General features: G+C 71.9%; 50 protein-coding genes and 1 pseudogene (1 of these 51 only partly in view). 29 read left to right on the top strand and 22 right to left on the bottom strand.

From position 1 onward, the window contains the following. Positions 1–243 precede the first annotated feature (243 nt). From ME121_RS03715 to ME121_RS03685, 7 genes are all read left to right on the top strand, one after another. Entirely contained in the window at positions 244–993 is a 750-nt protein-coding gene (locus ME121_RS03715; protein ID WP_024829303.1) for a pyridoxine 5'-phosphate synthase, read from the top strand. Next, positions 990–1,400 carry a holo-ACP synthase gene (gene acpS, locus ME121_RS03710; protein WP_059408363.1) on the top strand — a complete coding sequence of 137 codons (411 nt, stop codon included), beginning with the start codon at positions 990–992 and terminating at the stop codon, positions 1,398–1,400. Before ME121_RS03715 ends, acpS begins: the two co-directional genes overlap by 4 nt. Before the next feature lie 158 nt (positions 1,401–1,558). Next, positions 1,559–2,374 carry a signal peptidase I gene (lepB, locus tag ME121_RS03705; protein WP_012320396.1) on the top strand — a complete coding sequence of 272 codons (816 nt, stop codon included), beginning with the start codon at positions 1,559–1,561 and terminating at the stop codon, positions 2,372–2,374. Further along, on the top strand, positions 2,371–3,150 hold the full coding sequence (gene rnc, locus ME121_RS03700) for a ribonuclease III (RefSeq protein ID WP_012320395.1): 780 nt from the start codon (positions 2,371–2,373) through the stop codon (positions 3,148–3,150). Before lepB ends, rnc begins: the two co-directional genes overlap by 4 nt. Then, the gene (gene era, locus ME121_RS03695) at positions 3,147–4,145 is read left to right on the top strand and encodes a GTPase Era (protein ID WP_012320394.1); all 999 of its coding nucleotides are present in this window, start codon (positions 3,147–3,149) and stop codon (positions 4,143–4,145) included. The genes rnc and era overlap by 4 nt, the downstream gene beginning before the upstream one ends. 151 nt (positions 4,146–4,296) lie before the next feature. Continuing rightward, entirely contained in the window at positions 4,297–5,202 is a 906-nt protein-coding gene (locus ME121_RS03690; RefSeq protein WP_012320393.1) for a class I SAM-dependent methyltransferase, read from the top strand. A gap of 13 nt (positions 5,203–5,215) precedes the next feature. Further along, positions 5,216–5,956 (top strand): pseudouridine synthase, encoded by a 741-nt coding sequence (locus ME121_RS03685; RefSeq protein ID WP_012320392.1) that lies wholly within the window; start codon positions 5,216–5,218, stop codon positions 5,954–5,956. 17 nt (positions 5,957–5,973) lie between these two features. Here the strand turns inward: ME121_RS03685 and ME121_RS03680 are convergent, their stop codons facing one another. Then, on the bottom strand, positions 5,974–6,231 hold the full coding sequence (locus ME121_RS03680) for a hypothetical protein (protein ID WP_029360749.1): 258 nt from the start codon (positions 6,229–6,231) through the stop codon (positions 5,974–5,976). Positions 6,232–6,469: 238 nt separating this feature from the next. On the opposite strand from ME121_RS03680, the gene ME121_RS03675 reads away from it, so the two are divergent. The 6 genes from ME121_RS03675 (at position 6,470) to dxr (ending at position 12,523) form a co-directional block, all read left to right on the top strand. Further along, on the top strand, positions 6,470–7,537 hold the full coding sequence (locus tag ME121_RS03675; protein WP_012320390.1) for a 30S ribosomal protein S2: 1,068 nt from the start codon (positions 6,470–6,472) through the stop codon (positions 7,535–7,537). 118 nt (positions 7,538–7,655) lie between these two features. After that, entirely contained in the window at positions 7,656–8,582 is a 927-nt protein-coding gene (tsf, locus tag ME121_RS03670; RefSeq protein ID WP_012320389.1) for a translation elongation factor Ts, read from the top strand. 465 nt (positions 8,583–9,047) lie between these two features. Then, positions 9,048–9,770: a UMP kinase gene (gene pyrH, locus ME121_RS03665; protein WP_024829306.1), complete on the top strand. Its 723-nt coding sequence runs from the start codon at positions 9,048–9,050 to the stop codon at positions 9,768–9,770. 114 nt (positions 9,771–9,884) lie between these two features. After that, the gene (frr, locus tag ME121_RS03660) at positions 9,885–10,448 is read left to right on the top strand and encodes a ribosome recycling factor (RefSeq protein WP_012320386.1); all 564 of its coding nucleotides are present in this window, start codon (positions 9,885–9,887) and stop codon (positions 10,446–10,448) included. Between the two features lie 19 nt (positions 10,449–10,467). Further along, complete coding sequence (locus ME121_RS03655; RefSeq protein ID WP_012320385.1) at positions 10,468–11,325, top strand: phosphatidate cytidylyltransferase; 858 nt, start codon at positions 10,468–10,470, stop codon at positions 11,323–11,325. Positions 11,326–11,344: 19 nt separating this feature from the next. Next, on the top strand, positions 11,345–12,523 hold the full coding sequence (dxr, locus tag ME121_RS03650; protein WP_059408362.1) for a 1-deoxy-D-xylulose-5-phosphate reductoisomerase: 1,179 nt from the start codon (positions 11,345–11,347) through the stop codon (positions 12,521–12,523). 115 nt (positions 12,524–12,638) lie between these two features. Here dxr and ME121_RS03645 read toward each other — a convergent pair whose 3' ends face one another. Next, positions 12,639–13,277, bottom strand: a complete 639-nt coding sequence (locus ME121_RS03645; RefSeq protein WP_012320383.1) for a TetR/AcrR family transcriptional regulator — start codon at positions 13,275–13,277, stop codon at positions 12,639–12,641. Positions 13,278–13,414: 137 nt separating this feature from the next. Between ME121_RS03645 and ME121_RS03640 the strand changes: the two genes are divergently transcribed. From ME121_RS03640 to lpxB, 9 genes are all read left to right on the top strand, one after another. Further along, positions 13,415–14,680, top strand: coding sequence for an HlyD family secretion protein (locus ME121_RS03640; protein ID WP_012320382.1), 1,266 nt, complete (start codon positions 13,415–13,417; stop codon positions 14,678–14,680). Positions 14,681–14,688: 8 nt separating this feature from the next. After that, the gene (locus ME121_RS03635) at positions 14,689–16,275 is read left to right on the top strand and encodes a DHA2 family efflux MFS transporter permease subunit (RefSeq protein ID WP_058606456.1); all 1,587 of its coding nucleotides are present in this window, start codon (positions 14,689–14,691) and stop codon (positions 16,273–16,275) included. Between the two features lie 181 nt (positions 16,276–16,456). Then, complete coding sequence (locus ME121_RS03630; RefSeq protein WP_012320380.1) at positions 16,457–17,611, top strand: M50 family metallopeptidase; 1,155 nt, start codon at positions 16,457–16,459, stop codon at positions 17,609–17,611. Positions 17,612–18,044: 433 nt separating this feature from the next. Further along, positions 18,045–20,615, top strand: a complete 2,571-nt coding sequence (gene bamA / locus ME121_RS03625) for an outer membrane protein assembly factor BamA (protein WP_012320379.1) — start codon at positions 18,045–18,047, stop codon at positions 20,613–20,615. 50 nt (positions 20,616–20,665) lie between these two features. Then, positions 20,666–21,724, top strand: a complete 1,059-nt coding sequence (lpxD, locus tag ME121_RS03620) for a UDP-3-O-(3-hydroxymyristoyl)glucosamine N-acyltransferase (RefSeq protein ID WP_024829310.1) — start codon at positions 20,666–20,668, stop codon at positions 21,722–21,724. 109 nt (positions 21,725–21,833) lie between these two features. After that, positions 21,834–22,310, top strand: coding sequence for a 3-hydroxyacyl-ACP dehydratase FabZ (gene fabZ / locus ME121_RS03615; protein ID WP_012320377.1), 477 nt, complete (start codon positions 21,834–21,836; stop codon positions 22,308–22,310). Then, positions 22,307–23,125 carry an acyl-ACP--UDP-N-acetylglucosamine O-acyltransferase gene (gene lpxA, locus ME121_RS03610; protein ID WP_012320376.1) on the top strand — a complete coding sequence of 273 codons (819 nt, stop codon included), beginning with the start codon at positions 22,307–22,309 and terminating at the stop codon, positions 23,123–23,125. The genes fabZ and lpxA overlap by 4 nt, the downstream gene beginning before the upstream one ends. A gap of 11 nt (positions 23,126–23,136) precedes the next feature. Further along, positions 23,137–24,000: an LpxI family protein gene (locus ME121_RS03605; RefSeq protein WP_024829311.1), complete on the top strand. Its 864-nt coding sequence runs from the start codon at positions 23,137–23,139 to the stop codon at positions 23,998–24,000. Beyond that, positions 23,997–25,175: a lipid-A-disaccharide synthase gene (gene lpxB / locus ME121_RS03600; protein ID WP_059408361.1), complete on the top strand. Its 1,179-nt coding sequence runs from the start codon at positions 23,997–23,999 to the stop codon at positions 25,173–25,175. Before ME121_RS03605 ends, lpxB begins: the two co-directional genes overlap by 4 nt. 9 nt (positions 25,176–25,184) lie before the next feature. On the opposite strand, the gene ME121_RS03595 is transcribed toward lpxB, so the two are convergent. Together ME121_RS03595 and ME121_RS03590 are read right to left on the bottom strand one after the other, a co-directional pair. Then, on the bottom strand, positions 25,185–25,865 hold the full coding sequence (locus ME121_RS03595; RefSeq protein ID WP_059408360.1) for a hypothetical protein: 681 nt from the start codon (positions 25,863–25,865) through the stop codon (positions 25,185–25,187). Positions 25,866–25,887: 22 nt separating this feature from the next. Beyond that, entirely contained in the window at positions 25,888–26,520 is a 633-nt protein-coding gene (locus tag ME121_RS03590; RefSeq protein ID WP_012320372.1) for a 2OG-Fe(II) oxygenase, read from the bottom strand. Positions 26,521–26,811: 291 nt separating this feature from the next. Here ME121_RS03590 and ME121_RS03585 point away from each other — a divergent pair, with 291 nt between their 5' ends. Together ME121_RS03585 and ME121_RS03580 are read left to right on the top strand one after the other, a co-directional pair. Further along, complete coding sequence (locus tag ME121_RS03585) at positions 26,812–27,129, top strand: hypothetical protein (protein WP_012320371.1); 318 nt, start codon at positions 26,812–26,814, stop codon at positions 27,127–27,129. 158 nt (positions 27,130–27,287) lie between these two features. Continuing rightward, entirely contained in the window at positions 27,288–29,399 is a 2,112-nt protein-coding gene (locus ME121_RS03580) for an ABC transporter ATP-binding protein/permease (RefSeq protein ID WP_043074149.1), read from the top strand. Between the two features lie 206 nt (positions 29,400–29,605). On the opposite strand, the gene eda is transcribed toward ME121_RS03580, so the two are convergent. The 3 genes from eda to ME121_RS03565 all read right to left on the bottom strand — a co-directional run bounded on the left by eda (position 29,606) and on the right by ME121_RS03565 (position 33,604). Continuing rightward, on the bottom strand, positions 29,606–30,232 hold the full coding sequence (gene eda / locus ME121_RS03575; protein WP_012320369.1) for a bifunctional 4-hydroxy-2-oxoglutarate aldolase/2-dehydro-3-deoxy-phosphogluconate aldolase: 627 nt from the start codon (positions 30,230–30,232) through the stop codon (positions 29,606–29,608). A 22-nt stretch (positions 30,233–30,254) separates the two neighbouring features. Then, on the bottom strand, positions 30,255–32,081 hold the full coding sequence (gene edd, locus ME121_RS03570) for a phosphogluconate dehydratase (RefSeq protein ID WP_012320368.1): 1,827 nt from the start codon (positions 32,079–32,081) through the stop codon (positions 30,255–30,257). 401 nt (positions 32,082–32,482) lie between these two features. Continuing rightward, positions 32,483–33,604: an asparaginase gene (locus ME121_RS03565; protein WP_012320367.1), complete on the bottom strand. Its 1,122-nt coding sequence runs from the start codon at positions 33,602–33,604 to the stop codon at positions 32,483–32,485. Between the two features lie 170 nt (positions 33,605–33,774). On the opposite strand from ME121_RS03565, the gene ME121_RS03560 reads away from it, so the two are divergent. After that, complete coding sequence (locus ME121_RS03560; protein ID WP_024829316.1) at positions 33,775–34,017, top strand: hypothetical protein; 243 nt, start codon at positions 33,775–33,777, stop codon at positions 34,015–34,017. Between the two features lie 28 nt (positions 34,018–34,045). Here the strand turns inward: ME121_RS03560 and ME121_RS03555 are convergent, their stop codons facing one another. The 8 genes from ME121_RS03555 to ME121_RS03520 all read right to left on the bottom strand — a co-directional run bounded on the left by ME121_RS03555 (position 34,046) and on the right by ME121_RS03520 (position 42,399). Further along, entirely contained in the window at positions 34,046–35,365 is a 1,320-nt protein-coding gene (locus ME121_RS03555) for an MFS transporter (protein ID WP_059408359.1), read from the bottom strand. 147 nt (positions 35,366–35,512) lie between these two features. After that, entirely contained in the window at positions 35,513–36,913 is a 1,401-nt protein-coding gene (locus tag ME121_RS03550; RefSeq protein WP_024829318.1) for a sigma-54-dependent transcriptional regulator, read from the bottom strand. Continuing rightward, positions 36,898–38,361: a sensor histidine kinase gene (locus ME121_RS03545; RefSeq protein ID WP_024829319.1), complete on the bottom strand. Its 1,464-nt coding sequence runs from the start codon at positions 38,359–38,361 to the stop codon at positions 36,898–36,900. The genes ME121_RS03550 and ME121_RS03545 overlap by 16 nt, the downstream gene beginning before the upstream one ends. A 242-nt stretch (positions 38,362–38,603) precedes the next feature. Then, entirely contained in the window at positions 38,604–38,807 is a 204-nt protein-coding gene (locus ME121_RS03540) for a hypothetical protein (protein ID WP_020093001.1), read from the bottom strand. Positions 38,808–38,916: 109 nt separating this feature from the next. Continuing rightward, positions 38,917–39,270 carry a hypothetical protein gene (locus ME121_RS03535; protein ID WP_012320361.1) on the bottom strand — a complete coding sequence of 118 codons (354 nt, stop codon included), beginning with the start codon at positions 39,268–39,270 and terminating at the stop codon, positions 38,917–38,919. Positions 39,271–39,342: 72 nt separating this feature from the next. Next, the gene (locus ME121_RS03530) at positions 39,343–40,140 is read right to left on the bottom strand and encodes a YfdX family protein (RefSeq protein ID WP_012320360.1); all 798 of its coding nucleotides are present in this window, start codon (positions 40,138–40,140) and stop codon (positions 39,343–39,345) included. A gap of 277 nt (positions 40,141–40,417) precedes the next feature. Next, positions 40,418–40,615 (bottom strand): hypothetical protein, encoded by a 198-nt coding sequence (locus ME121_RS03525; protein WP_051252289.1) that lies wholly within the window; start codon positions 40,613–40,615, stop codon positions 40,418–40,420. Continuing rightward, positions 40,612–42,399 carry an ABC transporter ATP-binding protein gene (locus tag ME121_RS03520; protein WP_012320359.1) on the bottom strand — a complete coding sequence of 596 codons (1,788 nt, stop codon included), beginning with the start codon at positions 42,397–42,399 and terminating at the stop codon, positions 40,612–40,614. The genes ME121_RS03525 and ME121_RS03520 overlap by 4 nt, the downstream gene beginning before the upstream one ends. Positions 42,400–42,916: 517 nt before the next feature. Here ME121_RS03520 and ME121_RS03515 point away from each other — a divergent pair. Next, positions 42,917–43,258 (top strand): Hpt domain-containing protein, encoded by a 342-nt coding sequence (locus ME121_RS03515; RefSeq protein WP_012320358.1) that lies wholly within the window; start codon positions 42,917–42,919, stop codon positions 43,256–43,258. A 15-nt stretch (positions 43,259–43,273) separates the two neighbouring features. On the opposite strand, the gene ME121_RS03510 is transcribed toward ME121_RS03515, so the two are convergent. The 7 genes and pseudogenes from ME121_RS03510 to ME121_RS03480 all read right to left on the bottom strand — a co-directional run bounded on the left by ME121_RS03510 (position 43,274) and on the right by ME121_RS03480 (position 52,322). Then, positions 43,274–44,515, bottom strand: a complete 1,242-nt coding sequence (locus ME121_RS03510) for a sensor histidine kinase (protein ID WP_029359221.1) — start codon at positions 44,513–44,515, stop codon at positions 43,274–43,276. A 260-nt stretch (positions 44,516–44,775) separates the two neighbouring features. Next, positions 44,776–46,407: pseudogene (locus ME121_RS03505) on the bottom strand (ABC1 kinase family protein). Positions 46,408–46,574: 167 nt separating this feature from the next. After that, positions 46,575–47,276: a molybdate ABC transporter substrate-binding protein gene (locus ME121_RS03500; RefSeq protein ID WP_059408358.1), complete on the bottom strand. Its 702-nt coding sequence runs from the start codon at positions 47,274–47,276 to the stop codon at positions 46,575–46,577. A gap of 144 nt (positions 47,277–47,420) precedes the next feature. After that, entirely contained in the window at positions 47,421–48,251 is an 831-nt protein-coding gene (locus ME121_RS03495; protein ID WP_012320354.1) for an NAD-dependent epimerase/dehydratase family protein, read from the bottom strand. Positions 48,252–48,323: 72 nt separating this feature from the next. Further along, positions 48,324–49,619, bottom strand: coding sequence for an MFS transporter (locus tag ME121_RS03490; protein ID WP_012320353.1), 1,296 nt, complete (start codon positions 49,617–49,619; stop codon positions 48,324–48,326). A 162-nt stretch (positions 49,620–49,781) separates the two neighbouring features. Further along, positions 49,782–50,837, bottom strand: coding sequence for a lactonase family protein (locus ME121_RS03485; RefSeq protein WP_024829325.1), 1,056 nt, complete (start codon positions 50,835–50,837; stop codon positions 49,782–49,784). A gap of 177 nt (positions 50,838–51,014) precedes the next feature. Next, positions 51,015–52,322: an alpha-hydroxy acid oxidase gene (locus ME121_RS03480; protein WP_059408357.1), complete on the bottom strand. Its 1,308-nt coding sequence runs from the start codon at positions 52,320–52,322 to the stop codon at positions 51,015–51,017. Positions 52,323–52,502: 180 nt separating this feature from the next. On the opposite strand from ME121_RS03480, the gene ME121_RS03475 reads away from it, so the two are divergent. The 3 genes from ME121_RS03475 to ME121_RS03465 all read left to right on the top strand — a co-directional run. Then, the gene (locus ME121_RS03475) at positions 52,503–53,552 is read left to right on the top strand and encodes a LacI family DNA-binding transcriptional regulator (protein ID WP_024829327.1); all 1,050 of its coding nucleotides are present in this window, start codon (positions 52,503–52,505) and stop codon (positions 53,550–53,552) included. Positions 53,553–53,636: 84 nt separating this feature from the next. Further along, positions 53,637–54,308: an aspartate/glutamate racemase family protein gene (locus ME121_RS03470; protein WP_059408356.1), complete on the top strand. Its 672-nt coding sequence runs from the start codon at positions 53,637–53,639 to the stop codon at positions 54,306–54,308. A gap of 3 nt (positions 54,309–54,311) precedes the next feature. Continuing rightward, positions 54,312–54,458, top strand: partial view of a hydroxypyruvate isomerase family protein gene (locus tag ME121_RS03465; protein WP_234740681.1) — the start only. Its footprint extends 663 nt past the window's final position; the window shows 147 of its 810 coding nt (coding positions 1–147); its start codon is at positions 54,312–54,314; the stop codon falls past the right edge of the window.

The raw sequence follows: 54,458 nt of genomic DNA, 5'->3' as shown, positions 1-54,458 counted from the left end.
GAGCGGAAGGACAGCCGGTCGCGCCTGCGGCTCGCCTGACCGGGCGGGCCGCACCGGCCCCTCGAGAAGCGGGCGGCCGCCGGAGGCCGCCCGCGTCCCGGTCGCGTGACGCCGCGGGCCCCGGGCGTCTTGCCGGCGCGCGCGATCCTCCGCATACCGCGGCACGGGGTGAGGGCGCGCCGCGCCCTCCGGACCCCGCCGGTATGCCTGTCGCACCGCGCCGACACGGGGACGAACGAGCGGATGACCTCCGAGAAACTGCGCCTGGGCGTCAACATCGATCACGTCGCGACCGTCCGCAACGCCCGCGGCGGCGACTACCCGGACCCGGTGCGCGCGGCCCTGCTCGCCGTCGAGGCGGGCGCCGACGGGATCACCGCGCATCTCCGCGAGGACCGGCGCCACATCCGCGACACCGACATCGCGGCGCTCAAGCGCGGCCTGTCCGTGCCGCTCAACTTCGAGATGGCCGCCACCGACGAGATGGTGGCGATCGCGCTGGACACCCGCCCGCACGCCGCCTGCCTCGTCCCGGAGAAGCGCGAGGAGCGCACCACCGAGGGCGGCCTCGACATCGTCGGCGGCCGGGAGCACCTGGCGCCGCGCATCCGGGCCCTCGCGGAGGCCGGCATCCGCGTCTCGCTGTTCGTCGAGCCCGAGCCCGCGATCATGGACGCCGCCCGCGCCCTCGGGGCGCCGGTGGTCGAGCTGCACACCGGCAGCTACTGCGAGGCGGCTCTGGAGGACGACGACGCCCGGACCGCGCGCGAGCTCGCCCGCATCCGGCGCGCGGCGGAGCACGGCGCCGGCCTCGGCCTCGAGATCCACGCGGGCCACGGGCTCACCCTCGGCAGCGTCGGCCCGGTGGCGGCCCTGCCGCAGATCCGGGAGCTGAACATCGGCCATTCCCTGATCGCCGACGCGATCTTCGTGGGACTCGACCGGGCGGTGCGCGACATGCGGGCCGCCATGGACCGGGCGCGGCACCCATGATCGTCGGGATCGGCTCGGATCTCTGCGACATCCGCCGGATCGCCCGGACCCTGGAGCGGCACGGCGCGCGCTTCACCCACCGGGTCTTCACCGACGGAGAGCGGGCCCGCTGCGACCGGCGGGCCGCCCGCGCCGAGGGCTACGCCCGCCGCTTCGCCGCCAAGGAAGCCTGCGCCAAGGCCCTCGGCACCGGCATCAGCGCCGGCGTCTTCTGGCGCGACATGGAGGTGGTGAACCTGCCCTCCGGCCAGCCGACCCTGCGGCTCGCGGGCGGTGCGGCGGAGCGGCTCGCGGAACTGCTGCCGGCGGGGCACGCGGCGCGCCTGCACGTGAGCCTCACGGACGATCCGCCGATGGCGCAGGCCTTCGTGATCATCGAGGCCTTGCCGGTCTCTGTCGCCGGTTGAGGCCGGCGTCGCGGATTAGCCAGCGGCGGTCGCGCGTTGCGGGGGGCTCGCGCATGGTCTAGACCGCCGGACACGGCGGACACGATTGCGGCGCATTCCTCGGGACAACCGCACATCAGGCCGCGCGCGGCGGGGCCGCGCCCCGCTGAGCGCGGGCGATGCACCTCAACCGAAGACGGAACGCGCGCGTGGATTACGACGGCAAGCCGCTCAGGAAACCTGCCGAGACCGGCACCTGGGCCAGCATCCGCGAGACGCTGAAGGTCGGCATCCAGGCGCTGCTGATCGCCCTGGTGGTGCGGACGCTCCTGTTCCAGCCGTTCAACATCCCTTCGGGCTCGCTGGTGCCGACGCTGCTGATCGGTGACTACCTGTTCGTGTCGAAATATTCCTACGGCTATTCCAAGTACTCGCTGCCTCTCTCGGAATACATTCCGATCCAGGCCGACGGCCGGATCTGGGGAGCCGACCCGAAGCGCGGCGACATCGCGGTGTTCAAGCTGCCCAAGGACAACTCGACCGACTACATCAAGCGCGTGATCGGCCTGCCGGGCGACAAGATCCAGATGATCGACGGCGTGCTCAACATCAACGGCAAGGCGGTCAAGCGCGAGCGGATCGCCGACTACGAGACCACCGACCCCTACGGCCAGCCGACCAAGGTGCCCCAGTACCTGGAGACCCTGCCCAACGGCGTGGTCCACCGGGTGATCGAGCGCGACGGCGACAACGGATTCTGGGACAAGACCGAGCTGTACACGGTCCCGCCCGGTCACTTTTTCATGATGGGCGACAACCGCGACAACTCCACCGATTCGCGCGATCTCGCCAATGTCGGCTACGTGCCCTTCGCCAACCTGGTCGGGCGCGCCGAGATGATCTTCTTCTCGATCGACGAGGGCACGCCGGCGTGGCAGGTCTGGAACTGGCCGGCCCACGTGCGCTGGTCGCGCCTGTTCACGACGATCCATTGACCGGCCCGGACTTGGACGACGCCGCGCAGCCCCGGGCGAACGCCCGATCCCGGCGGGCCCACAAGCCGCGCCCGCCCCTGACCGCCCTCGAGGAGCGGATCGGGCACAGCTTCGGCGATCAGGACCTGCTCACCCGCGCGCTGACCCACACCAGCAAGGCGAGCGGCCGGGGCGGCAGCTACCAGCGCCTGGAATTCCTCGGCGACCGGGTGCTCGGGCTCGCGGTCGCCGACCGGCTCTACGGCGCCTTCCCGGAGGCCGACGAGGGCGACCTCTCCCGGCGCCTCGCCGCCCTCGTCCGGCGCGAGACCTGCGCGGCCGTGGCCGCCTCCTGGGAGGTCGGCCCGCACCTGATTCTCGGCCAGGGCGAGGTCATGGGCGGCGGCCGGCGCAACCAGACGATCCTCGCCGACGTCTGCGAGGCGATCCTGGGCGCGATCTACCTCGACGCCGGGTTCGACGCCGCCCGGGCGGTGGTCGAGACCCATTTCCGCCCCGGCGAGCCGACCGCGGCGGCCCGGGGCCGCGACGCCAAATCCGCCTTGCAGGAATGGGCCATGGGCCGCAGCCTGCCGATCCCCACCTACGCGGTGGTGGAGCGCACCGGTCCCGACCACGCGCCCCGGTTCCGCATCGCCGTGCAGGTCGAGGGCCTCGAGCCCGGCCTCGGTGACGGCACGTCGAAGCGGATCGCCGAGCAGGCCGCCGCCCGGGCGCTGATGGAGCGGGAGGGAATCGGGGCCTCCGCGGATGCGGAGCCGACGGAGACAGCATGAGCGCGCACGAGCAGGACGATCACGACGAGCGGGACGGGCCCGACAGCGCGCCGGCCCGGGAGCCCGCGCGCGACCCGTCCACCCTTCCCGGCACGCCCGCCGACGCGCGGGCCGGCTTCGTGGCGCTGATCGGCGTGCCGAATGCCGGCAAGTCGACCCTGCTCAACAACCTCGTCGGCACCAAGGTCTCGATCGTCTCGCGCAAGGTGCAGACGACCCGGGCCCTGGTGCGGGGCATCCTCATCGAGGGGTCGGCCCAGGTCGTCCTGGTCGACACCCCCGGCATCTTCGCGCCCAAGCGCCGCCTCGACCGCGCGATGGTGCACTCGGCCTGGAGCGGCGCCGCCGACGCCGACGCCGTCTGCCTGCTGGTCGACGCGCGCAAGGGCGTCGACGCGGAGGTGGAGGCGGTGCTCGGCCGGCTCGGCGAGGTGAAGCGCGAGAAGCTGCTGATCCTCAACAAGATCGACCTGATCCCGCGCGAGCGGCTCCTCGATCTCGCCGCGAAGCTCAACGCCGCCGCGCCCTTCGCCGAGACCTTCATGATCTCGGCGCTGAACGGCGACGGCGTCGCCGACCTGCGCCGGGCGCTGGCCGCCCGCATGCCGCCGGGGCCCTGGCTCTATCCGGAGGATCAGGTCTCGGACGCGCCCCTGCGCATGCTCGCCGCCGAGATCACCCGCGAGAAGATCTACGACCGGCTGCACGAGGAGCTGCCCTACCGCTCCACGGTGGAGACCGACCAGTGGCAGATCCGGCCCGACGGCTCCGTGCGGATCGAGCAGACGATCTTCGTCGAGCGGGAGAGCCAGCGCTCGATCGTGCTCGGCAAGGGCGGCCAGACCATCCGGTCGATCGGGCAGGCGGCCCGGATCGAGATCGCCGAGGCGGCCGACGCCAAGGTCCACCTGTTCCTGCACGTGAAGGTGCGGGAGAACTGGGCCGACGATCCGGCCCGCTACCGCGAGATGGGCCTGGAATTCCCGCGAGGCTGACGCGCCGGGTCGCGCGCGGGAGGCTGGGCTTCCCGGCGGGTTCCGGTATAAACGCGGTGTTCCCCCCGGATGAACCGAGTCGGGCGCGGGTTTACCCCGCTCCGCCGCGGATTCGCGTTCCGGATTCGGCACTCCAAATCCCGAATTGTCTATGCGCCATGCCGTCTACGGCCTGCCGCCGGTGGACCTCGCCGAGGTCCCGGGCGACGCCGTCCAGCTCTCCCCGTTGATTCCCGGCGCCGCGCGGCTGGAGGACCTGTCCGAGAACAGCCTCGACGCGGCCACCGTGCTGGCGCCGCCCGGAACGGTCGAGCGGCGCTACGTGCTGGCCCAGGTGCTGCGCGCCCTCGGGCCCGGCGGCCGCATGGTCGCCTTGGCGCCCAAGGATCGCGGCGGAACCCGCCTGGCCAAGGAACTGACGACCTTCGGCTGCGCCGCCGCCGACCAGCCGCGCCGGCATCACCGGATCTGCACGGCGGAGCGCCCGACCGACCTCGCCGGCGTCGCCGAGGCGATCGACGAGGGCGGCCCGCGCCACGTCGACAACCTCGCCCTGTGCACGCAGCCCGGCATCTTCTCGTGGGACCGGCTCGATCCCGGCACGGCGCTGCTCCTGGCGAACCTCCCCGCCCTCAAGGGCCGCGGCGCCGATTTCGGCTGCGGCCTCGGGATCCTGTCGCGGGCCGTCCTGGGGTCCGAGGCCGTGACCGCCCTGACCCTGCTGGAGATCGATCGGCGCGCCGTCGAGATGGCGCGCCGCAACGTCGCCGATCCGCGCGCGACGATCCTCTGGGCCGATATCCGCGCGTCCGGCGCGGTGCCGGAAAACCTCGACTTCGTCGTCACGAACCCGCCGTTCCACGAGGGCGGGAGCGAGGATCAGGCGCTCGGCCGGGCGTTCATCGCGCGGGCGGCCGAGGCCCTGCGCCCCGGGGGGGCGCTGTGGCTCGTGGCCAACGCGCACCTGCCCTACGAGGCGAGCCTGCGCGAGGCGTTCCGGCACGTCGCGGTGGCCGTCCAGGCGAACGGCTACCGGGTCTACGAGGCCCGCCGGTGAGGGCGCCGCTTCCATGAGCGCGGCGAGATCCGTCCGCCTGGACAAGCTCCTCGCCAATCTCGGCTACGGCTCGCGCCGCGAGATCCAGGCCCTCGCCCGCGCCGGCGCGATCCGCCTCGACGGGGCTGAACTCGCGGATGCCGGCGACCGGGTCGCCCTCGCGCCGGACCTGCCGGAGCGCCTCACCGTCGACGGCGAATCCCTCGACCCGCTCCCCGGCCTGTGCCTGATGCTGCACAAGCCGCTGGGCGTGACCTGCTCGCACAAGGAGGCCGGCCCGCTGGTCTACGGGCTCCTCCCCGAGCGCTGGCGCCGCCGCGACCCGCCGCTCTCCACGGTGGGACGCCTCGACAAGGAGACCTCGGGCCTGCTGCTGCTGACCGACGACGGGGCGCTGCTGCACCGGATCATCAGCCCGAAGGCGCAGGTGGCGAAGCGCTACCGCGTGACCCTCGACCGGCCGCTGACCGGCCGCGAGGCGGAGGTGTTCGCCGCGGGCACGCTCGTCCTGGAGGGCGAGGAGCGCCCGCTCCTGCCGGTGCGGCTCGACGTCGAGGACGCGACCCGCTGCGCGGTGACCCTGACGGAGGGCCGGTACCACCAGGTCCGCCGGATGTTCGCGGCCGTCGGCAACCACGTCGCGGCGCTGCACCGGGACCGGGTCGGCGGCCTCGCTCTGCCGGCGGACCTGCCGGCGGGCGCGCACCGGGTGATGACGGCCGAGGACGTGGCGGCGGTGTTCGCGGGCGGGTGATCCGGGCTGCGCGCCTGTCAGTGCAGAGCCCGGGCGAGGGCGACGACCGCGCCGATGACAGCGAGTGTCTGGAAGCCGATCGAGCCCGCCACCCAGCGCACGATTTCGGACCGCGTATCCGCCAGCTCGACGCGCGGATCCGCCTTCGTGACGCGATCGCCCTGCAGCGCTTCCGCCATGGCATCGGCCAAGCCCTCCGCCTGTTCCGGAGACAGCTTGGCTCTCTCCCGGAGAGTCCGGGCGAATGTCAGGGTGTCGAAGGCGACCGCCGCCACGGTCCGAACTGTCGCGAGGCGCGCCCGCGCGGTGCAAGCGCTCTGAACCCAGGCTGTGATCGAGGGATGGCCCGCGCCGCCCCGCCGCTTCTTGCCTTCGGACCCGCCCTCTGCTAAGCGCCCGCCCATCCCACACGCGGAGCCGGCCTCATGCCTGAATGAGGCGTTTCCGGTGGTCGTCCGAGATCTCGGCCGGCCGCATCCCTCCGCGGCGGATATAACCGGAGAGCACAAAGACATGGCCGTCGATTTCTCTATGCGTCAGCTCCTCGAGGCGGGCGCACATTTCGGTCACCAGGCGCACCGCTGGAACCCGAAGATGCAGCCGTACATCTTCGGTACGCGCAACAACATCCACATCATCGACCTCGCCCAGACCGTGCCGGCGATGCACCAGGCGCTGCAGGCGGTGAGCGACACCGTCGCCAAGGGCGGCCGCGTGCTGTTCGTCGGCACCAAGCGCCAGGCGGCCGACACGATCGCCGAGGCGGCCAAGCGGTCGGCCCAGTACTACGTCAACTCCCGCTGGCTGGGCGGCATGCTCACCAACTGGAAGACCATCTCGGGCTCGATCTCGCGCCTGCGCAAGGTCACCGAGACGCTGGAGACCGGCGGCCCGGGCCTGACCAAGAAGGAGCGCCTGATGCTCTCCCGCGAGAAGGAGAAGCTCGAGAAGGCGCTCGGTGGCATCAAGGACATGGGCGGCGTGCCGGACCTGCTGTTCGTGATCGACACCAACAAGGAGCAGCTGGCGATCAAGGAGGCGAACCGCCTCGGCATCCCGGTCGCCGCCATCGTCGACACCAACTGCAACCCGGACGGCATCAGCTACATCGTCCCGGCCAACGACGACGCCGGCCGCGCGATCGCGCTGTACTGCGACCTGATCGCCAAGGCCGCCATCGACGGCATCTCGCGCGCCCAGGGCTCGTCGGGCATGGATCTCGGCGCCTCCGAGGAGCCGATGGCCGAGGAGCTGCCGGCGAACGACGACGCGGCCGTCACGGTCGAGTCCGACGCCCTCGACCCGGCCGACGTGGCGATGCTCGCCGAGTCGACCGAGCACTTCGAGCTGCTCGCCGCCCCGCGCGGCGCGCCGGACGACCTGACCAAGCTGAACGGCGCCGGCCCGCAGATCGTGCAGAAGCTCAACGACGCCGGCATCTACCACTACTGGCAGCTCGCCGCGATGACCCCCGAGGACGTCGCCAAGGTCGATGCCGACCTGAAGCTCAACGGCCGCATCGACCGCGATTCGTGGGTCTCCCAGGCCCGCGGCTTCGTCGAGGCCGCCGCCGCGGCCTGATCCAACGGGGCTTCGCGGCGGCACCGTCATCGGGCCGTCGCGAATCCAGGCATACCGGGCCCGGCCGCTCACCCGCGCGCCGGGCCTCTCGCATCCAGACCACACGAAAGGGACCGCCATGGCCAACATCACCGCCGCGATGGTGAAGGAGCTCCGGGAGAAGACCGGCGCCGGCATGATGGACTGCAAGGGCGCGCTCAACGAGACGCAGGGCGACATCGAGGCCGCCGTCGACTGGCTGCGCAAGAAGGGTCTCGCCAAGGCCGCCAAGAAGGCCGGCCGCGTCGCCGCCGAGGGCCTCGTCGCCGTCGAGTCCGCCGGCCACCACGCCGCCGTGGTCGAGGTGAACTCCGAGACCGACTTCGTCGCCCGCAACGACGCCTTCCAGGCCTTCGCCCGCGAAGCCGCCAAGATCGCCCTGAACACCGACGGCACGCTGGAGGGGCTCCAGACCGCCCACTTCCCGGGCGCCACCGAGACCGTCTCGGAGAAGCTGCAGGCCCTGATCGCCACCATCGGCGAGAACATGAACCTGCGCCGGGTCACCAAGCTCGAGGTCAAGAAGGGCGTCATCGCCTCCTACGTGCACAACCAGATCTCCGAGGGCCTCGGCAAGATCGGCGTGCTCGTGGCGCTCGAGTCCGAGGGCGACGTCGACGCGCTCTCGGCGCTGGGCCGCCAGATCGCCATGCACATCGCGGCGACCAACCCGGTGGCGCTGGACGCCTCGGGCGTCGACGCCGCCACGGTGGAGCGCGAGTCGAACATCCTGCGCGAGAAGAACGCCGGCAAGCCGGACCACGTCCTCGCCAAGATCATCGAGAGCGGCCTGAAGAGCTACTACAAGGAGGTCACCCTCCTGGAGCAGCCCTTCGTGCACGACGGCTCCAAGACGGTGAGCCAGGTCCTCAAGGAGGCCGGCTCCAAGGTCGGCGGCCCCGTGACCCTGACGGGCTTCGTCCGCTACGCGCTGGGCGACGGCATCGAGAAGGAAGAGGGTCCGGACTTCGCCACCGAGGTCGCCCAGCAGGCCGGCCGCGCCTGAGATCGAGCGCGAGCGCCCGGCCTGCCGGGCTCGCCCGTGACCAGCCCCGTCCGGCACGAGCCGGGCGGGGCTTCTCGTTTCCGGAGTCGCGGGATCGATCCACGCCGGGCCGTGTTGCGCCGCACGCCCCGCCTCGCGGCGCCGCGCTACGTTCCCGGCATGGCTCTGAAACCCTTCTCCTACCTCATGATCGGCGTGTTCGCGTCCGGTCTCGTCATGACCGTCTTCGGCGCCGTCGGCGTTCTGGCCGGCAGCTGAGAGCCGGCGCAGCGCGCTCCGGATTCGGACCGCGCCGGCGGCGCAGACGTCCTCCCCGGGCGACCGTCTCTCGCACGTCGCTCGCGCGCCGGTAGCATTTCGGCCCACGATCCCCGCCGTATCGGTGCCGGGCCTCTCGACGGCGCTCGGGCGGTTGACGTAGAAGCCTCCCCGCTTGCGCGATGCGGGATGGAGCCGGGGGCCCAGATGCCGGAGACGACGCCGTTTCGCCGTATCCTCGTGAAGCTGTCGGGCGAGGCGCTCGCCGCTCCGGACGGCTACTGGTTGCATCCGCCGACCCTGGCGGCGCTCGCCGAGGACATCGCCCGCACGATCGAGGCGGGTGCCGAGATCGCCATCGTGGTGGGCGGCGGCAACATGATCCGCGGGGCGCGGATCTCCGCGGCCGGCTGGATCGACCGGGCGACCGGGGATTCCCTCGGCATGATGGCCACGGTGATGAACTCGCTGGCGATCGAGACGGCGCTCAACGCCGCGGGCGTCCAGGCGCGGACCATGTCGGCGGTGTCGATGCCGACCATCTGCGAGACCTACGCCCGCCAGCCGGCGCTGCACCATCTGGACAAGGGCCAGGTTGTCGTCCTCGCCGGCGGCACCGGCAACCCGTTCTTCACCACCGACACCGCCGCGGTGCTGCGCGCCGCCGAGCTGCGCTGCGACGCGGTTCTCAAGGCGACGCAGGTGGACGGCGTCTACTCGGCGGATCCGAAGAAGGATCCGAGCGCCACGCGCTACGACCGCATCACCCACGACGAGGCGATCGCCCGCGACCTCAAGGTGATGGACACCGCCGCCTTCGCGCTGGCCCGGGAGAGCCGCCTGTCGATCGTGGTCGGCTCGCTCCACCCGCCGAGCTCGATCGCCGCGATCCTGTCGGGCGACGCGCCCTCGACCCTCGTGGCGCCCTGACACGCGGCACGATCGGGGTCGCGACCGTTTGCGGCCCTGAAAAAATTCGTCCATTGAGGCCGCGACTGCCCGCGCCGGGCTCAAGACCACGTCAGACGTCTCGGGACGACCCTCATGGCCACACCGGAATTCGATCTCAACGACATCAAGCGCCGCATGCAGGGCGCCGTCGCCTCGCTCTCGAAGGATCTCGGCTCGCTGCGCACCGGGCGCGCCACGCCGTCGCTCCTCGACCCGATCCAGGTCGACGCCTACGGCTCGATGATGCCGATGGCCCAGGTCGCCACCGTCAGCGTGCCGGAGCCCCGGCTCCTGTCGATCTCGGTCTGGGACCGCAGCATGGTCACGGCCGTCGAGAAAGCGATCCGCGAATCCGACCTCGGCCTCAACCCGCAGACCGAGGGGCAGACCATCCGGCTCCGCATCCCCGAGATGAACGAGCAGCGCCGCAAGGAGATGGTCAAGGTCGCCCACAAGTACACCGAGGAGGCTCGCGTCGCCGTGCGCCACGTGCGCCGGGACGGCCTCGACCACCTCAAGAAGCTCCTGAAGGACAGCGCCATCTCGGAGGATGACGAGAAGCGTCAGGCCACCGACGTGCAGAAGGCGACCGACCAGTACATCGCCGAGATCGACGGCGTGCTGGCCTCCAAGGAGAAGGAGATCATGCAGGTCTGAGGCGCGGGACGGGACGCGCGTGACCTCCGCCGCCGCACCGGCCGCGCGTCCCTCGGGGCGGCGCGAGCTGTGGCTGCGCGTCGCCTCGGGCCTCGTGCTCGGGGCCGGCGTGCTGGCCGCGCTGGTCTATGGCGGCTGGCCCTTCGCGGGGATCTGGCTCGCCGCCGGCATCGTCGGCTTCGCCGAGTGGATGGTGATGAGCCGCACGGAGCCCCGCGAGGTGTTGATCGCGCTGGGCGCGGCGACGCTCGGCGCCCTGCTGCTCTGCCAGCGCGGCGGCGCCCCGACGCCGGCCTGCCTCGCGGTCCTGCTGCTCGGCGCCGCGGCCTGCGCCACGGTGGCGCGGACCGGCCGGGGCCGGCTCCGCGCCTTCCTCGGGGTGCTCGGCGCGGCGGCGATCGCGGCGGTGCCGGTGGCCCTGCGCGACGATCCCGCCATCGGCCTCGTCGGGCCGGCCTGGATGTTTGCGGTGGTCTGGTCCACCGACATCGCGGCCTACTTCGCCGGTCGGAAGATCGGCGGCCCCAAGCTGATGCCGCGGGTCTCACCCAACAAGACGTGGTCGGGCGCCCTCGGCGGCCTCGTCGGCGCGGTCGCCGCCGGGACGCTGGTCCCGGTGGTCGCCGACCTCGCCGGCACGACCCTGCCCAGCGCCGCCTCCCTCCCGGTGGTGGCGGGCGTGAGCGCGCTGGCCTCGGTCCTGAGTCAGGCGGGCGACCTGATCGAATCCGGCCTGAAGCGCCGCTACGGCGTCAAGGATTCGGGGAAGATCATCCCCGGCCACGGCGGCGTCATGGACAGGCTCGACGGATTCTTCGCGGTCGCCGTGCTGGCGGCTGTCTATCTCGCCCTGCGCGGCGGCGGTCTGATCCCGTGACGATGAGGGAGTTGAACCCGTGACCCAGGTCGTCACCGTCTTCGGCGCCACCGGCTCGATCGGCCGCTCCACCGCCGACCTCCTGGCCCAGCACGCCGACCGGTTCCGCGTCGGCGCCCTGGTGGGCGGCAAGGATCCCGTCGCCCTGGCCAAGGTCGCCCGCGAGCTCAACGCCTCCTTCGCGGCGCTCGCCGACGAGGCCGCGGGCCCTGCGCTGGCCGAGGCCCTGTCGGGCTCCGGCATCCCGAGCGGGGCGGGGGAGGCGGCCGTCATGGAGGCCGCCGCCCGCGACGCCGACATCGTCGTGGCGGCCGTGAGCGGGGCGGCCGGGCTGAGATCGACCCACGCCGCCCTGCGCCTGGGCCGCACGGTCGCGCTGGCCAACAAGGAGAGCCTCGTCTGCGCCGGCGACGCGTTCATGCGCGACGCCGCCCGCTACGGCGCCACGATCCTCCCGATGGATTCCGAGCACGACGCCCTGAGCCAGGCGCTGGCCGGCCGGCCACTCGCCGACGTCCGCACCATGATGATCACGGCCTCGGGCGGCCCGTTCCGGACCTGGACCCGCGAGCGGATCGCCGCCGCCTCCGCGGCCGAGGCCGCCGCCCATCCGACGTGGTCGATGGGGATGAAGATCAACATCGATTCGGCGAGCCTGATGAACAAGGGGCTCGAGCTGATCGAGGCGCACCACCTGTTCGGCATCGAGCCCGAGCGGCTCGACGTCGTGGTGCACCCGCAATCGGTGATCCACGGGATGGTCTACTGGCTGGACGGCGCCGTGACCGCCGAGCTGGCGCTGCCCGACATGCGCGTGCCGATCTCGCACTGCCTCGGCCTCGGTGACCGGCTCACGATCCAGCGGGGCCGGCCCCTCGACCTCGTGAAGCTCGGATCGCTCACCTTCGAGGCCGCGGACGAGGCGCGCTTCCCGTGCCTGCGGATCGCCCGCGCGGCGCTGGCGGCGGGCGGTGCGGCGCCGACCGTGATGAACGCGGCCAACGAGATCGCGGTGGCGGCCTTCATCGCCGGCCGGATCGGCTTCTACGGGATCAGCGATCTGGTCGAGCGCGCCTGCGCGCACTTCGCCGGCCGGTACCGGACCGCGCCCGCCGACGTCGACGAGGCGCTCGCCATCGATGCCCACGTGCGGATCTGGAGCGCCGAGGCCCTGCCGGAGCTGCGCGCCGCCGGCTAAACCCGGTCATTGCGAGCGCGGCGAAGCAACCCAGGTCGGCGCAACATTCTGCGAGCGTCGCGCCGCTGGATCGCTTCGCCGCGCTCGCAACGACGTTTCCCGCCTGAGCTGCGCCTCAGCGCGCGGGGCCGTACCCGGCCAGGAACACCCGGACTGCCTCGTCGACCTGATGGCGCATCTCGGCCTCGCCGGCGATGCCGCCCGCCGCGAACAGCAGGCGGGTCAGCAGACCCGCCTGGCAGAGATGCAGGAAGTGCCGGGCCGCGAGCTCGGTGTCGGCGATCGTCAGGCGCCCCGCCTGGACCTGCGCGTCGAGGTAGCGCGAGAGGCGCTCGACGCCGCGGGCCGGACCGGCCTGATAGTAGACCTGCCCGAAGCGCGGAAACTTCTCGCTCGCGCCGATGACCATGCGGACCAGCGAGACGTGCGCCGGCCGGCACATCTCGGTCAGGAAGCTGCTTCCGAGCCGCGTCAGGACGCCCGGCACGTCGGGATCGTCCGCGTCCAGGGTGAACAGGGCCTCGGCGAGGCTGGCCTTCTCCTGGATCGCCAGCGCCTCGAACAGGTCCTCCTTGTTCTCGAAGTAGACGTAGAGCGTGCCCTTCGAGACCCCGGCCGCCCGGGCGATCTCGCCCATGCTGGCCCCGTCGAACCCCGCCGCCAGGAACACCGTCCGCGCGCCCTCGAGGATCTGCTGCCGCTTGTCGCCCTCGTGCTGGGCCTGACCCCGCTCCAGCGCCGCACCCTGAGCCATCATCCCGCTCCGCACCGTGACACCGTCACGCTTGACCGAACCGTTCGGTCAAAATAACCTGCGGCTTCTTCGGGGGCGCGTCAAGTCGTGCCTGGTTATTGACCGAACGGTTCGGTCATCGATTTCGAGGCGCTGATATGTCCCTTCGCGAGGACGCCGATCGGCCGAGTTCCGGTCTCGAGACGGGTATTGAGACCGGTATTGAGACCCGAATCGAGGCCGGGGACGAGGCGCGCGCCGAGCGCACCGCGCCGGCCGCCGCCGCGGCGTCCCTGCCGACGCCCGTGCCGGTCGAGGCGCCGCCCGCGCGCAAGCGCTCCATGAGGCGGCTCGTCCTGCTCGGACTGCTGACGGCCGCCCTGGGCGGCGGCGCGTATCAGGGGTGGCAGTGGTGGACCGTCGGGCGGTTCTTCGTCTCGACCGACGACGCCTACGTCCAGGCCGACATCTCGGTCCTCGCGGCCAAGATCCCGGGCTATCTCCAGTCGGTCCCGGTGGTGAACGGCCTCGCGGTGAGGAAGGGCGACGTCATCGCCAAGCTCGACGACGGCGACTACCGCCTCGCGCTGCAGGCGGCGCAGGACAAGCTCGCCACCCAGGAGAGCACGATCGCGCGGATCGGCCGGCAGGCCGAGGCGGCGCAGGCCCAGGTCGCCCAGGCCGCCGCGCAGCTCGACGCGACCCGCGCCGACGCCGTCCGCGCCCAGGCCGACTTCGCCCGGTCGACGCAGATGCAGGCGGATTACGTGGCCAAGTCGCGCATCGACCAGACCCGCGCCGACCGCGACCGCACCGAGGCCTCCGTGAAGGCCATGGAGGCGGGCCTCCTCGCGGCCCGCGCCAACGTGGACGTGCTCCAGGCGCAGAAGCGCGAGGCGGAGAGCCTCGCGGCGGAGCTGCGCACCGCCGTCGACCGGGCCCGGCGCGACCTCGACTTCACGGTCATCCGCGCGCCCTTCGACGGTGTGGTCGGCAACAAGGCCGTCGAGGCCGGCGCCTATGTCGGGCCCGGCACGCGGGTCGCCGCGCTGGTCCCGCTCCAGAGCGTCCGGATCGACGCGAACTTCAAGGAGACCCAGGTCGAGCGCATGCGTCCCGGACAGCCGGTGACCGTGACGGTCGACGCCTATCCGGACCGTGAGATCCACGCCGTGGTGGAATCGTTCTCGCCGGCCTCCGGCTCGGTCTTCAGCCTGCTGCCGCCCGACAACGCCACCGGCAACTTCACCAAGATCGTCCAGCGCCTGCCGGTCCGGGTGCGCGTGCCCGAGGAGGTCGCCCGGGAGGGCCTGCTGCGGCCGGGCCTGTCGGCGGTGGTGCGGGTCGACACCCGCACCGGCGCGGACCGCTCCGTCCTCGACCGCGCCTCCGCGCCGCGGCCGGTCAGCACCGCGAGCCGCTGAGACCGGCGATGGCCGCCAGCGCCGCCCTCGCGCCCGGCGCGCCGACCCGCGCCGCCGAGCCGCCCCTCGACCGCCGCCGCATGGTGGCGTTCGTCTGCATGGTCTTCGGCATGTTCATGGCGATCCTGGACATCCAGATCGTCTCGGCCTCCCTGAACGAGATCCAGGCCGGGCTCTCGGCCTCCGGCGACGAGATCCCCTGGGTCCAGACCAGCTACCTGATTGCCGAGGTCATCTCGATCCCGCTCTCCGGCACCCTGTCGCGGGTGCTCTCGACGCGCTGGATGTTCGCCATCTCGGCGGGCGGCTTCACCCTGATGAGCCTGATGTGCGCCACCTCCTCGTCGATCGGCGAGATGATCGTCTGGCGGGCGCTCCAGGGCTTCATCGGCGGCGGCATGATCCCGACCGTCTTCGCCGCGGCCTTCACGATCTTCCCGCCCTCGAAGCGGACCATCGTCTCGCCGATGATCGGCCTCGTGGCGACGCTGGCGCCGACGATCGGCCCGACGGTGGGCGGCTACCTGACTGACCTGATGTCGTGGCACTGGCTGTTCCTGATCAACGTCGTGCCGGGCATCTTCGTGACCGTCTCGACCTGGATCCTGGTCGATTTCGACGAGCCCAATTACGGCCTGATCAGATCGTTCGACTGGGCCGGCCTCGCCTTCATGGCCGGCTTCCTCGGCTGCCTCGAGTACGTGCTGGAGGAGGGGCCGAACCACGACTGGCTGCAGGACGAGGCGGTCTTCGCCTGCGCGGTCGTCTGCGGGGCGTCGGCGCTGCTGTTCTTCTGGCGGGTCTTCACGGCGAAGCAGCCGATCGTCGATCTCCGGGCCTTCTCGGACCGGAACTTCGCCAGCGGCTGCGTGGCGAGCTTCGTGCTGGGCATCGGCCTCTACGGTCTGACCTACATCTACCCGGTCTACCTCGCCCGGGTGCGCGGCTACTCGGCGCTGATGATCGGCGAGACGATGTTCGTCTCCGGCCTGTGCATGTTCGCCACCGCGCCGATCGCCGGCCGGCTCTCGGGCAGGGTCGATCCCCGGATCATGATGGGGATCGGCTTCGTCGGCTTCGCCTGCGGCACCTGGATCGTCACCGGGCTCACCAAGGACTGGGACTTCTACGAGCTGCTGCTGCCGCAGATCCTGCGCGGCTGCTCGCTGATGCTGTGCATGATCCCGATCAACAACATCGCGCTGGGCACGCTGCCGCCGGCACGGATGAAGAACGCGTCGGGGCTGTTCAACCTGACCCGCAACCTCGGCGGCGCGGTCGGGCTCGCGCTGATCAACACGATCCTCAACGACCGCTGGGACCTGCACCTCGCCCGGCTGCACGAGCGCTTCACCTGGGCGAACACGGCCGCGCTGGAGCGGCTCGACGCGCTGCAGCGCGGCTTCGACGCCTACGGCAGCGCCGCCTCCGACATGGCCCTGAAGGCGATGACCAACACGGTGCGGATCCAGGGCCTCGTCATGGCCTTCGAGGACGTGTTCCTGTCCCTCACCGTCCTGTTCCTCGCGATGGCCTGCGCGGTCCCCATGATCCGGCGGCCGAACGCCGGCGCGGGCGGAGGCGGCGGCCACTGACGGGCGGGACCGCCGCGCGCGATCGGCCGGTGCGGTATCGGACGGTGCGGTTTCGGACGGTGCGTGCGACGTTCCGCGGCCGAGCCGCAGGATTGCGTTGGCGGTCGGCACCGCCGATCTGCTAGACAGGGCGGATGGCCGGCCCGAGAAGCCGGCGCCGAGACGGCCAGGAATACGGCTTATGGACTTCCTCAACGCGATGGGCGGGACCGCCGGCGGTTTCTTCGGTGCCGTGATCCCGTTCCTGTTCGTGCTCACCGTCGTGGTGTTCGTGCACGAGATGGGCCACTTCCTGGTCGGGCGCTGGTGCGGGGTCGGCGTGCACGCCTTCTCGCTCGGCTTCGGCCCCGAGCTGTTCGGCTTCAACGACCGGCGCGGCACCCGCTGGAAGGTCTGCGCGATCCCGCTCGGCGGCTACGTGAAGTTCCACGGCGACGTGAACGGCGCCAGCATGCCGGATCCGGAGGCCGTCGCCCGGATGAGCCCGCAGGAGCGGGCGATCAGCTTCCCGACCCAGCCCGTGTCGAAGCGCGCCGCGATCGTCGCCGCGGGCCCGGTGGCGAACTTCATCCTGGCGATCCTGCTCTTCGCGGGCGCCATCTGGCTCGGCGGCCGCTACGAGCTGCCCGCCCGGGTCTCGTCGGTGGAGCCGAATAGCGTCGCCGCCCAGGCCGGCTTCCAGCCCGGCGACGTGATCACCGCCATCGACGGCGAGAAGATCGGCGACTTCAACGCCATGTACCGCACGGTCACCGGCAGCGCCGGGACGCCGCTGACCTTCACGGTGGAGCGCAACGACCAGCCCATCACCATCCAGGCGACGCCGGCGACCTTCGAGGAGAAGACGCCGTTCGGCCGCCACCGGATCGGCCGGCTCGGCATCCGCTCCCCCGCGGGCTCGGAGGCGCGGCTCGTGCATTACGGCGCGCTCGACTCGCTCAATCTCGGCGTGAAGGAGACCTACTTCGTCGTCGAGCGCACCTTCTCGTATCTCGGCAAGCTCGTGACCGGCCGGGAATCCGCCGACCAGCTCTCGGGTCCGATCGGCATCGCCCGCGTCTCCGGCGAGGTCGCCAAGACCGGCGGCGTCGGCGGTCTGGTCGGGCTGATCGCCCTGCTCTCCGTCTCGATCGGCCTGCTCAACCTGTTCCCGGTGCCGCTGCTCGATGGCGGCCACCTGCTGTTCTACGCCTTCGAGGTGGTGCGCGGCCGCCCGCTCAGCGAGCGGGCCCAGGAGATCGGCTTCCGCATCGGCCTCGCCCTGGTGCTGATGCTGATGCTGTTCGCCGCCTGGAACGACATCCTCAACCTCGGCGCCTCCTGGCGGAACACCTGATCCGGGGCCGGCGGGGATCCCGGTATCCCCGCCGGATCGCCGCCGGATCTCCACCGGAAACGCTGCCCCAATCCCGCCGCGATCTCGCCCGGACACCGACCGGTTGACGCCCCGCCGGCGCGCCGAAACGGGGTTAAAATCGCGTTCACGGGATCGCGAGGGCCGCTGAAAAGGTGCGACGGCCCAGACGTTTACGGGTCGTTCACCACGATCCGCGGTTTGCCCGCAGGCTGACCGCACCGTTAAGTGGCGCGAAGGCCACGACCCCCCAAAATCCCCTGACGATGGCCTCCCGCGCGTTTGCTTGGCAGGGGAATCCCGCTAAGAGCTACGCTTGGACCGAAGCCACGCTTGGACCAGGTGACGGGACGGCCGATCAACGGTCGCCTGTGACGGGCTAACCCCCGCGACCAGAACAGAAACGGGCGATTGCATGATGTCGTTGACGGGGAAGCCCCGACGTAAGTCGGTGCGGAAAACCATCGTCCTAGTCACTGCCGGTCTGGGTGTCGTCCTGAGCGGGGCTGCCCAGGCGCAGCAGATCGTCGTCCAGGGCAACCAGCGCGTCGATGCCGACACGATCCGGTCCTACGTGACCGGGACGGCGTCCGGCTCCGCCGAGGAGGCCCGCCGCAACCTGCTCGCGAGCGGGATGTTCTCCGACGTGAAGGTCGCCCAGTCGGGTGGCCGCACGGTGGTGACGGTCCGCGAGAACAACCTGATCAACCGCGTCGTCTTCGAGGGCAACAAGAAGATCGAGAAGGCCACCCTGGAGGGCGTGGTCGAGGCCAAGGCCCGCGGGCCGTACAGCGAGGCGATCATTAACGCCGACCTCGCGCGCATCCGCGACGTCTACAAGCGCTTCGGTCGCGGCACCGCCAAGGTGACCTACCGGACGGTCGACCTGCCCAACGGCCGCGTCGACGTGATCTACCAGATCGACGAGGGCGATAAGACCGGCATCATCTCGATCAACTTCGTCGGCAACAACGCCTACTCGGAGCGGACGCTGAAGGGGCTGATGAGCTCCTCGGAGATGAACTTCCTGTCGTTCATCAAGACCTCCGACGTCTACGATCCCGACCGCATCACCAACGACCTCGACCAGGTCCGCCGCTACTACCTGAAGAACGGCTACGCCGACTTCCAGGTGGTCAGCGCCGACGCGCGCTACGTCGAGGGCGACAAGTCCGGCTACGTCATCACCATCACGGTGAACGAGGGCGAGCAGTACAAGGTCGGCGCCGTCCAGGTGGATTCGCGCCTGCCGGGCCTCGACACCACGAAGCTCGACAGCGACATCGCCACCTCGGTGGGCGACATCTACAACGCCGACGACGTCGAGAAGACGCTCAACAACGTCACCCGCGAGGTCAACCGCGCCGGCTACCCGTTCGCGCAGGTCCGACCGACCGGCCAGCGCGACCCGGCGAGCCACCAGGTCTCCCTGGGCTTCGTGGTCGAGGACGGCCCGCACGTCTACGTCGAGCGCATCAACATCCGCGGCAACACCCGCACCCGCGACTACGTCATCCGCCGCGAGCTCGATATTGCGGAGGGCGACGCCTACAACCGCGTGCTGACCGACCGCGCCGAGCGCCGCCTGAACGGCCTGGGCTTCTTCAAGAAGGTCCGCTTCTCCAACGAGCCGGGCTCGGCCCCGGACCGCGTGGTCATCAACATCGACGTCGAGGATCAGCCCACGGGTTCGTTCTCGGTGGCGGGCGGCTACTCCACCCAGGACGGCATCATCGGCGAGGTCTCGGTCTCCGAGTCGAACTTCCTCGGTCGCGGCCAGTACGTCCGCCTCGCCGGCACGGGTGGCCAGTACTCGCGCGGCGTCGACTTCTCGTTCACCGAGCCGTACTTCCTCGGCTACCGCCTCGCGGCGGGCTTCGATGCCTTCTACAAGTACTCCGACCTGACCCGGTACTCGCGCTACGAGACCACGGTGTACGGCGGCCAGCTGCGCCTCGGCCTGCCGATCACCGAGGAGTTCGGCATCACGCTGCGCTACTCGCTGTACAACACCGAGCTGAAGGTGCCGAACACCCTCAAGCGGCCGTACAACGACTGCTCGATCCCGATCCCGGGCTACACCGCCACCTACGCGGCGGGCACGATCGACCCGAACACGGGCCGGAACATCGGCGGCCAGTCGATCTACCCGAACTGCGCGTATGACGGCGAGGCCTCGATCGCCATCAAGGGCTCGCAGGGCAACACGCTCACGTCGCTGGCCGGCCTGACGCTCGCCTACTCGACCCTCGACGTGATCGGCGCGCCCCGCAACGGCCTCTACGCCGAGCTGAAGCCCGACGTCGCCGGCCTGGGCGGCGACTCGAAGTTCTTCCGCGTGACCGCCGACGCGCGGTACTACAAGGAGATCTTCGAGGACGTGGTCGGCTTCATCCGCTTCCAGGGCGGCCACATCTCGTCGCTCAACAACGACCCGCTGCGGGTGACCGACCAGTTCTTCCTCGGCCCGTCGCTGGTCCGCGGCTTCGCGCCGAACGGCATCGGCCCGCGCGACGTCGGCATCGCCGACGCCCGCTCGAACGCGATCGGCGGTTCCACCTACATCGGCGGCACCCTCGAAGTGCAGTTCCCGCTGCCCCTCGTTCCGCGCGATCTGGGCCTGAAGGGCGCGCTCTTCGCCGACGCCGGCACGCTGTTCGGCTATCACGGCCAGCGCAACTTCAACGTGAACGGCGACGCCTTCATCAACGGTGTCTCGCCGACGACCGGGAAGTGCAACTTCAACGCCTTCACGATCGGCGTGGAGCCGGAATGCGTGAACGTCCGCGACACGGCGGCGATCCGCTCCTCGATCGGCGCGTCCATCCTGTGGAACTCGCCGCTCGGCCCGATCCGGTTCGACTACGCCTACGCGCTGTCGAAGGACGAGGGTCAGAAGGTGTTCGTCCCGATCCTCGGCAAGTACGGCCATATCGGCGCGGATCAGGTCCAGGCGTTCCGCTTCTCCGGCGGCTCGCGCTTCTGATAAAAATCCCGCGCGCCGGCCGGATTGTCCCGGCCGGCGCGTTGTCGAACATGTCAGATCCCGTTTTCTTCACCGCCGCCACAGGCCTCACCCTGGCCGAGATCGCGGCGGCCGCCGGCACCGGCCTCCCCGAGGGGGCGGACCCGGACCGCCGATTCAGTGGTGCGGCCTCCCTGGAGAGCGCCGGCCCGGACCACCTCGCCTACATGGACAACGCCCGCTACGGTGACGCCCTCGCGGCGACGCGGGCGGGCGCGTGCCTCGTCTCACCCCGCTTCGCGGCGCGCTGTCCCGCCGGCACGGTCGCCCTCGTCAGCCGCGACCCCTACCGCGCTTACGCCGCGCTGCTCGGCCGGCTGCATCCGGACGCCCTGCGTCCCGGCTCGCAATTCGCCGTCCGCGGCGTCGCCCCCGGCGCCCACGTCCATCCCGAGGCCCGTCTCGAGGACGGCGTCACGGTCGATCCCGGCGCGGTGATCGGGCCGGGGGCCGAGATCGGCGCCGGAACGGTGGTCGGACCCAACGCCGTGATCGGACCGGGCGTCCGGATCGGGCGCGACTGCGCGATCGGCGCCGGCACGACCCTGAGCCACGCCCTCCTCGGAAACCGGGTGATCGTCCATCCCGGGGCGCGGCTCGGGCAGGACGGGTTCGGCTTCGCCATGGGCGCCACCCATCTCAAGGTCCCGCAGGTCGGGCGCGTCATCGTGCAGGACGACGTCGAGATCGGCGCCAACACCACGGTCGACCGCGGCGCCTCGCGCGACACGGTGATCGGGGAGGGCACCAAGATCGACAACCTCGTGCAGATCGCCCACAACGTCGTGATCGGGCGCCACTGCGTCATCGTGTCGGGGGTCGGCATCTCCGGCTCGACCACGCTGGAGGACTACGTCGTCCTGGGCGGGCAGGTCGGCGTCGTCGGCCACCTGCGCATCGGCCGCGGCTCGCAGATCGCCGGCTCGTCCAACGTCAACCGCGACGTGCCGCCGGGAAGCCGCTGGGGCGGGACTCCCGCCAAGCCGGTGCGGGCGTGGTTCCGCGAGCTGACGACGCTCGCGCGTCTCGCCGAACGCTCGGGCAAGGACCAAGCGGGAGACGACGCCTGACCGGGAAGGCCTTGCGCTTCCGGCGATTTCTTCCGAAGAGGGCGGTCGGCGCGCCGGAGGCGGCCGGATTGCGGGCCGCCGAAGGCGGCAAGTCGAGGTGCGGATTTCGATGAGTGAGGCGGCGCGCGAGACCGGCACCGAGCTGGGCACAGCCGACATCCAGACGCTGCTGGAGCTGCTGCCGCACCGCTACCCGTTCCTGATGGTGGACCGCATTGTCGAGATCGACCGGGACGAATCCTGCGTCGGCATCAAGAACGTCACGGCCAACGAGCCGCAGTTCATGGGCCATTTCCCCGACATGCCGGTCTTCCCGGGCGTGCTCCTGATCGAGGGCATGGCGCAGACGGCGGGCGCCATCTGCTGCCGCCACATCCGGGCGGACGGGCGGAACACCAAGCAGGTGTTCTTCATGACCATCGACAAGTGCAAGTTCCGCAAGCCCGTCACCCCCGGCGACCAGGTGCGCTTCCACATGACGAAGCTGAACCAGCGCCGGACCATGTGGTGGTTCCGCGGCGAGGCCCGGGTCGACGGCACGCTGGTCGCCGAGGCCGAGATCAGCGCCATGCTGGTGACGGAGTGACCGCGCCCGCCATCCACCCGAGCGCCGTGATCGAGTCCGGCGCCCGGATCGGCGACGGGGCGCGGATCGGCCCCTTCTGCCATGTCGGGCCCGAGGTCGTGCTCGGCGCGGATTGCGAGCTCATCAGCCACGTGGTCCTCGCGGGCCGGACCACGATCGGCCCCCGCACCCGGATCTTCCCCTTCGCGTCGATCGGCCACCAGCCGCAGGACCTGAAGTACCGGGGCGAGGCCTCGACCCTGACGATCGGCGCCGATTGCCTGATCCGCGAGGGCGTCACCATGAACCCGGGCACGAGCGGCGGCGGCCTGGAGACCCTGGTCGGCGACCACTGCACCTTCCTGGCCAACTCGCATGTCGGCCACGATTGTCGGGTCGGCGCCCACGTGATCTTCTCCAACAACGTCATGCTGGCGGGCCATTGCAGCGTCGGCGACTACGCGATCCTGGGTGGCGGCGCCGCCGTGATCCAGTTCGCGCGGGTCGGCGCGCACGCCTTCGTGGGCGGCCTGTCGGGCCTGGAGAACGACTGCATCCCCTACGGCATGGTGCTCGGCAACCGGGCCTACCTGTCGGGGCTCAACATCATCGGCCTGCAGCGCCGCGGCTTCGCCCGCGAGGACATCCACGCGCTGCGGCGCGCCTACCGCCTGCTCTTCGCCCCAGAGGGCACGCTGATGGAGCGGGTGGAGGACGTGGCCGCGACCTTCGAATCCCACGCGGCGGTCGCCGAGATCCTCGACTTCATCCGCCTCGGCGGCAAGCGCTCGATCTGCACGCCGCGCGAGGTTCCGACCCCGATCAGCGCCGCCTGAGCGGCCGGGCCGTGACCGAGGCCGATCCCGCCCCCGAGGGGGCCCTGGTCCTGATCGCGGGGGCGGGGCGCCTGCCCGAACTCGTCGCCGAGTCGCTCCGCCGGGCGCGCCGGCCCTTCCGGGTCATCGCCCTGCGCGGCTTCACCGGGCCGGCCCTGCGCGCCGGCGCCGACGCGACGGTCGATCTCCTCGATCTCGCGGCCACCCTGAAGCTGCTGCGGCGCTGGGGTCCGGCGACCGTGGTGCCGGCGGGCGGCGTCTCCCGCCCGAGCCCGGCCGCGATCCTCAACGCCGGCGCCGCCCTGCGCAACCGCGAGGCCCTGCGGGCGATCGCCGGCGGCGGGGACGACCGCCTGCTGCGGGCCGCCGTCGCGCTGGTCGAGGAGGAGGGACACCGCGTCGTCGGCGTCCACGAGGCCGCGCCGGACCTGCTCTGCCCGGACGGCCCCCTCGGGCGCCGGGCCCCGGACGCCGAGGCCGCCGCCTCGATCCGCACCGGGCGCGGCGTCCTGGACGCCCTCTCGCCCTACGATCTGGGGCAGGCGGTGGTTCTGGCCGGCGACCGGATCCTCGCGGTCGAGGGGCCGGAGGGCACGGACCGCATGCTCGCCCGGGCGCGGACCCTGGGGCGCCGCCCCTTCGGGTTCGGCCGGGCAACGCCCGCCACCGTGCTGGTGAAGGCCCCGAAGGTCGGCCAGGACCGCCGCATCGATCTTCCGGCGATCGGCGCGCGGACCGTGCGCAACGCCGCCCGGGCGGGCTGCGTCGGCCTCGCCCTGGAGGCGGGCGGGACCCTGGTCATCGACCGGGCGGCCACGGCCGCGGAGGCCGATCGCCTCGGCCTCTTCGTGGTCGGGTACGGAGGCGCGCCGTGACCGGCCGGCCCCGGACGATCTGGCTCGTCGCCGGCGAGGATTCCGGCGACCAGCTCGGCGCCAAGCTGATGCGTGCCCTGCGCGAGGCCGCGCCCGACACCGTCTTCGGCGGCGTCGGCGGCGAGGCCATGGCGGAGGCGGGGTTCGCGTCGCTGTTCCCGCTCGATGACGTGGCGGTGATGGGCTACCTGCCGGTTCTCGCCCGCGCCCGGACGCTGCTCCGCCGCATCCGCGAGACGGTGTCGGCGACGATCCGCGCCCGGCCGGACGTGCTGGTGATCATCGACAGCCCGGGCTTCACCCACGCGGTGGCCCGGCGGGTGCGCAGGGCGGCCCCCGGCATCCCGATCATCGACTACGTGTCGCCGAGCGTCTGGGCGTGGCGGCCCTGGCGGGCGAAGGGCATGCGTCCGTTCATCGACCACGTCCTGGCCCTGCTCCCCTTCGAGCCCGACGCGCATCTGCGGCTCGGCGGCCCCCCCTGCACCTATGTCGGGCACCCGCTGATCGAGCGCCTCCCGGAGCTGCGCCCCGGCGCGGACGAGCGGGGGCGGCGCGACGCCGTGCCCTACAGCCTCGTGGTCCTGCCGGGCTCCCGTCGGTCCGAGATCGAGCGGCTGATGCCGGTCTTCGGCGCGGCCCTGGCACGCGTGGCCGAGGGCCTCGCGGTCGAGGCGGTGCTGCCCGCCGTGACCCGGCACAGGGCCCTGATCGAGCGGCTCTCGGCCGACTGGGCGGTGCCGGTCCGCATCGTGATCGGCGAGGCGCCGAAATACGCCGCCTTCCGGGAGGCCCGGGCGGCGCTCGCCGCCTCCGGCACGGTCACGCTGGAGCTGGCGCTCGCCGGCGTGCCGATGGTCGTCGCCTACAAGGTCTCGCGGGCGGAGGAGTTCATCGCCCGCCGGCTGATCCAGGTCCCGAGCATCGTGCTGCCGAACCTGATCCTCGCCGAGAACGCGATGCCGGAATTCGTCCAGGCCGACTGCACCCCGGAGCGCCTCGCGGGCGCCCTGCGGCCGCTCCTGGCCGGCGGTGCCGACCGCGACGTCCAGCTCGCCGCCCTCGGCCGCATCGACGGGCGGATGCGGCTCGCCGCGGCGGACACGCCGAGCCGCGCGGCGGCGCGGATCGTCCTGCGCGCGGCCGAGGGGCGGGGGCCGGGTCCGGCGGCGTGACGGTCCCCCTCAGCCGGCGCGGCGGCCGCAGCGGATGTAGGTCGAGGTCCCGCGGCTGCTCGACCAGGTCAGATGCTCGCCGTCCACCTGCAGGCGGACCTGCGACGACCAGCGGCGGCCGCGATCGCTGCACTCGGCGGCGGTGACCCAGGCGGCGCCGCTCCGCCGCATGTCGTGGAAGAGGCAGAGCGTGCGGCCCGCGCGGGCGCGGTCCTGCGTGATCGTGGCCGGGATGTAGCCGCGGCGCCGCGACCGGGCCCCGCAGGCCTCGGGTGTCGGGCCCCAGACGCCGACGTACTCGGCCGCGGCCGACGCGACGGCCGGAGCGGGGACCGGAGCCGGCACCGGCCGGGCGTTCGCGACCGCGGGCGCCGCCGCGGCGGTCTGCGGGGCCGGCGGCGCCGCCGCGGCGGCCATGGCGGTCTGGCCGGGCGCTTCGGCCGGGGGCGCGGGCTGGTCGGGCTCGTCGAGCATCACCACGCGGCGCGCGGCGCGCGGACCGGCGGAGCTCCCAGCGGACGGGCCCGCTTCCGGCATGGACGGGCGGAACGGCAGGTCCTCGGTCAGGTAGGCGGCGCTGTAGGCGAACAGGCCCACCCAGCCGAGGATGAGGAGCGTCGGCAGGGCGAAGCGACGCCAGGAGCCGGCACGCGCCCCGTCGCCCGGATCCGCCAGCACGACCGCCCCCATGGTCCGCCCCCTTCTCGTCCGATCAGCGGCCGAAGATGCCCTTCAGGAACTGCGCCGTGCGGTTGCGCTTGCGCTTGCGCTCCAGCTCCGACGCGTCCTTGAGCCACGCCACCTGCACCACGCGCCGCTCGCCCTCGAAGGGCTCGTGGCCGTGCCAGGAATTGTCCGCCCGCAGGAAGGCGAACATCGTGCCCATGGTCGGCGGGACCTCCACCGCGAAGGGCTCGTAGTTGCGGCCGTCGTACAGCACCCGCAGGCGGCCGGCCGCGGGGGCGTCCCAGGCATCGTTCATGTAGACGAGCAGGGTCAGCACCTTCGACGGGCCGTCGGTGTGGATCGAGCCGTATTTCAGCTGGCTGCGGCGCATGATGGTCGTCAGCCGCGGGCACGAGACGAGGTCGATGCCGAATTTCTCGCCGAGGATCTCCGAGAAGGCGTCGCTCTCCAGCTCGTCGATCAGCGCCTTGAACCGGCCCTTGAGGGCGACCTCGTCCACCGTGAGGTAGCCGGGCTTGGCGATGTCCGGGAAGTCGCGCCGGATGTCGTCGATCGCCTCGGGATTCAGGACGTTGCTGCCGAGCGTGTAGGCGTAGGGCTCGCGGGAGACGGGCGCGGCGCGCACGGCGGAGATGTCGAGGATCGAGAGAGCGGACATCGCTGGGTCCCTTGGCTCCGGCGCCGGTCGGCCGGCACGCGGGGCGCCGGAGACGCGTGCCGGGGGGCCGGTCCAGCCGTCGTGCCGGGGCCGCCCGCGCAGGCGTCCACGATCACAAATCTAAAGCGGCTTTCGGCAATCCCGGAATCTCCTAATCCGCCGATTGCGGCGGTCCGACGGCGAAAGCGGCCCGGTGGCGCATTCCGGTGACAGTCTCGGACGGCCTGCTTGTGCAGGATGGCGCCAGACCCGCGGGCTTTCTTCCCGGGTGCGTACCGGAACCCGTGCCCGATGAGGCCGTTGGCCCTCGCTCTGCTGTTCGCCCACCTCGCCGCCGTCGCGGCCGGGGTCGAGGCCCGCGCCCAGACGCGGCCGCCGCGCGGCTCGATGACGGCCCGCATGACCTGCTCCGAGGCGATGGCCCTGGTGAAGAACGAGGGCGACGTGATCATCGCCGCCGGGACGGCGCCGGAGCGCTTCGTCAGCAATCCCGGGCAGTGCAGCGGCTCGGAGATCGCCGAACTGCGCTTCGCCCCCACGCGCGACAACCCGCAATGCCCGATCGGCTACCATTGCCGCGAGCCCGGCTTCGAGGAGTGGAACTGGTAGCCGCGCTGCCCGCGCCACCCGCGTAAATCGCCGCACCGTCGGAAGGTGACCAAAGTTTCACGCGACAGCGCGGCCAGAGTGCCACTATCTGGCCATCTGCCGGGGCCAAGGCCGCCGGTGGCGTCCCGAGCGGGCGCGCACGGATGGGGGATCGACGCGTGGCAGCACTCAGGACCGGACTGGGCATCCAGGCCGTGCTCACCGCCCTGGCCGCGCTGATCCTGCTGGCGTTCCCCGGAATCCCGAGCCCGCCGCTCTACGTCTCCCTCGCCGGCTTCGCCATGGCGGGCATCCTGATCGCCTCGAACGGCATCTCGGCCTACCTCAAGGTCTTCGTCTCGGTCTACGGCGTCGGCTACCTGCTGCTCGCGGGCTCGAAGACGGTCGCCGCCATGGGGCTGCTGCCGCCGGTGGTCGCGGCCCTGCTCCCGCCGGCCTTCGCCGCCACCGGCGCGGTGGTCTTCGCCGCCATCGTGCTGGGCATCTCGCATCTCGAGCCGATCCGCGCGATCACCAACATCGCCGACCCGTACTTCGCCAACCGCGACAAGCCGACCAAGGAGATCGGCCTGTTCCGCTGGTTCGGCACCACCGAGGGCCGGATCGGCCGCAACCTCGTGGCGCTGTCCATCTTCGTGAATTTCGCCGACGTGGCGCTGACGCTGCGGTTCAACTTCTTCTACCGCGACATCTACAACTCCCTCCAGGAATACGACGCGAACGCGTTCTGGTACCAGCTGCTCTGGGTGTTCGTGCCGCTGGCCACGCTGAACATCGCCATCGGCATGTTCGACCTGTTCGTGGATTCCTCGCTGCTGATCCGCTGGCGCACGTGGCTGACCCACAGCCTGTACGAGCGCTGGCTCGGCAACGGCACGCACTACCGCATCCCGTTCACCGACGAGGAGGCGGACAACCCGGATCAGCGCATCCAGGCCGACGTCAACAGCTTCATCGTGCAGACCACGACGCTGTCGATCCGCCTGCTCAGCCAGGCCGCGCAGCTCGTCTCGTTCATCGTGATCCTCTGGACCCTGTCGCGCGACTTCGTCGTGCCGTTCACCGACACGGTGATCCCGGGCTTCCTGGTCTGGCTGGTGATCGCCTACGCGGTGGTCGGCACGTGGCTCACCCACCTGATCGGCCGGCCGCTCATCGGGCTGGACTTCCGGCAGGAGCAGGTCGAGGCGAATTTCCGCTTCGCGCTGGCCCGGAACCGCATCTACTCGGAGCAGATCGCCCTGCTGCGCGGCGAGCGCGCGGAGGCCTCGCGGCTCTCGAGCCTGTTCCACAGCGTGATCGACAACTACGTCGGGATCATCTTCCGCCGCATCAAGCTGATCGCCTTCACGTTCAGCTACCGGCAGGCGAGCGTGATCTTCCCGATGGTGCTGGCGGCCCCGTCCTTCTTCGCCAAGAAGATCACGCTGGGCGCGCTTCAGCAGACCTCCCAGGCGTTCGGCCAGGTGCAGAGCTCGCTGTCGTTCTTCGTCGATTCGTACACGACGCTGGCGGCCTACAAGGCCAACACCATCCGTCTCGGCTCCTTCCGCCGGGCCATGACCAAGGCCGAGGCGCTGGAGGCGGCGGGCTACGGCCTCGTCCAGGGCAACGACAGCGCCGGCGACGTCACCGCGCGCGACCTGGTCCTCGCCCTTCCGAACGGGAAGCCGATCGTCACCGCCGACGCGCTGACCCTGCCGCGCGGCGGCGCGACCCTGGTCACGGGTCCCTCCGGCTCGGGCAAGTCGACCCTGTTCCGGGCGATCGCGGGGATCTGGCCCTTCGGCAAGGGCCGGGTCGACGTGCCCGCCGGGCAGTCGGCGCTGCTGCTGCCGCAGCGGCCCTACATCCCGCAGGGCACGCTGCGCGGCGCCGTGGTCTACCCGAACACCACCGACCAGTTCCCGGACGCGGCGATCAGGGACGCCCTGACGGCCGCCCAGCTCGCCCACCTCGTCGACCACCTCGACGAGAGCGACACCTGGGAGCGGCGGCTGTCGGGCGGCGAGCAGCAGCGGCTGGCCATCGCCCGCGCGCTGCTGGCGAAGCCCGAATGGCTGTTCCTCGACGAGGCGACGGCCTCCCTCGACGAGCCTTCCGAGGCGGCCCTCTACCGGATGCTGCGCGAGCGGCTTCCCGGCACGACGATCGTGTCGATCGGCCATCGCTCGACGCTCGACGCCTTCCACGACCGGCGCATCGCGCTCGAGCCGGAGAGCGGCGTGTTCGTCCCGCGCGTGCAGCGGCAGCCGCTGCCGGCAGAGTAGCCGGCGGCACGACCGGCCCTCCCTCCGCCGGGAGGGGAGCCGATGTCCGGCTGCTCAGCCCTGCGGTCTTCCGCCGATGGACGCGGGCGCCGTGCCCTGTCCGTCATCGCGAGCGCGGCGAGGTGATCCAGGGCAGCGCGACATCTCGAAGATTTGGCGCGACCCCGGACCTTTCGCTCTGCTCGCAAGGGCTTCGGTCGTGAGGCTTACGCCGTCCGCAACCCGGCGGCGGCCCGGGCCGCCCGCTCGATCGCCGCCGGGTCGGGGGCGCCGGGCTTCACCACCCAGCTGCCGCCGACGCAGAGCACGGACGGGATCGACAGCCATTCGGGAGCGGTCGCCTCGGTGATCCCGCCCGTGGGGCAGAACCGCACCGCGCCGAACACGGCCGCGTGCGCCTTCAGCGCCTTGATCCCGCCCGCGGCCTCGGCCGGGAAGAACTTGAACCGGTCGAGGCCGTGGTCGAGGCCGCGCATGATGTCGGCCGCCGTGGCCACGCCGGGCAGGTAGGGCACGCCGTTGGCCTTGGCGGCGTCGGTCAGCGGCTCGGTGAGGCCCGGCGAGACGATGAACTCGGCCCCCGCCGCCAGCGCCTTCTCGAGATCGCGCGGGTTGAGCACCGTCCCGGCGCCCACCACCGCGCCCTCGACCCGCGTCATCTCCCGGATGACGTCGAGGGCGGCCGGGGTCCGCAGGGTGACCTCCAGGGCGGTCAGGCCGCCCTTGACCAGGGCCTCGGCGATGGGCCGCGCCTGGGCCGCGTCGTCGATCACCAGGACCGGAATGACGGGCACGGAGCGCATCAGCGCGTCGATGCTGGTCAGATCGTTCATGGTCGGCAACTCCCTCTCGGTTTCAGAGGCCGGCGGCGGCGAGCATCGCCGAGGCGCCCCGCTCCGCCGTGTCGGCCCCCTGGCGCATGAACGCGAACAGCTCCCGCCCGGTGCCCTGCGCGGCCTCCGGCGCCTCGGCCTCGGGGCGCGCCGCGAATTCCGCGTCGTCGACCAGAACCTGCAGCAGCCCGTCGGCGGCGCTGAGGCGGACGATGTCGCCGTCGCGGATCCGCCCGATCGGGCCGCCGCCGAGCGCCTCGGGGCTCAGGTGGATGGCGGCCGGCACCTTGCCCGACGCCCCCGACATGCGCCCGTCGGTCACCAGGGCGACCCGGTGGCCGCGGTCCTGCAGCACGCCCAGCGGCGGGGTCAGCTTGTGCAGCTCGGGCATGCCGTTCGCCTTCGGGCCCTGGAACCGGACCACGACCACGACGTCGCGCTCCAGCTCCCCGGCCTTGAACGCCTTCAGCACCTCGTCCTGGTCGGAGAAGACCCGGGCCGGGGCCTCGATGGTGCGGCGGTGCTCCTCGACGGCGCTGGTCTTGAACGTCGCCCGGCCGAGATTGCCCTTCACGAGCCGCATGCCGCCGTCGGGCTGGAACGGGTTGCCCGGCCGGCGCAGCATCGTGTCGTCCAGGCTCTCCGGCACCGCGTCCTCGAAGACCAGATCCTCGCCGTCGAGTTTCGGGTCGCGGGCGTGGTCGCGCAGCGACTGGCCCGCCACGGTCAGGATGTCGTCGTGCAGGAGGCCCGCGTCGAGCAGCGCCGCCATCACGAAGCTCATGCCGCCCGCGGCGTGGAAGTGGTTCACGTCGCCGGCACCGTTCGGGTAGACGCGGGCGATCAGCGGCACGGCGCTGGAGAGCCGGTCGATATCCTCCCAGTCGATCACGATGCCGGCGGCGCGCGCGATGGCCGGCAGGTGGATCGCGTGGTTGGTCGAGCCGCCCGTGGCGAGGAGGCCGACCGCGGCGTTGACGATCGCCTTCTCGTCGACGCAGAGGCCGAGGGGGCGGTAGTCGTTGCCGGCGCCGCCGATCTCGGTGAGGCGGTGGATCGCCGCCCGGGTCACGGCCTGGCGCAGCTTGGTGCCCGGGTTGATGAAGGACGCGCCCGGCATGTGCAGGCCCATCATGTCCATCATCATCTGGTTGGAGTTGGCGGTGCCGTAGAACGTGCAGGTCCCGGCCGCGTGGTAGGAGGCGGACTCGGATTCGAGCAGTTCCGCCCGGCCGACCTTGCCCTCGGCGTAGAGCTGGCGGATCCGCTGCTTCTCCTTGTTGGCGAGGCCCGAGGGCATGGGACCGGCCGGGATCAGGATCGTCGGCAGGTGGCCGAAGCGGAGCGCCCCGATGAGCAGGCCCGGCACGATCTTGTCGCAGATGCCGAGGAGCGCCGCCCCGTCGAACATGCCGTGGCTCAGCGCCACCGCGGTGGAGAGCGCGATCGTGTCCCGGGAGAACAGCGACAGCTCCATGCCGCTCTGGCCCTGGGTGACGCCGTCGCACATGGCCGGCGTACCGCCCGCGACCTGCGCGGTGGCGCCGCGCTCCCGGGCGAACAGCTTGATCTGCTCCGGGTAGCGCCCGTAGGGCTGATGGGCCGAGAGCATGTCGTTGTAGGCGGTGACGATGCCGATGTTCATCACCGTCCGCTCGTCGCGGATCGCCGCCTTGTCCTCGCCGGAGGCCGCGAAGCCGTGGGCGAGGTTGCCGCAGGCGAGCTTGCCGCGCCGGACCCCCGCCTCGCGCTCGCGGGCGATCAGGTCGAGATAGGCGCGCCGGGTCTCGCGGGAGCGCGCCACGACGCGCTCGGTGACCGCCGCGACCTCGGGATGAAGCTCGGTCATGCTCGTTCCTCCAGGCTCGGTGCCGACGGGCGCGCGGCCGGGGCCGCGAGTCGGGATCGGCCGCGCGGCCGCGTCGTCGGTGGCCGGTATCTAAGGGGGTGCGCCGCGGGATGTAACCCGGGGCGAGCGCCGGCGACGCCATGCGGTCTGCCCGCCGGCTCGGGAAACCCCGAGTTCAGGGCAGCGAACGCTCACGCCCTCGATCGATGCCGCCGGCCTCGTCGTGACGAGCGGAGCGAAGTGACACAGGGCAGCGCGACCCTGGATCGCTTCGCTGCGCTCGCGAAGCCGGTGGGTCCACGCTCCTGCGCGGACGCCCGACGTCGGCAGGTCTCGAAGCGTTCCTCCGAGGCCTGCCTCAGCGAGGGGTTGAACCTCAGGGGCGCAGCGCGTCCCTGGACTCAATACTCCCAGAAGATGCGCTGCAGCTCCTTGGTGTCGCTGGTCTTGGTGAGCGCCACGGCCGCCAGGATCTTGGCCTTGGCGGGGTTGAGGTCGTGGGCGACCACCCAGTCGTACTTGTCGTCGGGCTGCTCGGCGTTGCGCAGGACGAAGCCGTCCGGCACCCGCGACGAGCGGATCACGATGGCGCCCTTGGAGCGGATGTCCTTCAGCTTGTCGACGAGGTAGCCGGGCACCGAGCCGTTGCCGGTGCCGGCGTTGACGATCGCCTTGGCGCCCGCCTGGAGCTCGGCGTCGTAGACCCCCGGGATCATGTTGCCCGAGCCGTAGACGATGCCGACCAGCGGCAGGCTGTCGATCTGGTCGATGTCGAACTCGGAGCTCATGTTGTGCCGCTTCGTCAGCGAGCGGAAGAAGTAGGTCTTGCCCTCGACCACCATGCCGAGCGGCCCCCACTGGCTGTAGAAGGCGCTGGGCACGATGTTGGTCCGCTTGTTCACGTCGCGGCCGCACTGGATGTAGTCGTTCATCGTCACGGTGACGCCCTGGCCGATCGCCTCCTTGCTGGCGGCGACCGTGACGGCGTCGAGCAGGTTGAGGGCGCCGTCGGCCGAGATCGCCGTGCCCGGCCGCATCGAGCCGACCACCACGATCGGCTTGTCGCTCTTCACCACGAGGTCGAGGAAGAACGCGGTCTCCTCCAGCGTGTCGGTCCCGTGCGTGACGACGACGCCGTCGACGTCGTCCTGCTTCAGGAGCTGGGACACGCGCTTGCCGAGCTGGACGAGCTGGGCGTCGGTGAAGCTCTCGGAGGCGATCTGGAAGACCTGCTCGCCGCGGACGTTGGCGATGGTGTTCACCTGCGGCACGGCCGCGATCAGCTTGTCGACCGGCACCTTGGCGGCCGTGTAGGTGGCGCTGTTGGCGGCGTCGGCGCCGGCGCCGGCGATCGTCCCGCCGGTGGCGAGGATCACGACGTTCGGCTTCTTCGCCGCGGCGGCTGCGCCGGCCTCGGGCATCTCGCGGGCGACGAGGGGCGCCGCCCCGAATCCGCTGGCCAGGGCCAGGGCGAAGACCGCTCCGCGCAGGGGAAGAGCCGCGCCGCTTCGGCAGGAGAACATCGGAGATCCTCGACGGTTGACGGGAGAGCGAGTGGGACTCGCCGCGGGGATGGTAGCCGCGCCTCCGGCCGAGGCAAGGATCATGCAGGGCGCCGACGCGCAGGGCGCGACGGATCGTTACGCAAGCTCGGGCGTTGATGGCGGTTGGTGTCCGCTCGGAGGTAGAAGCCATGCTGCATCTCGCCGGCCTGCTCGAGGAACTCGAGCGGAGCGAGCCCGCGCGGGCCGCGATGTCGATCCTCGAGACGTCCCTCGCGCGCCGCTCGACGGAGGAGCAGGGGGCGTTCTGGCGCGCCGTCGACATCTACTACGTCTCGCGGAAGGCCCCGCCGGAGGCGACTGTGCCGGGCGAAGTCGTGCCGGGTGAAGTCGTGCCGAGTCAGGCCGCGCCGGAGCTGGCCGCCGCGTCCTGAGCGCGGCCTCGGGACCCGATCGCGGCGCTCAGGCGCTCGCCGGCACGGCCGGCGGCATGCCGGCGCCGCTCTCGGGCTCGCTGCCCGCGCGCTCCGCGTCGCGGGTCTCGGGCATCAGCGCGAGGTAGAGGACGAAGCCGAGCGCCGCGATCGCCGCCAGCGCCAGGAAGGCGGTGGCGTAGCCCGCCGACACGATGATCACGCCGGCGAGCGTCGCGCTCAGGGAGGCGCCGATGCCCTGGGCCGTCGCCACGGCGCCCTGGGCGGCGTTGAACCGGCCGCCGCCGCGGGTCAGGTCCGCGACCACGATCGGGAACAGCGCGCCGTAGACGCCGGCGCCGATTCCGTCGAGGAGCTGGACGCCCACCAGCCAGAACGGGTTGTCCGACAGCGTGTAGAGGACGCCGCGCAGCGCCAGGATGCCGAAGGCGGTGAGGAAGATCGGCTTGCGCCCGATCACGTCGGCCTTCGCGCCCACGAAGATCGCCACCGGCACCATCACGCACTGCGCCGCCACGATGCAGACCGCGATCAGCGAGGTCGCGTGGTCCTTACCCGAGACGTGCGTCAGGAGCTGGCCCACCGAGGTCAGCATCGCCGCGTTGGCGAGGTGGAAGATCGCGCAGAGCACCGCGAAGATCAGGAGCGCCCGGTTCTGCAGCAGGGTGGCGAGGCCGGAGGGCTTCTCCTGCGCCTCCTCCTCGTCCTCGGTCATGCCCCGGGCGAGGTCGTTGTCGATCGCGTCGGCCGGCACCATCAGCATGGCGCCGATCGACAGCGCCGCCAGGGTGCCCATCAGCCAGAACACCACCACCGGCCCGAAGAAGTAGGCGAGCCCGCCCGCCAGGGCGGCGGAGACCGCGTTGCCGGCGTGGTTGAAGCCCTCGTTGCGGCCGATCCGCTTGGCGAACATCTTCGGCCCGACGAGGCCCAGCGTGATCGCGGCCAGCGCCGGCGGGAAGATCGTCCCGGCGACGTGGGCGATCGATTGGGTGGCGGTGACGAGGTAGAAGTTCGTGATGAACGGCAGGACGAGGCAGCTGGCCGTCACCGCGATGGCGCCGCCGATCACCACCGCGCGCTTGTGGTTGGTGGCGTCGATCAGCGCGCCGGCGGGCGTCTGCGCCACGAGGCCGAGAATGCCCGCGATCGTCATCACGAGGCCGGTCGTGGCCTCGTTCCAGCCCTGGTCCGGGCCGCGCACGGCGATCAGGTAGATGGCGAGGTAGGGGCCGAGGCCGTCGCGCACGTCGGCCAGGAAGAAGTTGAGCGCGTCGAGGCCGCGCAGGGCCTTGGCCGAGGGCGTCCGGCTGCCGGCGCCGCGGGCGCCCGTCTCGATGCTGTTCATCCTGCCGCGATCCCCCGACCGACGGACGGCGCGGCTCCGATCCGGGCCGCGCCGTCGCACGCGGGGCTCGACGCCCGCGCGCGCCATCGGTTCCCGCGCCGCCGGGACCTCACGCGGGATGTGAACGATTCTCCGGCCCGATGGGCCTCAGGCCGGGTCGGTGCCCGCCGAAGCGTCGGGATTTCCGACAGCATCTGTCGTCTCTTCCGACAGATCGATCCCCGGCGCGGCGAGGCCGTAGCGCTCGATCTTGGCGTAGAGGAGCTGCCGCTGGATGCCGAGCCGGCGGGCGGCCCGGGCGCGGTTGCCGTCGGCCTCGCGGAGCGCGGCGGCGATCATGGTCCGCTCCAGGTGGGCCACGGCGCCGGGCAGGTCGCCGGCGAGCCCGTCCGTCACCGCGTCGTCGCCGCGCCGCTCGGGCCGCGCGGCCGGCAGATCGATGGCCTCGGCCGCGATCACGCCGCCGCGCACCAGCACGGCGGCCCGCTCCACGACGTTGCGCAGCTCGCGGACGTTGCCGGGCCACTCGTAGGCGAGCAGGCGCGAGGCGGCACCGCCGCTCAGGCGCTTGCCGGAGGGGACCAGGAAGTGCTCGGCGAGCGGCACGATGTCGGCCAGCCGCTCGCGCAGGGGCGGCAGGGCGATCGGCACGACGTTCAGCCGGTAGTACAGGTCGGCGCGGAACGTGCCCTCGGCGACCAGCGCCGGCAGGTCGCGATGCGTCGCCGCCACGAGCCGGACATCGACCCGGGCGGACCGGCCACCCAGCGGGGTGACGACGCAGTCCTGGATCACCCGCAGGATCTTGGCCTGCATCGCCGCCGGCATGTCGCCGATCTCGTCCAGGAACAGGGTGCCGCCCTCGGCCTCGTGGAAGGCGCCGGCGCGGTCCGAGGCCGCCCCGGCGAAGGCGCCCCGGACATGGCCAAAGAGCTCGCTCTCCAGCGCGTCGGCGGGGATCGCCGCGCAGTTCACCGGGATGAACGGCCGCGCGCGGCGCCGCGAGAAGGCGTGGAGGGCCCGGGCGACCTCCTCCTTGCCGGTGCCGGTCTCGCCCTGGATCAGGATCGTGGAGGCGCTGTCGGCGACGAGGCCGATGGTCTTCTGGACCTTCCGCATGCCCGCGCTCGACCCGATCAGGACCGGGTGGCCCGGCGGCGGGGCGGCGCTGCCGGGATCGCAGCGGGCGTCGCGCAGCATCGCGTCGAGGGCGGCGGCGAGATCGGCCCGGCCGATCGGCTTGGTCAGGTGGTCGTGCGCCCCCAGGCGCATCGCCTCGATGGTGTTGGCCGGGCTCGCGAAGGCCGTCAGCACCGTCACGGGGGGCGGCTCCGGCAGGGCGCGGATCCGCTCGAGCGTGGCCATGCCGTCGAGGGCGCCGGGCATGCGCAGGTCGAGGAGCACCGCCGCCACCGGACCCTCGGCCAGCCGCGCCAGGGCCTCCGAGCCGGAGGCGACCGGGAGCGCGGTGTGCCCGAGATCGGTCACCGTCTCGGCGAGCCCGTCGCGCAGGGCTCTGTCGTCGTCGACGATCAGGATGGTTGCCATGGCAGGTCCAGGACAAAGGTGGTCTCCGGAGCGCCCTCGACCAGCCTCGCCTCGCCCCGATGGGCCAGGGCGATCTCGCGCACGATCGCGAGCCCGAGGCCGGTCCCGTCGGGCCGGCCGGTGACGAACGGCTCGAACAGGCCGGCGCGGATCACCGGATCGACGCCGGCGCCGGTATCGGCGACGCTGAGGCGCAGCCGCAGCGCGCCGTCGACCGTCGCCCGCTCGGCACCGAGGCGGATCCGGCCGCCCGGCGGCGCGTGCTGCAGGGCGTTCAGCAGCAGGTTGTCGACGGCCCGGGCGATCTGCGCCCGGTCGAGATGCGGATGGTCCGTGGCGGGCAGCCCGTCGGCGGCGACCGCGATCCGGACCGACCGCGCGCTCGCCAGCTCCTCGTGCAGGTGCGCGCACTCGGCCAGGAGCGGCTCTACCGGCGTGGGCATCCGGTTGAGCGGCCGCGCCTGGGTCAGGTTGAGGAGGTCGCGCAGCAGCGTGTCGACCCGGGCGATCTGGCCGAGCACCGCCTCGAGGGCGGCGGCGGTCCGGTGGGGATCGCCGCTGACCAGGGCGTTCTCGGCTTTCAGGCGCATCGCCGCGATGGGATTGCGGATCTCGTGGGCGACGCTCGCCGCCAGCCGGCCGACGGCGGCCAGTCGCTCGGTCGCCACGATGCGCGCCTGAGCCTCCCGCAGCCGCCCGCCGGCGGCGTTCAGGGCGTCCACCAGCCGGTCGAGTTCGCGCTCGCCGGTGCGGTCGAGATGGGGCAGATCCTGGCCGTCCGGGCGCGGCGCGGCGAGCGCGGCCTCCAGCCGGGCGATCCGCCCTGAGAACCCGTACAGGAACCAGCTCAGGAACGCGGCCGATCCGAGCACCGTCACGGCCAGGAAGCCGAGGCCCGCGAGGAAGCGCGTGTAGGTGGGGCCGTCGTTGACGTGCGCGCGCGTCATCGACCACGCGGTCAGGCCGGCCTCCGGCCCGTGAAGGGGGCAGGCCTGGAGCATCAGGACCTGGGTCCGGCTCGGCCGGCGCTCCGAGACCGCGTGGTCGACCCGCAGCGCCTGCGCGTTCAGCGCCGCGATGGCGTCGCGCTCGGCCGCCGGAAAGTCGGTCTTCGGCCCGGATCCCTCGTAGGTCGGATAGGCGTAGGCCACGGATCCGCGGGCGGCGCTCCAGATCCCGCCCTCGAGGCCCGGGAAGCGCGCCAGCGCGGTCGACAGGGTGCCGACCAGGTCGGCCTCTGCGCTACCCTTGCCGCGGGCCCGGACCAGGGCGGCGTACCGGTCGATGATCTCGCGGCAGGCCCGCCCGACCGCGAGGTCGGCCTGCGCCACCTGGACACCCGTCGACTGGTCGTAGACGCCGAGCATCAGGTAGGCGGTCGCGGCCGCGGAGGCGAGCAGCAGGACCCAGAGCGCGAGCAGCCGGGCGCGCAGGCTGTAGGCCGTCACGGCGGTGTCCGACCCGGCATGGCGCTGGCTCCTGCGGCGGCGTCGCGCCCGGACCCCGTTCCTACGCCAAGGCCCGGCCCCGTGACCACTCGACGACGCGAGGACGGCGCGCAGGATCGCGATGACGGAGCACCGCGCGCGGGCGATCCCGGGCCAGGCCCGGGACCGCCAGGAGAGGTGCGCCGCGTCCGGTGCTCCTCTTGGACAGAAAGACAGTCAGTCGTCGGCGTGGGCGCGCCCGCTCACTTGCGGTTCGTGATGAGGCTGTCGACGTTCTTGTTGGCTTCCTTATTCTCCTTCCGCTGCATCACCACCTCGTGCTTGGTGTCCTTCATCGACATCTCGTCGCGCTTGCCCTGGGGCATCTCCTTCGGGGCCGCCAGGGCCGGCGTGACCGACCAGAGACAGGCCAGGCAAAGTGCAGCGCGCGCCGTAGTCTTGAACATGATGCCTCCTCCATTCAATTGACAGTGCGAGACGTCTTGGAGATATCGCCGGTTCCACTTGCGCGGATCACGGACGTGCGATCCGGTCCGCCGCGTGGATGGTGCCGTCTCACGGCGGACCCGACGGGTTGATCGGCAGGGCGTCGCTCCCGAGCTGCACGCAGGTCAGCATCGCCACGTAGGAGGGGGCGCCGCCGATCTGGCTCTCCGCAGCGCAGGTCCGGCGCTCCGCCACGTCGAACGTCGGCCAGCGCTTGATCAGGGTGCGCCGCGCGGCGGCCTCGTCGGACAGGCAACCCCGGTAGCTCGCCCGATCGACGGCGTTGGATCCCGCCCGGTGCTCCGGCGCGCAGATCGCCCGGATGTTGAAGTGCGGAACGCCCGCCGTCCGGGCGGAGGCCGCCGGGGTTCCGCCGAGGAGCAGCTCGAGTCCCAGGATGGTCGAGATCCAGAATCGCCGCACGGAGCCCTCCCTTGTGCGCGCCGACCGGGCCGCGCCCGAGATCCGTCGGGCGCGGCCGTCCTCGGCGGTCGGTCACTTGCTGGTCTTGGCGCCCGCGGTCGTGCCGGTGGCCTGCGGCGCGCCCTTGTCGGCCGTGGCGGCGGTCGCCTTCTGGGGCACCGCGATCGCGTCGATCACGTCGAAGCGCATGTTGTCCTGGGCCGACTTCAGGGCGGCGTTCGCCTCATAATACTTGCCCTGATTGATCAGCGTCGCGGCCTGATCGACGTCGGTGATGGTCTTGTTCAGGGGCAGGACCGCCATGGTGAAGTTGACGTCGACGTGGGCGAGCTTGAGCTTCTCCAGGGCGCCCTTCTGGTCGCCCTGGGCGAGGTTCTTGTTCGCCTCGGTCACCGCGGAGGCCTTGGCGGGCGTGGCCACGAAGTCGTCGCCGAGGGTCAGCTGCGCGTCGACCGGAACCCAGGCCACCTGCTCCTTGGAGGCCGCCTTGGTATCAGCCTTGGCGTCGGTCTTGTCGCTCGGCGCGGTCGCCTTGTGGGCGGCCATGTCGGCGGGCGACTTGAGATCGGCCTCGGCCTTGGTGAACACCGCGTCGTCGGTCTTGGCCTTCGCGAAGGCGGCCTGCGCCTTGGCGATCATGTCCTTGGCCTGACTCGGGTTGGCCTCGAAGATCGCGAGCCGGGTGAGCTGAAGATCTCTGAAGCCCTGCGCGCCGTCCTTCGAGAGCTTGCCGACATCCTTGTCGACCGCCGCCTGGCTCGCGCTGATCTGCGTGCCGTTGTTCTGGACGGCCTGCTCCGCCGCGTAGGCAGTTCCACCGAGGATTGTGGTGAGCACGAGAGCCGCAGCCATAGATTTGCGATAGGACATGATAATATCTCCCTCTGGTGCCGGAGATAAGGCCTTCATCTGCATTGGCCTCATTCATTCCGTGTTCAGATAATAGATCAGCCATCATTTGGTCGCATGACCGAAGGATTAAAAAACGGCAATGCGCCGGGCGCTGGCCGTGGGGGCTCGGCGCGGCGGGAAGCGGCCGGCGCGCGCGTTCAGCAGCGCCAGCAGGGCCGGTGCCATGAGGCCGTGCGCGTCGGGGCGTCGGGGCAGGCGCGGCGGGTGCCGCCCAGGACGGCCCCGGGGTGGCGCATCAGCGTGCAGCTCGCGCCGATGCGCGCGCCGTGACGCCGACGATCTCCGCTCCGGCGCGATAGTCGGCGTCCACCGGCTCCCCGGCGTAGAGGGAGGCGCCCGCGCCGGCCGTGTCGATCCGGGTCCGGCGCGCGAAGATCCGCTCCGCGGCCGGGCTGCGGGCGCGCGCCCGGCCGCGGAGGAACCGGATCCTCACGCGCTCTCCGCGAGGTCCGATTGCCGCTCGAACAGGGCGCGGTAGGCCCCGTCCGGGCGGCGCATCAGGGCGGCGTGAGACCCGTCCTCGACGACGCGGCCGCGGTCGAAGACGAGGATGCGGTCGAGGGCCCGCACCGTCGACAGCCGGTGAGCGATGACGATGGCGGTGCGCCCGCGCATCAGCCGCGCCATGGCCTCCTGCACCAGCGCCTCCGATTCCGAATCCAGGCTGGATGTCGCCTCGTCGAGGATCAGGATCGGCGCGTCCGCCAGGAAGGCGCGGGCCAGCGCCACCCGCTGGCGCTCGCCGCCCGACAGCTTGACGCCGCGCTCGCCCACCGGCGTGGCGTAGCCCTTCGGCAGCCGCGCGATGAAGTCGTGCGCGTTGGCGAGGCGCGCCGCCCGCTCGATCTCCCGGGCCGAGGCGCCGGGCCGGGCGTAGGCGATGTTCTCGGCCAGGGAGCGGTGGAACAGCACCGGTTCCTGGGGCACGATGGCGACCTGCGCCCGCAGGCTCGCCTGGCTCGCCGACGCCACGTCCTGTCCGTCGATCGTCACGCGCCCGCCCGACACGTCGTAGAGCCGCTGGATCAGCTTGACGAAGGTCGTCTTGCCGGAGCCCGAGCGCCCCACCAGTCCGACCCGCTGGCCGGCCGGAATCGCGACGGTCAGCCCGTCGTAGAGGGGCCGCGTGTGGTCGCCGTAGTGGAAGCGCACGGCCTCGAAGCGGATCGCCCCGCCCGCGACCGCGAGTGGAACCGCGCCGGGGCGGTCCGCGACGCCGACGGGTTCGGCCTCCAGGGCGACCAGCTCCTCCATCTCGTTGATGGCCCGCTGCAGGTGGTTGATGTGGCCGCCGATGTCGCGGAGGTAGCCGTGCACCACGAAGGTCGAGGTCAGGACGTAGGCGACGTCGCCCGGGCTCGCCCGCTCCCGCCACCACAGCCACAGGGCGATGGCGACGATGACGGTGCGCAGGACGAGCAGCAGCCCGAGCTGGCCGGTGCCGCCCCAGGTGACGATCATCCACGTGCGCCGGGTCCGCCGCTGCCACTTCCCCAGCAGCCGGCCGAGCCGCGCCTCCTCCCGCGTCTCCGCGCCGAAGGCCTTGACGACGGCGTTGTTGCCGATCGCGTCGCTCAGCGCGCCGCCGAGGCGGGTGTCGAGGGCGTTCGACAGGGCGGCCGCGGGCGCGATGACGCGGGTCGCGAGGAGGACGGTCGCGCCGATATAGGCGCCCGCGCCGATCGCGACCGTCGCGCCGAGGGCCGGCCAGTGCAGGCCGAGCACGAGGGCCGTGCCCACCAGGACGACGAGCGCGGGCAGGAGCGACAGCAGCAGCGTGTCGTTGAGCCCGTCGATCGCCCACATGCCGCGGGAGATCTTCCGGACGGTCGAGCCCGAGAAGGTGTTGGCGTGCCACTCGGTCGAGAAGCGCTGGACGCGGGCGAAGCCGTTGCGGACGATATCGCTCATGGTGTGCAGGGAGAGCGGCACCACCAGGCTCCAGGCGACGTGCCGCAGCAGCACGGTGGCGAGGCCGAGCCCGGTCATCGCCAGGAAGGCCGGCCAGGCCGCGTCCAGCGCGGCGCCGCGCTCGCTCCCGGAGAGCGCGTCGACCAAGCGGCCCGCGTAGAGCGGCAGCAGCACTTCCGCCAGGGTGGCGAGCGTGATCGCGCCGGTGAGACCCGCGACGAGGGGCCAGCGCGCGCGCCAGCTGCGGACGACGAAGGTCAGGACGCGACGGACCGCGTCCGTCTTCCGGGGTGACGACAGAGACATGCAAGTGCCCGACGCAGGGACAGCGTCGGCTCCGGGTGACGCGGGCGTCCCATCGCGAACGATGCGCGCCGGCGAAATCAGACGGGACTGGGTTCAGAGGCGCCGGGCCACGGGGCCGGGCGGGAGCGGGAGGCGGCTAGCCGATCCGTGCGGAGGCGCCGACACGTCCTGCTCCGAGGGTCGAGAACTTGGCGATCATGCAGCCCCCTCCCTGATGCGAGCGCGACAGGTCTGCGAGGCTAGGAGGGGCCGAATTGATTCGCAATGCCCATAGCGACGCTTCGGGCCTTCGCGATAGGCCGCGCCCGACCGCCGCTTCGGACCGATCTTTCGGCCGCCGCCACCGCCGATCCATGCGCCCGGTTCAATCCTGCGAGGACCGGAAAACGGTCGCGCTTCGTTGAAAAGCTGACGCAACGCGGTGTAAACACTTGGCTGCAAACTTGGCCGTTGTGCGGCGCCTTGGTTGCGCGCCTCTCTCGGATCGCTGTCGCGGATCCGTACTTGGAGACCGACGGTGTCGCACTCCCTGGTGAACCGGGACGCGCTCGAGGAACTCACGGCCGTGATCGGCACGGAGAAGCTCGTCCGCATCCTCGACCGATTCGTCGTCAGCCTCACCACCGCCTTCGAGGGGCCGGATCGTGCCAACGACGATTACGGCCGCGAGGCGCACACGCTGGTCTCGATGTCCGGCATGCTCGGATGCGCCGAGCTCTCCCGGGCCTGCCGCGGCCTCGAGGAATCGGCCATGGCGGGCGACGATCTGACCCGATCGCTGGTCGATCTCAGGACCCTGCGCGACCGGACGGTCGCGGCCCTGCGGGACCTGCAGGCGGAGACTCGGCTGAGCGCCTAGCGCCGCGCAGCCGGATCAGGCCGCCACCACCGCGTCGAGGGGAGCCTCGAAGGTCAGCACCGCGCCCTCGCGCGGGTAGCTCATGTGGGCGGTGCCGCCGAAGCAGTGGGCGAGGCTGCGGGCGATGAGCCGCGTGCCGAACCCCGTGCGGGTCGGCGGCGTGACCGGCGGTCCGCCGCTCTCCTCCCAGCGGAACCGGAGGGTCTGGGCGCCGGCCGCCTCGGCCACGTTCCACGTGATGCAGACCCAGCCGGCGGCCACCGACAGCGCGCCGTATTTGGCGGCGTTGGTTCCGAGCTCGTGCAGCATCAGCGCCAGGGTCATGCCGTGCCGCGGGCCGAGCGTCAGGTCGGGGCCGGCGATGCGGAACCGGCCCGCGACGCCGTCCCCGTGGAGCGACACGGCCCCCTCGACCAGGCCGCTCAGGGACGCCCGGGTGAAGGAGCCCTGCAGCAGCACGTCGTGCGCCTTCGCGAGGGCCAGCAGCCGCGCGGCCAGGGCCTCGCCGGCCGCTTCCAGCGACGGCGCGTTGCGCATGGTCTGCGCCGCGACGGCCTGGACCATGGCCATGGTGTTCTTCATCCGATGGGCGAGTTCCTGCATCAGCAGCGTCTGGCGCGCCTCGGACAGCTTCTGGTCGGTGATGTCGCGCGACACTGCCAGGATGCGCTCGGGCCGGTCCGGCGCCGCGCCGATCGGCGTGACGGCCACGTCCCACCAGCGGATCGCGCCGCCGGTCTCCGACTGCGCCTGGAACCGGCTCGGCCGGCCGAGCCGCGCCCGGTCGAGCGCCTCGGCCACCGCCTCGCGGTCCTCGGGGCGCGTCCAGACGTCGATCCACGGCCGGCCGATCGCCTCCGCCTCGTCTGCCGCGGCCGACAGGGCCGGGCCGTCCTCGCTGGCGGTGATCAGGCAGCCGTCGCGGTCCAGCAGTTCCAGGTAATCGTTGGGGGCCTGGGGCAGGCCGACCGGGCGTGCGCGGCCGGGAGCGCGCGGCCGCGCCTCGGGCGCGAGCCCGGCCCCCTCTCGGGGCGGCGGCCCGCGGGGCGCCTCGGCCCGTTCGGCCGCCATGCGTCCGGCCTCGACACGGCTCGCCGCCTCGATGATGCGGCCGAGCCGCCGGCTCCGCTGCCGCTCCCAGTCGGCCTGCGCGGTTGCCTGGCTCAGCAGTCGGCGCAGGCGGATGTTCTCCGCCTCGAGCGTCTCGACGCGGCGCTCCGCCCCGTCGGTCCGCGGCCGTACGATGTCCGCTTCCATCGCCCGCCCCCCCCACGTCGTCGCGACGGGGCGCCCGTGCGCGGCGCGCCGTCGGAGGTCCCCGACCGCGGCGCGGCGACGGATGTCGGAGGCAGGGCCGCACCGGCGGTTCAGACCGCTTCTGGTGCCGGTTCCCCGCCCGCAGCCGAGCGAATCGTTGGATGTGTCACGCTACCATGACGCGCGGGATTATCAACTCAGTCCCGTATTCGATTGCGGGTGTAAACTTATGTTGATGTCTCTGGCCGGTGCGAAGACGGTTACTTGTTTCGCATCAGCAGCACGAGCCAGCCGATCCCGAGGATGAAAATTATCAATCCGATCGAGACGAAGACGGGCGTGCCGAGATCGATGAGGCGGGGCGCGAGCTGGGTGGCGAAGGCCGCCACCACCAGGGCCACCGCGACGCGCGCGGCCGCGCGCTCGATGCCGCGGGTGACCTTGTCGAGGCCCTTCACCTCGATCTCGACGGTGACGCGGCCCTGCTTCAACCGCACCAGCATCAGGTGGATCAGGGTCGGCAGCTCCGAGGCGGCGCCGTAGAGGCCGACGCCCAGGGCCTCGGCCTTCTGCTTGAGGGCCGAGAGCGAGAACTGCGTCTGCATGCTCGCCCGGACCGTCGGGCCGGCGGCGGCGAACAGGTCGAAATTCGGGTCGAGGTGGCGCATCACGCCGTCGGCGGTGACCAGCCCCTTGAACAGGATGGCGAGGTCGGTCGGCATGGCTAGGTCGTTCTCGCGGGCCATGTTCATGAAGTCGGTGAGCACCAGCCCGAGATTCAGCGGGATCGACGAGTGGCTCTCCACGAAGGACTGGGCCGAGACCTGGAGGCGGGTGAGGTCCGGGTTGCTGGTGCCGGTCCAGTCGAGGAGCACGGCCATGAGGCCGTCCGCGTCCTGCTTGAGCATGGCGCCGATCAGCACGAGCAGCTGCGAGCGCCGCCGCTGCGACAGCCGGCCGATGATGCCGAAATCGATGAAGCCGATCTTGTTGCCCGGGAGCGCCAGCATGTTGCCGGGATGCGGGTCGGCGTGGAACACGCCCTCGATCAGCGCCATCTGCAGGAACGCGTCGGTGCCCTTCTGGGCAAGCAGTTTCTTGTCGATGCCCGCCGCGCGCAGGGCCGCCTCGTCGTTGGGCGGGATGCCGTGGATGAAGTCCTGAACCAGCACCCGCTCGGAGCAGTACTCCCAGTGGATCTTCGGGAAGACGATGTCGTCGCGGTCCTCGAAGATCTGGGCCAGCAACTCGCAGTTGCGCGCCTCGTTGAGCAGGTCGAGCTCGCCGTTCAGGCCCTCCGCGAGGTGGCGCATCTGCTCCCGCGGCTGGTAGCGGGCCATGTCGGGCCACTCGTTCTCGACGATGCGGGCGCCGTGCGCCATCAGGCGCAGATCCGCCTCGATGATCTTGCGCAGGTTCGGCCGCAGCACCTTGACGATGACGTCCTCGCCCGAGTGCAGCCGCGCCCGGTAGACCTGGGCGATCGACGCCGAGGCGATCGGGTTGGTGTCGAACTCGGCGAACACCTCCATGGGCTAGGCGCCGAGATCGAGCTCGAGCTGCGGGCCGATCTGCTCCCACGTCACCGGCACGACCTGGCTGTGGAGCTTCTGCAGCTCCTCGGTCCAGGCCGGCGACAGGAGGTCCGGCCGGCTCGCCAGCACCTGCCCGAACTTGATGAAGGTCGGCCCGAGCGCTTCGATCGCCCGGCGCAGCCGCTCCGGCTCGGACAGGCGCGTGACGTCGACCCGAGGCTGACGGCGCGGCACCAGCGGCAGGTAGCGCAGGCCGAGCCGGTCCACGACGCGGGTGACGCCGAAGCCGATGAGGATCGTCGCGATCTCCGACAGCCGCTGGCGGTCGCGGGCGGCAACGAAGGCTGTCTTCAGCATGAATGGAGCGATCCGGTCGGACGGGATTGGGCGTCCGGACAGCACGAGCATAAGGACTTTTTTGCGGTCGCGAACCCCGGTTCCGCCCCGGGGCCGCAACTTAGGCGGCGCGGTCGGCGGGGCGCGGCGGCGGCGGGGCCGGCGCGGACGGGGGCGCTGGCGGCCCGTCAGAAGGCCGGCTCCAGGCCGCTGGTCCGGTAGGCCTCGGCCGCCCGCGGCGTCGTCAGGCCTGCGAGGAACCGGGCCGCGCCGTCCCGGTCCGTCGCGCCGCGCAGGATCGCCGCCGCGAAGGTGGTCATCTCCTGCACCGGGTCGGGGAGGGGGCCGACCACCTCGATGCCGGGCACGACCATCAGCTCGCTGATCTGCTGGACGGCGATGTCGGCCTCCCCGGAGACGAGCTTCTCTGCCGTGAAGCCCTGCGGGATGATCGTCGCCTTAGCGTTGACCGCCTCGGCGAGGCCGAGCCGCGGCAGCAGGCCGGCGAAGTAGATCCCGCTGGCGCCGGTCCGGGAGTAGGCCACCGAGCGCGCCGCCACCAGGGTGCGCTTCAGCGCCTCGACGGTCGCGATGTCCGGATGCGGAGCTCCGGCCTTGACGGCGATGCCGTAGCGCGAGCGCACCACGTCGATCCGGCTCTCGGGCTCGACGCGTCCCTCGGCGACCAGCCGGTCCATCGCGTCCGACAGGACCAACACCGCGTCGGCGGTCTCGCCCTCGGAGAGGGTCTTCATGATGACGGTGGTCGGCGCCCAGTGGATCGTCGTCCGGCCCCCCGCGGCCTCGAAGGCCGGGACGACGTGGGCGTCGAAGGCGCCGCGCACCACCAGCGCGCATTTCAGGCGTGTCTCGGGTCGCTCGTTCGCCATGATGGGTCTCGTGTTTCGTCTCTGGAACTGGGCGCCCCGGCGCTCCGCCGGGTCACGTCGGCTCGGCTGGCCCGCCCTCGGGCGTCGCTGCGCGGCCGCCTCAGGCTGAGTGGGCGATGGTCCGCGCGCCGAGAAGCCGGACCGTCATCGCGGCGGCTCGGCGCGGGAATAGTCGATCGCCGTGAAGCCGCCGCCCTGGTAGCGCTCCACCACCGGGTTGCCGCTGGTCTTCCCCTCCAGCGCCGCCGCGTGGGAATCGGCGCTGTCCTGCGGCGCCCAGCCGATGACGGCGCGCCCGTCCTTCCGCCACCAGGTCATGCGGCTGTTGTTCGACGCGCCCCAGATCACCACCGAGCCCGTCGGGCCGAGGTCCGGGGCCAGGGTGGCGCGGGTGATCAGCCGGGTCAGGTCGGCGTAGGACAGCCACGTGGCCAGCATCCGCGCGTCGGTCGGCTCCGGGAAGCACGAGCCGATCCGCAGGAAGACGCTCTCGACCCCGTGCTTGTCGCGGTAGAGGCCGCCCATCAGCTCGCCGTAGGCCTTGGACAGGCCGTAATAGCCGTCGGGTGCGAGGCCGCAATCGTCGTCCAGCACCTCCGAGCGCGCGTGGAAGCCGATCGCGTGGTTCGAGGAGGCGAAGATCATCCGGGCACCCTCGCGCCGGGCCGCCTCGTAGGCGTGGTAGAGGCCGCGGATGTTCGGGCCGATCACCGTCTCGAACGGGTGCTCCACGGAGATCCCCCCGAAATGGAGGATCGTGCCGCAGCCCTCCGCCAGCCGCAGGATCGCCGGCCCGTCCTCCAGGTCGGCGACCTGGAACCGGGCCCCCTCGGGTAGCGGATCGGGGAAGGGGACGCGGTCCGTGAGCCGGAGCGTCCAGCCCTGCGCGCCGAGCGCGCGGGTCAGCACGCGCCCGAGGGCGCCGGAGGCCCCGGTCAGGAGGACGGGTTTGGACGGGACGGTCTCGGCACTCATGGGACGCTGCTCCAGATTCCGGCGGCCTGGTCGGGCAGCCTTGATCAGACGGCCTCGGTCAGACGGCCTCGGTCAGACGGCCTTGGCCGCGGTGAGGGGACCGGCTTCCGCCGGGTTGCGCGGCCGCCGCACGAAGATCGCCATCGCGACGACGCCGGCCGCCGCGATCAGGGCGGCGATCACGAAGGCGCTGGCGTAGCCCCCGAGATACTGCACGGCCAGCCCCGTGGCGGTCGGCCCGATGATGCCCGAGATGTTGCTCAGGAGGTGGATGAAGCCGCTGACGCCGCCGACCCGCGCCTCGGGCACCAGCTCGTGGATCGTCGCCCAGCAGGATTGCACCGAGCTGGTCAGCATCAGCACGGCGAGCGCGATGAGCGAGACCGCCATGGCGGTGCTGGTCGCGGCGTTGACGGCGAGCAGGGCGACGCCCGCGACGGCCAGCGGCACGATCGTGGTGATCTTCCGCGCGGCGAGCTTGTCGCCCATGCGCGTGTAGACGAAGTCCGCCACCACGCCCCCGCCGACGTATCCGACGAAGCCGCAGGCCCAGGGAATCGAGGCGACCAGCGCCATCTCCTTCACCGGCATGTGCAGCGCGTCGGTGAGGTAGCTCGGGAGCCACGAGAGGAAGATGTAGAGGGTGTAATTCACCGCGAACATGCCGAGCCCGAGCGACAGGGTGCTCGGCAGGAACAGGTATTCCTTGAGCGACCGGGCATGGTCGGACGGCGCGAGGTGCGTGACGGCCCGGCTCCGCTCCACGAGGGCGATCTCCTCCGGATCGACCCGGGGATTGTCCTGGGGCCGGTCGGTCATGAGCATCCGCCACGCCACGACCCAGAGCAGGCCGACGGCGCCGATGGCCACGAACGCCACCCGCCAGCCGTACTGGATCGCCAGCAGGCCGACGACCGGCGCCGCGATGGCGCTGCCCACCGTCTGGCCCGAGAAGGTGAAGCCGATGGTCCGGGCGGTCTCCTCGCGGGGGAACCACGTGGTGATGGTGCGGTTCGTGGTCGAGTTCATCGGACCCTCGGCGAAGCCGAACAGGGCGCGGACGACGAACATCTGGGCGAAGCCGGTCACCGCGCCGGTGAGCATGCACAGGACCGACCACGCGGCGGCGGCCCAGCTGTAGACGCTGCGCGGCCCGTAGCGGTCGGCGAGCTGGCCGCCCACGAAGGCGAACAGCGCGTAGCCGAAGAAGAACGTGCTGAAGATCACCCCCAGCTCCGAGGGCGACAGGTTCAGGTCCTCCTTGACGAAGGGCGCGGCGACGCCGAGCGCGGCCCGGTCCATGTAGTTGATGATACCGGCGATGAACAGCAGGAACGCGATCAGGAATCTGTAACGCTTGGCGAACATTGGGCATCCTCCGAAATATTTATGGTTTTCTTTTCTTGATTGCTCGGTGCGGCCCGGCGGCCAGAGGTCACGGTTCGACCGCCGCCGGCTCCGCCTCTCCTGCCCCTGAGGGGCATGGTCAGGCCCACGCTCGGCGCGGGCCCGAACGCGCGTCGGCGCCTCCTACAAGAACGCGATCGTGCAGGGGCTGAGGCTCGGGCGTTCGCCCGTCCGGGTCAGGTCCCCGGTCTCGGGATCGATGGCGAAGGCGACGAGGCTGTCGCCCTGCTCGTTGGCGACGAGCAGGTGGCCTCCGTCCGGTGCCAGGATCATGAAGCGCGGGTCGCGGCCGCCGGAGGGCGTCCAGCCCGCCGGCTCGAGGCGCCCGGCCGGGTCCGCCCGGAACCGCGCGATCCCGTCCTGCCCGCGGTTCGACGCGTAGACGAACCGCCCGTCCGGCGTGACCGCGATGGCCGCGGCGGTGCTCGCCCCGAAGAAGTCCGGCGGCAGGGTCGAGGCGAGGTGCAGGGGCGTCAGCGTCCCGGCGTCCGCGTCCCACCGGCAGGTGGCGACACTCGAGTCCAGCTCGTTGACCAGAAAGGCGAGGGGCCGGTGCGGGTGGAACGCGATGTGGCGCGGGCCGGCGCCGGGCCGCATCGCGGTCTGCGAGACGACGGCGAGCCGCTCACCCGCGAGCTTCAGCACGAAGACGCGGTCGAGGCCCTTGTCGGGGACGACGACGTGGCGGCCGTCCGGCGACAGGACCACGTGGTGCGGGTGGGCGCAGGCCTGCTCGGTCCGATGCGGGCCCGGCTCGCCCGGCAGCGGCAGGACGTCGCGCGCGGGCTCCAGGCCGCCATCGGCGCGCACCGGCATGAGGGCGACCGATCCGCTGGCGTAGTTGGCGACGATCAGGAAGCGGCCGTCGGGGGCGAGGGCCTGGTGCACGCTGTTGGTGCCGCCGGTGGCGGCGCTGCCGAGACCGCGCAGGGTGCCGTCGGGCGAGACCGCGAAGGCGCTCGCCGCCTCGCCGTCGCCCTGGACCGTGTAGAGGATCGCGCGCGCCGGGTCGGTCACCAGGAAGGACGGGTTCGTCAGGTTCTCGACCCGCCCTAGACGCGTCCAGTCGCCGAGGTCGCGGCCGGTCCGGTAGATGTCGATGCCCTGGCCGCGCGCCCGGCGCCGCTCGGTCGTGAAGCAGCCCACGAAGGCGAGGCCGCGGGGGGCGGTATCGGTCATGCGGAGCATCCGGATCGGGGACAAGGCTGCGGCGGCAGCCTGCGGGATCGACCGCGCGGGGATGCCGGCCGCCCGAGAGCGGCCGCTCCGGCGCCCCGGGAGGGGGTCCGCCTCGCGGGGACCGGCGCGCTGCGCGTGTTCGGGAAGACGATCATGGTCGATCCTCCCGCCATTGGCTCAGGCCCGCCGCGGGGCGCGGCGCAGGAAATCGGGATTGAGTTCGGACAGGCGGTTCACCCCGATCAGCGCCATGTCGCGGTTGAGCTCCTCCTTGAGGATCCGCATCGCGTGCTCGACGCCCGGGACGCCGCCGAGCGCCGCGGCGAACATGAAGGGCCGGCCGAGCAGGACGAAATCGGCGCCCAGCGCCAGCGCCTTCATCACGTCGGTGCCCCGGCGGACGCCGCTGTCGACGATGATCTTCAGCCCGCCCTTCCGGGCGGCGATCTCCGGCAGCACGTCGAGGGGGGCGACGGCGTAGTCGAGCTGGCGGCCGCCGTGGGTCGACAGGATCACGCCGTCGGCGCCGCACGCCCGCGCGATGTCGACATCCTCCGGCGCCAGCAGGCCCTTCACAAGCAGGTTGCCGGACCAGCGCTTGCGGATCGCTTCCAGGTTCTTCCACGAGAGCTGGTCGCGGGCGATGGTGTTGCGCACCGCGCCCTGGGACATCATCGGCGGCCCGCGCTCGGCCTCCGTGTTCTCGAAGTGCGGGGCCCCGTGCTTGAAAAAGGTCCGGGCGACCGTTCCGAGCAGCCAGCGCGGGTGGGTGACGCTCTGCCACGCCACCTTCGGCGTGACCTTGATCGGCATGGAGAAGCCGCTGCGGATGTTGTGCTCGCGGTTGCCGAGGGTCGGGGTGTCGGCCGTGACCACGAAGGTCCGGTAGCCGGTGGCCTCGACCCGGTCGAGGAGGCGGTCGATCCGGTTCTGGTCGCCCGGCAGGTAGCCCTGGAACCAGGCCTGCGGGTTCTGGGCGTGGACGTCCTCCAGCCTGATCAGCGAGGAGGCGCTGAGGCACATCGGCAGGTTCATCCGCCGGGCCGCCTCGGCGAGCACGAGGTCGCCCCGGTAGGCGATGAAGGCGGCCCCGCCCAGCGGCCCGATGCCGAAGGGCGCCGCGTAGGTCTGGCCGAACAGCGTGGTGGCGGTGTCCCGCGCCGAGGTGTCCCGCATCAGGCGGGGCACGAGGGCGTAGTCGGCGTAGGCGCCGCGGCTCTGCGCCAGGGCCGAGCCGGTCTCGACCCCGCCGGAGACGTACTGGAAGATCATCGGCGGCAGCAGCTTGCGCGCGTGCCGCTCGAAGTCGTCGAGCGCCAGCAGGTCGCGGAACCGGTAGGGCGTGACCGCGTCGCTCCGCTTCAGGCTGGTGACGATGGCCTGCGGGGCGGCGATGCCCGCCGCAGTCGCGTCGGCGCCGCCGACGGTCGGCGCCGCGCGCTCGGGGGCTCCCAGTCCGGAGGCCGGCCGGTCGAGCGTCGCCATCGGGTCCTCCTGCGGGTCGCCGGATCGCGCGGCCTCTTGAAAGCGCTTTCAGATAGCCAGCGGCCGGGCGAGGTGTCAATATTCTGCCGGTCCGGCTCAGTTGGCCGGGCATCGCCGCGTCGCGTATCCGGTACCGGCGCGATGCCCGTCGGGCCGCTCGGGGGTGGGGGATCGATCTCAGTGCTGGACCTGCCGGAAGAGATCCTGGAGCCGCCGACGCGCGGCCCGGTTGCCCGGGACGTCGCCCGCCGCGCCGGCGTCTCGACCGCGACGGTCTCCCGGGTTCTCAACGGCTCCGCCGGGGTCCGGGCCGACAAGCGCGAGGCGGTGATGCGGGCCGCGCAGGATCTCGGCTTCGTCGCCAACGGCGCGGCCCGGGCGCTCTCCACGCGACGGTTCATGGCGGTCGGCGCGGTCGTGCCGAACATCGAGAACGAGGCCTTCGTGCGCGTCCTGTCGAGCTTCCAGGACAGGCTGCGGCAGGCGGGCTACACCCTGGTCGCGGCCAATGCCGGCTACGACCTGGAGGACGAGCTCCGCGAGGCGACGTTCCTGCTGGAGCGGGGCGTCGACGGGCTGATGCTGGTCGGCGACATCCACCACCCGGACCTTCACGCCCGGATCGCCCGCGCCGGCATCCCGATGGTCCAGACCTTCAGCCTGTCCCGCGAGCGGCCCTGCGTGGGCTTCGACAACGCCGCCTCGGCGGCCCGGGCGGCCAACTACCTGATGGACCTCGGTCACCGCCGGATCGGGGTGATCTCGGGTCTGCGCAAGGACAACGATCGCGGCGGCGCCCGGGTCACGGGCATCGCGGCGGCGCTCGCGGCCCGGGGCCTGCGGCTCGCCCCGGAGCACGACATCGAGATCTCCTACGGGATCGGCGGCGGCCGCGACGGGTTCCGCCAGATGCTGGCGGGCGGACCGCCGCCGACCGCGATCATCTGCGGCACCGATCAGATCGCCTTCGGGGCGATGATCGAGGCGCGGGCCCGCGGGCTCTCCGTCCCCGGGGACCTGTCGGTGATCGGCCACAACGATTCCGACTTCGCGCCCTTCCTGGACCCGGCGCTGACGACGATCCGCATCCACTCCGCCGAGATCGGCCACGCCGCCGGCGACCACCTGATCGCCCGGATCCAGGGGCGGCCGATGGTCCGCCTCACCGAGATCGACGCCGAATTGATCCTGCGCGCCAGCACGGCCCCGCCGAGGCGTACCGGCGCCTGACCTGCGCTATCTTGCCACCTCTTTGAAATCGCTTACAACATGCGGACCGGCGCGGCCGGGTCCGCGCCCTCTCCGGAACACAGCATGGCTCCCCGCATCGTCCTCCTGCACGCGACGCCGGTCGCCATGGCGCCGATCCAGGCCGCCTTCGCCGAGCGCTGGCCGGAGGCCGAGACCGTCAACCTGCTCGACGACGGCCTGTCCCTCGACCGGTCGAAGGAGCCGGGCGCGATCTCGGAGAGGATGATCGAGCGCTTCGTGCGGTTCGGCCGCTACGGCCACGACATGGGCGCCGACGGCATCCTGATCACCTGCTCGGCCTTCGGGCCGGCGATCGATCGGCTGATCGAGAGCGTGCCGGTGCCGGTGCTCAAGCCCAACGAGGCGATGTTCCGCGCCGCCATCGCTCAGGGCGCGCGCATCGGCATGCTGGCGACCTTCGGCCCCTCGGTCGGCACGATGACGGACGAGTTCGAGGAGTTCGTCGCCGAGACCGGGCGCCCGGCAAGCCTGCGGACGGTCCTGGTGGACGACGCGATGGAACGGCTGCGCGCCGGCGATGCCGAGACCCACAACCGGCTGATCGCCGAGCGGGCGCCGGACTTGCGCGACTGCGACGCGATCATGCTCGCGCATTTCTCCACCTCGCGCGCGGCCGAGGCCGTGCGGAAGGCCGTCGACATCCCGGTGCTGACCGCGCCCCACGCGGCGGTGGACCGGATGCGGGCGATGATCGAGACCGGCGGGAGCGCCTGAGCCATGACGCGACCCATGAAGCTCGGGTCCTACAAGGATCGTCTCAGCGGCCATTGCGGCTTCCTGTTCACGGAGCTGCCGCTGGCCGAGCGCTTCGCGGCGGCGGCCCGGGCAGGGTTCCGCGCCGTCGAGCACCCCAACCTGTTCGCG

Source organism: Methylobacterium sp. ME121 (assembly GCF_000974725.1).
Classification (GTDB): Bacteria; Pseudomonadota; Alphaproteobacteria; order Rhizobiales; family Beijerinckiaceae; genus Methylobacterium; species Methylobacterium radiotolerans.
Note: the sequence above shows the minus strand (reverse complement) of the source record. Positions and strands in the feature narration are given on the sequence as shown.

Bases quoted from the DNA above. Each gene is read 5' to 3' on its own strand.
- ME121_RS03490 (WP_012320353.1), bottom strand. From the start codon at position 49,619: ATGTTCGCCAAGCGTTACAGATTCCTGATCGCGTTCCTGCTGTTCATC.
- eda (WP_012320369.1), bottom strand. From the start codon at position 30,232: ATGAACGATCTGACCAGCATCGACGCGCTGATGCGCTCCGTGCCCGTC.
- edd (WP_012320368.1), bottom strand. From the start codon at position 32,081: ATGACCGAGCTTCATCCCGAGGTCGCGGCGGTCACCGAGCGCGTCGTG.
- frr (WP_012320386.1), top strand. From the start codon at position 9,885: ATGGCCACACCGGAATTCGATCTCAACGACATCAAGCGCCGCATGCAG.
- ME121_RS03690 (WP_012320393.1), top strand. From the start codon at position 4,297: ATGCGCCATGCCGTCTACGGCCTGCCGCCGGTGGACCTCGCCGAGGTC.
- pyrH (WP_024829306.1), top strand. From the start codon at position 9,048: ATGCCGGAGACGACGCCGTTTCGCCGTATCCTCGTGAAGCTGTCGGGC.
- ME121_RS03590 (WP_012320372.1), bottom strand. From the start codon at position 26,520: ATGTCCGCTCTCTCGATCCTCGACATCTCCGCCGTGCGCGCCGCGCCC.
- ME121_RS03530 (WP_012320360.1), bottom strand. From the start codon at position 40,140: ATGTCCTATCGCAAATCTATGGCTGCGGCTCTCGTGCTCACCACAATC.
- era (WP_012320394.1), top strand. From the start codon at position 3,147: ATGAGCGCGCACGAGCAGGACGATCACGACGAGCGGGACGGGCCCGAC.
- lepB (WP_012320396.1), top strand. From the start codon at position 1,559: ATGCACCTCAACCGAAGACGGAACGCGCGCGTGGATTACGACGGCAAG.
- ME121_RS03520 (WP_012320359.1), bottom strand. From the start codon at position 42,399: ATGTCTCTGTCGTCACCCCGGAAGACGGACGCGGTCCGTCGCGTCCTG.
- ME121_RS03595 (WP_059408360.1), bottom strand. From the start codon at position 25,865: ATGGGGGCGGTCGTGCTGGCGGATCCGGGCGACGGGGCGCGTGCCGGC.
- ME121_RS03675 (WP_012320390.1), top strand. From the start codon at position 6,470: ATGGCCGTCGATTTCTCTATGCGTCAGCTCCTCGAGGCGGGCGCACAT.
- ME121_RS03485 (WP_024829325.1), bottom strand. From the start codon at position 50,837: ATGACCGATACCGCCCCCCGCGGCCTCGCCTTCGTGGGCTGCTTCACG.
- ME121_RS03685 (WP_012320392.1), top strand. From the start codon at position 5,216: ATGAGCGCGGCGAGATCCGTCCGCCTGGACAAGCTCCTCGCCAATCTC.
- ME121_RS03540 (WP_020093001.1), bottom strand. From the start codon at position 38,807: ATGTTCAAGACTACGGCGCGCGCTGCACTTTGCCTGGCCTGTCTCTGG.
- bamA (WP_012320379.1), top strand. From the start codon at position 18,045: ATGATGTCGTTGACGGGGAAGCCCCGACGTAAGTCGGTGCGGAAAACC.
- ME121_RS03565 (WP_012320367.1), bottom strand. From the start codon at position 33,604: ATGTTCTCCTGCCGAAGCGGCGCGGCTCTTCCCCTGCGCGGAGCGGTC.
- ME121_RS03470 (WP_059408356.1), top strand. From the start codon at position 53,637: ATGGCTCCCCGCATCGTCCTCCTGCACGCGACGCCGGTCGCCATGGCG.
- ME121_RS03585 (WP_012320371.1), top strand. From the start codon at position 26,812: ATGAGGCCGTTGGCCCTCGCTCTGCTGTTCGCCCACCTCGCCGCCGTC.
- ME121_RS03645 (WP_012320383.1), bottom strand. From the start codon at position 13,277: ATGGCTCAGGGTGCGGCGCTGGAGCGGGGTCAGGCCCAGCACGAGGGC.
- acpS (WP_059408363.1), top strand. From the start codon at position 990: ATGATCGTCGGGATCGGCTCGGATCTCTGCGACATCCGCCGGATCGCC.
- fabZ (WP_012320377.1), top strand. From the start codon at position 21,834: ATGAGTGAGGCGGCGCGCGAGACCGGCACCGAGCTGGGCACAGCCGAC.
- lpxD (WP_024829310.1), top strand. From the start codon at position 20,666: ATGTCAGATCCCGTTTTCTTCACCGCCGCCACAGGCCTCACCCTGGCC.
- ME121_RS03510 (WP_029359221.1), bottom strand. From the start codon at position 44,515: ATGGAAGCGGACATCGTACGGCCGCGGACCGACGGGGCGGAGCGCCGC.
- ME121_RS03480 (WP_059408357.1), bottom strand. From the start codon at position 52,322: ATGGCGACGCTCGACCGGCCGGCCTCCGGACTGGGAGCCCCCGAGCGC.
- ME121_RS03500 (WP_059408358.1), bottom strand. From the start codon at position 47,276: ATGGCGAACGAGCGACCCGAGACACGCCTGAAATGCGCGCTGGTGGTG.
- ME121_RS03555 (WP_059408359.1), bottom strand. From the start codon at position 35,365: ATGAACAGCATCGAGACGGGCGCCCGCGGCGCCGGCAGCCGGACGCCC.
- ME121_RS03495 (WP_012320354.1), bottom strand. From the start codon at position 48,251: ATGAGTGCCGAGACCGTCCCGTCCAAACCCGTCCTCCTGACCGGGGCC.
- ME121_RS03715 (WP_024829303.1), top strand. From the start codon at position 244: ATGACCTCCGAGAAACTGCGCCTGGGCGTCAACATCGATCACGTCGCG.
- ME121_RS03635 (WP_058606456.1), top strand. From the start codon at position 14,689: ATGGCCGCCAGCGCCGCCCTCGCGCCCGGCGCGCCGACCCGCGCCGCC.
- ME121_RS03560 (WP_024829316.1), top strand. From the start codon at position 33,775: ATGCTGCATCTCGCCGGCCTGCTCGAGGAACTCGAGCGGAGCGAGCCC.
- tsf (WP_012320389.1), top strand. From the start codon at position 7,656: ATGGCCAACATCACCGCCGCGATGGTGAAGGAGCTCCGGGAGAAGACC.
- ME121_RS03550 (WP_024829318.1), bottom strand. From the start codon at position 36,913: ATGGCAACCATCCTGATCGTCGACGACGACAGAGCCCTGCGCGACGGG.
- ME121_RS03640 (WP_012320382.1), top strand. From the start codon at position 13,415: ATGTCCCTTCGCGAGGACGCCGATCGGCCGAGTTCCGGTCTCGAGACG.
- ME121_RS03630 (WP_012320380.1), top strand. From the start codon at position 16,457: ATGGACTTCCTCAACGCGATGGGCGGGACCGCCGGCGGTTTCTTCGGT.